The sequence below is a fragment of the Rhizobium sp. BK098 genome (assembly GCF_014193155.1).
Classification (GTDB): Bacteria; Pseudomonadota; Alphaproteobacteria; order Rhizobiales; family Rhizobiaceae; genus Rhizobium.
This window is the reverse complement of the sequence record NZ_JACHYY010000003.1, coordinates 285,987-343,657: the sequence shown is the minus strand read 5'-3', so window position 1 is coordinate 343,657 and position 57,671 is coordinate 285,987. Positions and strand designations below refer to the sequence as shown.

At 59.6% G+C, this 57,671-nt stretch carries 49 protein-coding genes (1 of these 49 only partly in view); 27 read left to right on the top strand and 22 right to left on the bottom strand.

What is annotated here, in order from left to right:
- Positions 1–156 precede the first annotated feature (156 nt).
- The 5 genes from cobF to FHT73_RS10865 are packed head-to-tail and all read left to right on the top strand — an operon-like array spanning position 157 to position 4,548.
- Positions 157–933 (top strand): precorrin-6A synthase (deacetylating), encoded by a 777-nt coding sequence (cobF, locus tag FHT73_RS10885; protein WP_112608792.1) that lies wholly within the window; start codon positions 157–159, stop codon positions 931–933.
- A gap of 57 nt (positions 934–990) precedes the next feature.
- Positions 991–2,418 (top strand): precorrin-3B synthase, encoded by a 1,428-nt coding sequence (gene cobG / locus FHT73_RS10880; protein WP_112608790.1) that lies wholly within the window; start codon positions 991–993, stop codon positions 2,416–2,418.
- Positions 2,419–2,420: 2 nt separating this feature from the next.
- Positions 2,421–3,053 (top strand): precorrin-8X methylmutase, encoded by a 633-nt coding sequence (locus FHT73_RS10875; protein ID WP_112608788.1) that lies wholly within the window; start codon positions 2,421–2,423, stop codon positions 3,051–3,053.
- Complete coding sequence (locus tag FHT73_RS10870; protein WP_112608786.1) at positions 3,050–3,787, top strand: precorrin-2 C(20)-methyltransferase; 738 nt, start codon at positions 3,050–3,052, stop codon at positions 3,785–3,787. The genes FHT73_RS10875 and FHT73_RS10870 overlap by 4 nt, the downstream gene beginning before the upstream one ends.
- Positions 3,784–4,548, top strand: a complete 765-nt coding sequence (locus FHT73_RS10865) for a precorrin-3B C(17)-methyltransferase (protein ID WP_183711536.1) — start codon at positions 3,784–3,786, stop codon at positions 4,546–4,548. Before FHT73_RS10870 ends, FHT73_RS10865 begins: the two co-directional genes overlap by 4 nt.
- Here the strand turns inward: FHT73_RS10865 and FHT73_RS10860 are convergent.
- On the bottom strand, positions 4,512–5,282 hold the full coding sequence (locus FHT73_RS10860) for a cobalt-precorrin-6A reductase (protein WP_183711534.1): 771 nt from the start codon (positions 5,280–5,282) through the stop codon (positions 4,512–4,514). The two genes, FHT73_RS10865 and FHT73_RS10860, sit on opposite strands and share 37 nt — an antisense overlap.
- On the opposite strand from FHT73_RS10860, the gene cbiE reads away from it, so the two are divergent.
- From cbiE to nikR, 3 genes are all read left to right on the top strand, one after another.
- Positions 5,266–6,507: a precorrin-6y C5,15-methyltransferase (decarboxylating) subunit CbiE gene (gene cbiE / locus FHT73_RS10855; protein WP_183711830.1), complete on the top strand. Its 1,242-nt coding sequence runs from the start codon at positions 5,266–5,268 to the stop codon at positions 6,505–6,507. The two genes, FHT73_RS10860 and cbiE, sit on opposite strands and share 17 nt — an antisense overlap.
- Positions 6,508–6,526: 19 nt before the next feature.
- Positions 6,527–7,285, top strand: a complete 759-nt coding sequence (cobM, locus tag FHT73_RS10850; RefSeq protein ID WP_183711532.1) for a precorrin-4 C(11)-methyltransferase — start codon at positions 6,527–6,529, stop codon at positions 7,283–7,285.
- A 79-nt stretch (positions 7,286–7,364) separates the two neighbouring features.
- On the top strand, positions 7,365–7,802 hold the full coding sequence (nikR, locus tag FHT73_RS10845; RefSeq protein ID WP_112335808.1) for a nickel-responsive transcriptional regulator NikR: 438 nt from the start codon (positions 7,365–7,367) through the stop codon (positions 7,800–7,802).
- A 33-nt stretch (positions 7,803–7,835) separates the two neighbouring features.
- Here nikR and FHT73_RS10840 read toward each other — a convergent pair whose 3' ends face one another.
- Together FHT73_RS10840 and FHT73_RS10835 are read right to left on the bottom strand one after the other, a co-directional pair.
- Entirely contained in the window at positions 7,836–8,648 is an 813-nt protein-coding gene (locus FHT73_RS10840; protein WP_183711530.1) for a TIM barrel protein, read from the bottom strand.
- A gap of 160 nt (positions 8,649–8,808) precedes the next feature.
- Entirely contained in the window at positions 8,809–9,837 is a 1,029-nt protein-coding gene (locus tag FHT73_RS10835) for a LacI family DNA-binding transcriptional regulator (protein ID WP_183711528.1), read from the bottom strand.
- Between the two features lie 150 nt (positions 9,838–9,987).
- Here FHT73_RS10835 and FHT73_RS10830 point away from each other — a divergent pair, with 150 nt between their 5' ends.
- From FHT73_RS10830 to FHT73_RS10810, 5 genes are all read left to right on the top strand, one after another.
- Entirely contained in the window at positions 9,988–11,076 is a 1,089-nt protein-coding gene (locus FHT73_RS10830; RefSeq protein WP_112399581.1) for a fatty acid desaturase family protein, read from the top strand.
- Between the two features lie 25 nt (positions 11,077–11,101).
- Positions 11,102–11,413, top strand: a complete 312-nt coding sequence (locus FHT73_RS10825; protein ID WP_183711527.1) for a MocE family 2Fe-2S type ferredoxin — start codon at positions 11,102–11,104, stop codon at positions 11,411–11,413.
- A 10-nt stretch (positions 11,414–11,423) separates the two neighbouring features.
- The gene (locus tag FHT73_RS10820) at positions 11,424–12,650 is read left to right on the top strand and encodes an FAD-dependent oxidoreductase (protein WP_183711519.1); all 1,227 of its coding nucleotides are present in this window, start codon (positions 11,424–11,426) and stop codon (positions 12,648–12,650) included.
- 72 nt (positions 12,651–12,722) lie between these two features.
- A complete protein-coding gene (locus tag FHT73_RS10815; protein ID WP_112608764.1) occupies positions 12,723–13,283 on the top strand; it encodes an NADPH-dependent FMN reductase in 561 nt (186 codons plus the stop codon).
- A 129-nt stretch (positions 13,284–13,412) separates the two neighbouring features.
- A complete protein-coding gene (locus FHT73_RS10810; RefSeq protein ID WP_183711517.1) occupies positions 13,413–14,309 on the top strand; it encodes a DMT family transporter in 897 nt (298 codons plus the stop codon).
- 98 nt (positions 14,310–14,407) lie between these two features.
- On the opposite strand, the gene FHT73_RS10805 is transcribed toward FHT73_RS10810, so the two are convergent.
- From FHT73_RS10805 to FHT73_RS10775, 7 genes are all read right to left on the bottom strand, one after another.
- The gene (locus tag FHT73_RS10805) at positions 14,408–16,750 is read right to left on the bottom strand and encodes a polysaccharide biosynthesis tyrosine autokinase (RefSeq protein WP_112609145.1); all 2,343 of its coding nucleotides are present in this window, start codon (positions 16,748–16,750) and stop codon (positions 14,408–14,410) included.
- An 83-nt stretch (positions 16,751–16,833) separates the two neighbouring features.
- The gene (gene galU, locus FHT73_RS10800; protein WP_183711515.1) at positions 16,834–17,739 is read right to left on the bottom strand and encodes a UTP--glucose-1-phosphate uridylyltransferase GalU; all 906 of its coding nucleotides are present in this window, start codon (positions 17,737–17,739) and stop codon (positions 16,834–16,836) included.
- Between the two features lie 4 nt (positions 17,740–17,743).
- The gene (locus tag FHT73_RS10795; protein WP_183711513.1) at positions 17,744–18,766 is read right to left on the bottom strand and encodes a glycosyltransferase family 2 protein; all 1,023 of its coding nucleotides are present in this window, start codon (positions 18,764–18,766) and stop codon (positions 17,744–17,746) included.
- Entirely contained in the window at positions 18,763–19,701 is a 939-nt protein-coding gene (locus FHT73_RS10790; protein ID WP_183711511.1) for a glycosyltransferase, read from the bottom strand. Before FHT73_RS10790 ends, FHT73_RS10795 begins: the two co-directional genes overlap by 4 nt.
- Positions 19,698–20,672: a glycosyltransferase family 2 protein gene (locus FHT73_RS10785; RefSeq protein ID WP_281409864.1), complete on the bottom strand. Its 975-nt coding sequence runs from the start codon at positions 20,670–20,672 to the stop codon at positions 19,698–19,700. The genes FHT73_RS10790 and FHT73_RS10785 overlap by 4 nt, the downstream gene beginning before the upstream one ends.
- A 20-nt stretch (positions 20,673–20,692) precedes the next feature.
- A complete protein-coding gene (locus tag FHT73_RS10780) occupies positions 20,693–21,901 on the bottom strand; it encodes a glycosyl transferase family 1 (protein WP_112608754.1) in 1,209 nt (402 codons plus the stop codon).
- Positions 21,902–22,005: 104 nt separating this feature from the next.
- On the bottom strand, positions 22,006–22,809 hold the full coding sequence (locus tag FHT73_RS10775; protein WP_112608752.1) for a glycoside hydrolase family 16 protein: 804 nt from the start codon (positions 22,807–22,809) through the stop codon (positions 22,006–22,008).
- Between the two features lie 874 nt (positions 22,810–23,683).
- On the opposite strand from FHT73_RS10775, the gene FHT73_RS10770 reads away from it, so the two are divergent.
- A complete protein-coding gene (locus tag FHT73_RS10770) occupies positions 23,684–24,643 on the top strand; it encodes a glycosyltransferase family 2 protein (protein ID WP_183711509.1) in 960 nt (319 codons plus the stop codon).
- 86 nt (positions 24,644–24,729) lie between these two features.
- A complete protein-coding gene (locus FHT73_RS10765; protein ID WP_183711507.1) occupies positions 24,730–25,674 on the top strand; it encodes a polysaccharide pyruvyl transferase family protein in 945 nt (314 codons plus the stop codon).
- Between the two features lie 11 nt (positions 25,675–25,685).
- Here FHT73_RS10765 and FHT73_RS10760 read toward each other — a convergent pair whose 3' ends face one another.
- A complete protein-coding gene (locus tag FHT73_RS10760; RefSeq protein WP_183711505.1) occupies positions 25,686–26,696 on the bottom strand; it encodes a glycosyltransferase family 2 protein in 1,011 nt (336 codons plus the stop codon).
- Between the two features lie 91 nt (positions 26,697–26,787).
- The gene (locus FHT73_RS10755) at positions 26,788–27,078 is read right to left on the bottom strand and encodes an exopolysaccharide production repressor protein (RefSeq protein WP_183711503.1); all 291 of its coding nucleotides are present in this window, start codon (positions 27,076–27,078) and stop codon (positions 26,788–26,790) included.
- 730 nt (positions 27,079–27,808) lie between these two features.
- Here FHT73_RS10755 and FHT73_RS10750 point away from each other — a divergent pair.
- The 4 genes from FHT73_RS10750 (at position 27,809) to FHT73_RS10735 (ending at position 32,148) form a co-directional block, all read left to right on the top strand.
- Positions 27,809–28,489 (top strand): sugar transferase, encoded by a 681-nt coding sequence (locus FHT73_RS10750; RefSeq protein ID WP_112608744.1) that lies wholly within the window; start codon positions 27,809–27,811, stop codon positions 28,487–28,489.
- 85 nt (positions 28,490–28,574) lie between these two features.
- A complete protein-coding gene (locus tag FHT73_RS10745) occupies positions 28,575–29,849 on the top strand; it encodes a polysaccharide biosynthesis/export family protein (protein ID WP_112335825.1) in 1,275 nt (424 codons plus the stop codon).
- An 8-nt stretch (positions 29,850–29,857) separates the two neighbouring features.
- The gene (locus FHT73_RS10740; protein ID WP_183711501.1) at positions 29,858–31,150 is read left to right on the top strand and encodes an O-antigen ligase; all 1,293 of its coding nucleotides are present in this window, start codon (positions 29,858–29,860) and stop codon (positions 31,148–31,150) included.
- Positions 31,147–32,148: an acyltransferase gene (locus FHT73_RS10735; RefSeq protein WP_112399594.1), complete on the top strand. Its 1,002-nt coding sequence runs from the start codon at positions 31,147–31,149 to the stop codon at positions 32,146–32,148. Before FHT73_RS10740 ends, FHT73_RS10735 begins: the two co-directional genes overlap by 4 nt.
- A gap of 208 nt (positions 32,149–32,356) precedes the next feature.
- Here FHT73_RS10735 and FHT73_RS10730 read toward each other — a convergent pair whose 3' ends face one another.
- The 4 genes from FHT73_RS10730 to FHT73_RS10715 all read right to left on the bottom strand — a co-directional run bounded on the left by FHT73_RS10730 (position 32,357) and on the right by FHT73_RS10715 (position 37,192).
- Positions 32,357–33,328, bottom strand: coding sequence for an ABC transporter permease (locus FHT73_RS10730; protein ID WP_112335828.1), 972 nt, complete (start codon positions 33,326–33,328; stop codon positions 32,357–32,359).
- Between the two features lie 31 nt (positions 33,329–33,359).
- Entirely contained in the window at positions 33,360–34,910 is a 1,551-nt protein-coding gene (locus FHT73_RS10725; RefSeq protein ID WP_112608736.1) for a sugar ABC transporter ATP-binding protein, read from the bottom strand.
- Between the two features lie 94 nt (positions 34,911–35,004).
- Positions 35,005–35,994, bottom strand: coding sequence for an ABC transporter substrate-binding protein (locus tag FHT73_RS10720; protein WP_112335830.1), 990 nt, complete (start codon positions 35,992–35,994; stop codon positions 35,005–35,007).
- A 178-nt stretch (positions 35,995–36,172) separates the two neighbouring features.
- Positions 36,173–37,192 carry an aldo/keto reductase gene (locus FHT73_RS10715; RefSeq protein WP_183711499.1) on the bottom strand — a complete coding sequence of 340 codons (1,020 nt, stop codon included), beginning with the start codon at positions 37,190–37,192 and terminating at the stop codon, positions 36,173–36,175.
- 246 nt (positions 37,193–37,438) lie between these two features.
- Between FHT73_RS10715 and FHT73_RS10710 the strand changes: the two genes are divergently transcribed.
- Positions 37,439–38,350 (top strand): GntR family transcriptional regulator, encoded by a 912-nt coding sequence (locus FHT73_RS10710; RefSeq protein ID WP_112399597.1) that lies wholly within the window; start codon positions 37,439–37,441, stop codon positions 38,348–38,350.
- 21 nt (positions 38,351–38,371) lie between these two features.
- On the opposite strand, the gene FHT73_RS10705 is transcribed toward FHT73_RS10710, so the two are convergent.
- Positions 38,372–40,615 (bottom strand): glycoside hydrolase family 2 protein, encoded by a 2,244-nt coding sequence (locus FHT73_RS10705; protein WP_183711497.1) that lies wholly within the window; start codon positions 40,613–40,615, stop codon positions 38,372–38,374.
- A 197-nt stretch (positions 40,616–40,812) separates the two neighbouring features.
- Positions 40,813–41,682 carry an AraC family transcriptional regulator gene (locus FHT73_RS10700; RefSeq protein ID WP_210290314.1) on the bottom strand — a complete coding sequence of 290 codons (870 nt, stop codon included), beginning with the start codon at positions 41,680–41,682 and terminating at the stop codon, positions 40,813–40,815.
- Between the two features lie 243 nt (positions 41,683–41,925).
- Here FHT73_RS10700 and FHT73_RS10695 point away from each other — a divergent pair, with 243 nt between their 5' ends.
- The 7 genes from FHT73_RS10695 to FHT73_RS10665 all read left to right on the top strand — a co-directional run bounded on the left by FHT73_RS10695 (position 41,926) and on the right by FHT73_RS10665 (position 52,299).
- A complete protein-coding gene (locus FHT73_RS10695) occupies positions 41,926–43,392 on the top strand; it encodes an alpha-glucosidase/alpha-galactosidase (protein ID WP_183711495.1) in 1,467 nt (488 codons plus the stop codon).
- Positions 43,393–43,525: 133 nt separating this feature from the next.
- Complete coding sequence (locus FHT73_RS10690; protein WP_183711493.1) at positions 43,526–45,613, top strand: ABC transporter substrate-binding protein; 2,088 nt, start codon at positions 43,526–43,528, stop codon at positions 45,611–45,613.
- A 158-nt stretch (positions 45,614–45,771) separates the two neighbouring features.
- The gene (locus tag FHT73_RS10685; RefSeq protein WP_015343442.1) at positions 45,772–46,782 is read left to right on the top strand and encodes an ABC transporter permease; all 1,011 of its coding nucleotides are present in this window, start codon (positions 45,772–45,774) and stop codon (positions 46,780–46,782) included.
- Entirely contained in the window at positions 46,782–47,909 is a 1,128-nt protein-coding gene (locus tag FHT73_RS10680) for an ABC transporter permease (protein ID WP_183711491.1), read from the top strand. The genes FHT73_RS10685 and FHT73_RS10680 overlap by 1 nt, the downstream gene beginning before the upstream one ends.
- Positions 47,910–47,920: 11 nt before the next feature.
- Positions 47,921–49,591 (top strand): ABC transporter ATP-binding protein, encoded by a 1,671-nt coding sequence (locus FHT73_RS10675; protein WP_183711489.1) that lies wholly within the window; start codon positions 47,921–47,923, stop codon positions 49,589–49,591.
- 18 nt (positions 49,592–49,609) lie between these two features.
- Complete coding sequence (locus tag FHT73_RS10670) at positions 49,610–50,980, top strand: alpha-glucosidase/alpha-galactosidase (RefSeq protein WP_132719288.1); 1,371 nt, start codon at positions 49,610–49,612, stop codon at positions 50,978–50,980.
- Positions 50,981–51,156: 176 nt separating this feature from the next.
- Positions 51,157–52,299, top strand: a complete 1,143-nt coding sequence (locus tag FHT73_RS10665) for a fumarylacetoacetate hydrolase family protein (RefSeq protein WP_183711487.1) — start codon at positions 51,157–51,159, stop codon at positions 52,297–52,299.
- Positions 52,300–52,423: 124 nt separating this feature from the next.
- On the opposite strand, the gene FHT73_RS10660 is transcribed toward FHT73_RS10665, so the two are convergent.
- The 4 genes from FHT73_RS10660 to FHT73_RS10645 form a co-directional block, all read right to left on the bottom strand.
- Entirely contained in the window at positions 52,424–52,900 is a 477-nt protein-coding gene (locus tag FHT73_RS10660; RefSeq protein WP_112335842.1) for a Crp/Fnr family transcriptional regulator, read from the bottom strand.
- Between the two features lie 53 nt (positions 52,901–52,953).
- Positions 52,954–55,668 carry an ABC transporter ATP-binding protein gene (locus tag FHT73_RS10655; protein WP_112335843.1) on the bottom strand — a complete coding sequence of 905 codons (2,715 nt, stop codon included), beginning with the start codon at positions 55,666–55,668 and terminating at the stop codon, positions 52,954–52,956.
- Positions 55,669–55,904: 236 nt separating this feature from the next.
- A complete protein-coding gene (locus FHT73_RS10650; protein ID WP_183711828.1) occupies positions 55,905–57,065 on the bottom strand; it encodes a glycosyltransferase in 1,161 nt (386 codons plus the stop codon).
- Positions 57,047–57,671 carry the end of a glycosyltransferase family 4 protein gene (locus FHT73_RS10645; protein WP_183711826.1) on the bottom strand. Its footprint extends 641 nt past the window's final position, so the window shows 625 of its 1,266 coding nt (coding positions 642–1,266); the start codon falls outside the window, past its right edge; it ends in the stop codon at positions 57,047–57,049. Before FHT73_RS10645 ends, FHT73_RS10650 begins: the two co-directional genes overlap by 19 nt.

The following is a 57,671-nucleotide window of genomic DNA, read 5'->3' as shown; positions in this document are numbered from 1 at the left end:
TCTTGAAATGACCGGACGCTTCCGGCAAACAGCGCCAGAGCGGCTCAGCCTTTCACGGAATCTCTGAGCCGCTCTATCTCTTTGTTTCCTTGCAATTCCGGACGGAAAACCGCTGCGCACTTTTCCTGGAATTGCACCAAGAGCGAGGGCAGGCATATGCGGCATATTTACATCGTCGGTATCGGCACGGGAAATCCGGAGCATCTGACCGTGCAGGCGATCAATGCGCTGAACGCAGCCGATGTCATCCTCATTCCCAGCAAGGGCGCGGCCAAGACGGAACTCGCCGATGTCAGGCGTGACATCTGCCAGCGCTATGTCACCAATCCGGCCACGCGTTTCGTTGGTTATGACGTGCCCTCGCGCCAGATGGCGGACCGCAGCTATGTGCAGAGCGTCGACGAATGGCATGACGCAATTTCCGCGACTTATGAGCGGTTGTTTCTGGAACATCTGACGAAAAGAGAGAGTGCTGCCTTTCTCGTCTGGGGCGATCCGGGCCTTTACGACAGCACATTGCGCATTCTCGAGCGTGTCGTCGCTCGCGGTAAGATCGCTCTCGACTACAGCGTTGTTCCCGGCATCACCAGCATCCAGGCGCTGACGGCAAGCCATCGCATCCCACTTAACCTCGTCGGCAAGCCGGTGCAGATCACCACCGGTCGGCGGCTGGCCGAGAGCTTTCCGGGCACTGCCGAAACGGCCGTCGTCATGCTCGACGGCGAGCAGGCCTTCAGCAAGATCGATGATCCCGATGCCTATATCTATTGGGGCGCCTATCTCGGCACTCGGGAAGAGATCACGATTGCCGGCAGGCTGGCTGACGTTTCCGAGCGCATTCTCGCGACCCGCGCCGAAGCCCGCGCCAGGCACGGATGGATCATGGATATCTACCTCATGCGCAAGGGGCAGGATTTCGACGATCTCGAATAAGAGCCGAATACCAAATCGTTTGCCCGCCGATCCGGTTTGTGCAAGGAAATGTCCCTTATGAAGGGCAGTTTTATGGTTGCGGCCGACACGCAGACAATGGAGGACCAGGCGTGCATCCCTCAGGGGGGAGCCGCCGAGGATGACATTGCGTCGCCCCTGCCCTCCATGGTTCGCGGTGCCTGCCCCTCACTGAGCGCGCCGATGCAGACCGGCGACGGTCTTCTTGTTCGCTTGCGGCCATCAACGCCAGGTTTGACGGTTGCGCAACTTCGCGCCTTGGCTGAGGCTACAGAAAAGCATGGCAATGGCCTGATCGAGATCACCGCGCGGGGCAATTTTCAGCTGCGTGGCATGACGCCGCAAAGCATGCCGGGACTGGCCGCCGATATCGACCGCGCCGGCATCGTGCCGGAGAGCGGCGTCGCGATCGAAGTCCCGCCGCTCGGCGATGTCGATCCGTCGGAGATCGCCGATGCGCGTGGGGTCGCTCAACGGCTACGAAACGCCATCGATTCCCTACATCCCAAGCCAGTGCTCGCTGCCAAGCTCGCCATCATCGTCGACGGCGGCGGCCGGGTGATCCTCGATGAAATTTCGGCGGATATCCGTTTGAAGGCGATCAACGCTGTAGATGGCAGGCAACTGTGGGAGCTTGCGATTGCCGGAACACAGGCGACGGCCACGCCGCTTGCCAACTTGACCGACGAACAAGCGATTCCTGGCGTCATCACCCTGGTCAAAGCATTGACCGAAATAGGTCCTCGCGCTCGCGGCCGCGATCTGGACATTTCCTCTTTGCAAGCGCAACTTCCGGCCGCTCCCCATTCCTCACCCGTCGAAAGCGCTACCCCGGCCTCGCCTGTCGGCCTCATCCCGCTCGGCAAGCAGCATGCGGCCCTCGGCCTGCGACCGGCCTTCGGTCGGATCCACGCCCGAGATCTCATCCGCTTTCTCGACGCGGCTGAGGTGGCGGGAGTGCATGATATTCGGACGGGGCCGACGCACAGCCTGCTATTGCTCGGGCTTCCTCGCGATCGCATTGAAGACATCCTAGCCACGGCAACTGAATGCGGCTTTCAAACACGCACTGACGATCCGGCCAATTATGCAATCCCATGCTCCGGCGCCGGCGCATGTGCCTCTGCGCATTATTCAACGAGGCAGGCAGCCGCAGATCTCGTCAACTTAGCCTCCGACCTGCTTGACGGCTCGCTCCAAGTGCACCTATCCGGCTGCGCCAAAGGCTGCGCCCATCCGTCTCCGGCAATGCTGACCATTGTCGGTGCTGCAACGGGCTATGCTATTGTCGTAAATGGGTCATCATCATCAGAGCCGGTGGCTTACATCCACAAGGAAGACCTGAAATCAGCTCTGACTGCGCTCGGGAAACTGGTACGGAACAACAAAGCTGCTGGCGAATCGGCACAGCAGTGTCTTAAACGGCTCGGCCGGGACGCAATCGCGACGGCTTTACGACAGGGATAGAAATGCCTGACTATGACTATATCCGTGAGGGGGATGCGATCTATGAACGCTCCTTCGCGATCATCCGCAGCGAAGCCGATCTCCAGCGTTTTCCCGAAGCCGAGGCCGATGTCGCAGTCCGCATGATCCATGCCTGCGGATTGGTGGAAGCAGCAGAGCATTTTCTCTTCTCCCCCGATTTCGTCGCATCCGCCCGCAAGGCGCTCTCTGCCGGCGCACCGATCTTCTGCGACGCGGAGATGGTCGCCCGCGGTGTCACCCGCGCACGCCTGCCGGCCGCCAACGATGTCATCTGCACCTTGCAGGATCCGCGCACGGCGGAGATCGCCAAGTCAATCGGCAACACGCGTTCGGCTGCGGCCATGCATCTTTGGACCGATCGCCTTGCCGGCTCCGTCGTTGCCATCGGCAATGCACCGACCGCCCTCTTCCACCTTCTGGAAATGCTGCGTGACGGCGCTCCGAAGCCTGCCGCTATCATCGGCATGCCCGTCGGCTTCGTCGGCGCGGCAGAATCGAAGGATGCGCTTGCTGAGAACTCCTACGGCGTTCCTTTTGCCATTGTGCGCGGCCGGCTGGGCGGCAGTGCCATGACGGCAGCCGCCCTCAATGCGCTTGCGAGGCCGGGCCTATGAGCGCGCCGTCCAATGGAAGCCTGATCGGCGTCGGCACAGGCCCCGGCGATCCCGAACTGCTGACGGTCAAGGCCGTCAAGGCCTTGGAGCGCGCCGACGTGGTTGCCTACTTCGCCAAGCAGGGCAGAGGCGGCAACGGCAAGGCCATCGTCAGCGAGTTTCTGAGAACAGACGTAAAGCTGCTGCCGCTTTACTATCCGGTCACGACCGAGATCGACAAGGACGCGCCGGAATATCTCCATCAGATCACCGCTTTCTACGACGCTTCGGCCGAGATGGTGGCGGCGCATCTTCGCGAGGGGAAGACGGTTGCCGTGCTTAGCGAAGGCGATCCGCTGTTTTACGGTTCCTACATGCACCTGCATGTGCGCCTTGCCGATCGCTTTCCTACAGAGGTCATCCCTGGCGTGACGGCCATGTCCGGCTGCTGGTCGCTCGCCGGCTTGCCGATGGTGCAGGGAGACGACGTTCTCTCCGTGCTGCCGGGAACGATGGCAGAGGCTGAGCTTACCCGCCGCCTGGGCGATACACAGGCCGCCGTCATCATGAAAGTCGGCCGCAACCTGCCAAAAATCCGCCGCGCGCTCGATGCCGCGGGCCGGCTGGGGGAAGCGATTTACGTCGAGCGCGGCACGATGGCAAACGGTGCCATGACGCCGCTTGCCAGCCGCGACGATGCCGAAGCGCCCTATTTCTCTCTTGTGCTGGTTCCTGGCTGGGAAAGCAGGCCATGAGCGGGCGTCTTTATGTGATTGGGACCGGCCCCGGCAATCCTGAGCAGACGACGCCGGAGGCGCTGGCTGCGGTCGCGGACGCTCACGAATTTTATGGTTACGGTCCTTATCTCGACCGCCTGACGCTGCGCGACGACCAGATCCGTCAGGCATCGGACAATCGCGAGGAATTGGACCGCGCCAAGGTGGCGCTGCAGCGGGCCTCAGCCGGCATTAATGTCTGCGTCGTCTCTGGCGGCGATCCCGGTGTTTTTGCCATGGCGGCCGCCGTTTGCGAGGCGATCGATGACGGTCCAGCAGAATGGCGGACGGTAGACCTTATCGTCGTGCCGGGCATTACGGCCATGCTTGCCGTTGCGGCCCGGATCGGCGCGCCGCTCGGACATGATTTTTGCGCCATCTCGCTATCGGACAATCTGAAACCCTGGCCGCTGATCGAGAGTCGTCTCCGCGCCGTCGCCGAAGCGGGCTTCGTGATCGCGCTCTACAATCCGATCAGCAAGGCTCGCCCCTGGCAACTCGGCAAGGCCTTCGAAATCCTGCGCGCCGTACTGCCCGGTGAAACACCTGTCGTCTTCGGCCGGGCCGCCGGTCGTCCAGACGAGCGGATGACGATCGCTGGGCTCGCGAATGCCGAGGCCTCGCAGGCAGATATGGCGACCTGCGTTATAATCGGCTCGGCCGAAACGCGCATCATCGCCCGCGAAGGCCGTCCGGATCTGGTCTATACGCCGCGTTTCATCAGGGAAGAGGCGAAATGATCGATCCTACCGAGCGCAGCGTCTACCGTTTCGACCACCGGCAGACCGGCGGCCTCAGCGCGCTCGACCATGATCACCTTGATGCCAAGCTGCCTTGCGGCCTCGATCTTCCCATAGGTCGCGTCACCGCCGCTGTTTTTGGCGACGACGACCTCGATCTGATGCTGTCGCAGCATGTTGAGTTCGTCGGCCAACCGGAACGGACCGCGACCATGGATGTAATTGACATACGGAACCGCCAGCGGCGGTTCGACGGGATCGACGCTGCGGACCCAATAATGGTGCTGCGGCGCGGCGTTCGCCTGATGCGCCTCCTGCCGGCCGGTCGCGAGGAAAACGCGCAGGGGCGCATCGCCGAGGGCGGCGATAGCCTGCGAGACGCTGTGCACGGAAAGCCAATCATCGCCTTCGACCGGCACCCACGCCGGACGGCGCAGCGCGAAAGCGGACACATGGCATTCAGCAGCCGCGGCTGCGGCATTGGCCGAGATGCGGGCTGCAAAGGGATGCGTGGCATCGATCAACAGGTCGATCTCTTCGTCACTGACATAGCGGGCAAGCCCCTCTGCGCCGCCGAAACCACCGCTGCGAACCGGAACGGGCTGCGGGGCGGGATCGGTGGTTCTGCCGGCAAGCGACAGGACGACCTCGAGATCGGCTCGCAAGGCAAGAGCTGCCGCCAGCGCACGGGCCTCCGTCGTACCGCCGAGGATCAGAATACGGGCCTTGCCCATGGCTGAGACACCTTCAATTCAACGCTGGCTCACTCTTATCGGCATCGGCGAAGACGGTCCAGCCGGTCTCGGCGACGAAGCCAGGCGGCTGATCGCCTCATCGCCGGTCGTCTTCGGCGGGACGCGCCATATCGAGTTGATGAGCTCGCTGATATCAGGCGAAACGCAAGCATGGCTTTCGCCATTCGAAAAATCCGTCGAGGCGGTGCTTGCCAGGCGCGGCAAGCCGACGGTGGTTCTCGCGTCAGGTGATCCCTTTTTCTACGGCGTCGGCGCGACACTTTCGCGGAGCATTCCGGCCGCTGAAATGATTGTTATCCCGGCGCCCTCCTCCTTCAGCCTCGCCGCATCGCGCCTCGGCTGGCCCCTGCAGGAGACGACGGTTCTGTCGCTGCACGGACGGCCGATCGATCTCATCCGGCCGCATCTGCATGCTGGCCGCAAAATCCTGGTGCTGACGTCCGACGGCAAAGGTCCTGCCGAATTGGCGGCCCTGCTGCAAAGCTCCGGCTTCGGCCCATCTGAGCTTACGGTTCTGGAAGCGCTGGGCGGCCCGCATGAAAAGACCTCTCGCCAGAGTGCGGCCGATTTTTCCCTATCCGGCATCAACGATCTGAATATCTGCGGCGTCGAGGTCAAGGCGGACGCTGGCGCACGAATCCTGCCGCTGAGCGCGGGTCTTCCCGACGAGCTTTTCGAACATGACGGCCAGATCACCAAGCGGGAGATTCGCGCGATGACGCTATCGGCGCTCGCCCCGCGCCATGGCGAACTGCTCTGGGATATCGGCGCCGGCTCCGGTTCGATCGGCATCGAATGGATGCTGGCCGATCCCTCGCTGCGCGCCATTGCCATCGAAGCATCGCCCGAGCGTACGGCGCGTATCCGCCGTAATGCCGGCAATTTCGGCGTACCTGGCCTGGTGATTGTCGAAGGCGAGGCGCCGGCTGCTCTTTCTGACCTCGCTGCGCCCGATGCGATCTTCATTGGCGGCGGCGGCAGCGATCCCGGCGTACTCGAGGCGGCTATCAACGGATTGAAAAGCGGCGGCAGGCTGGTTGCCAATGCCGTTACGACGGAAATGGAAGCGCTTCTGCTGGCCGAGCAGGCGCGCCGCGGCGGCTCCTTGATCCGTATCGATATTGCGCGCGCCGCCGCCGTCGGCCGGATGACCGGCTGGCGGCCGGCCATGCCGGTAACGCAATGGTCTTGGATCAAGCTATAATGATGAATGAGGTAGAGCGATGACAGTGCATTTCATTGGCGCAGGCCCAGGAGCCGCCGACCTGATCACGGTGCGCGGCCGGGACCTGATCGGCAAATGCCCGGTCTGCCTCTATGCCGGCTCGATCGTTTCGCCGGAACTGCTGCAATATTGCCCACCCGGCGCCCGCATCATCGACACGGCGCCGATGTCGCTCGACGAGATCGAGGCGGAATATCTGGAAGCGGCCAAAGCGGGTGAGGATGTCGCGCGCCTGCATTCCGGCGACCTCTCGGTCTGGAGCGCGGTCGCCGAACAGATCCGCAGGCTGGAAAAGCATGGCATCGACTATACGCTGACCCCCGGCGTCCCGGCCTTTGCGGCTGCGGCTTCCGCGCTCGGCCGCGAGCTGACCATCCCGGCTATCGCTCAAAGTCTCGTCCTGACTCGTGTTTCAGGCCGTGCCTCGCCCATGCCGAACAACGAGACGCTGGAAAAATTTGGCGCGACCGGCGCCACGCTCGCGATCCATCTGGCAATCCACGCGCTCAAAGAGGTCGTCGAGGATCTGGCGCCGCTATACGGCGCGGACTGCCCGGTTGCGATCGTCGTCAAGGCATCCTGGCCCGACGAGCGGATCATTCGGGGCACGCTTGCGACGATCGAAGCGAAAGTGGCCGCCGATCCGATAGAACGCACGGCCCTGATCTTTGTCGGTGCATCGCTTGGCGCCAGCGATTTCCGCGAAAGCTCGCTCTACGACCCGACCTATCAGCGTCGCTTCCGCGGCCGTCAATAACGCCGGGCACCGTTGCAAATCCGCTCGAAATTTCCTCTAGTCGATCGCGGCAAGCCACGGGGCAAAAGAGGATCGGGATATGCAGCGGATTACCATTACCATCGACGACGATCTTCTGGAGACGATTGACCAGATCAGCGCACAGCGCGGTTATGCCAGCCGTTCGGAAACCTTGCGCGATCTCGTTCGCGACGCCGTTACGCGCGCGCAGCCGACCGTGGATGGCGAAGCCAGATGCTACGCCGCCCTCGCCTATGTCTATGAACATGAAACCCGCGATCTGTCGCGCCGCCTGACGACAGCGCAGCACGATCACCATGATCTTTCGATCTCGACACTTCATGTTCACATCGATGGGCATGATTGCCTCGAAGTCTCCGTGCTGAAGGGCAAGACGGATGACATCAGGGCATTTGCCGACAGCGTGGTGACGCAGCGCGGCGTGCGCTTCGGAAACCTGCACATCATCCCATCGGACGACGGCGCGAAGCACTCCGACACGCATTCGCACGATTGAGCGGGCAGGCAGGCTCCCCCGCGGACTACTCGGTCAGAGCCGATCGGCGATATAAGCCATGCTCTCCTTGATAGCCACAACCGGCTCCTTCAACGCATGCACCGTCGGGGCAAAGGGCTCGAAGGATGCCGGACCGGCATAGCCAGCAGAGAGCAGCGCTCGGAGCTGACCGACATTATCGAGACGATCCCTCGCATCGACAAGAACACGATGCGGATCGCGCATGTCCCCAACGGAAACATCGGGATCGCTGACGCCGGAAATATGCACGAGACCCGTCAGTTCGGGGAAGGTTGCCGCCTCACCAGCGAGATGGTGATGGAATGTATCGTGCACGAGAAGGAAGGTGGATCTCGCACCGAGTTCCTCGATCGCAGCCGCCGCCTCGCTCTTTAGGCGCAGCGAGCAGATCTCGAAGCCGAGCGGCTCTACCAGGCCGATGATGCCGGCCGCTTCCAGCATCGGCTTCAGGGCTGACAGCGCCTTGCGGAGATTGGCATGCCGCGCCTCCGGCTCGCGGCCGCTGCCGTCGTTGACCGGAACGAGGACGAGCGCCCTGGCGCCGCAATCGCGCGCATAGTCGATCAGCTCCGCTGCCTCCCGGGCACGCTCGTCATTCCACTCATTGAAACGCTGCAGAGCGTTGATCGAGATGATCGTCAGCCCATGTCGCGCCGCGAGCTCCTTGACGGCCGCTGCCGGCGTACCATCCAGGATCGCGTTCCCGGCAAGGTCATTGCGGATCTCGACGCTATCGATGCCGAGCTCTTTTGCGGCGGCAAAGAACGATTCGAGCCTCAATGACGGCGCACACATATGATTGAGCGCGAAACGAATGGAACTCATGATGGGCACTCCTCCTCAAGGCGTCCGGCAACAAGAGACATTCCAGATCCGCTGCGCCTGCTTTGCGAAGAACTAGCGACATTCCTGTCCTTCTTCCATCGGCATCGGCCATCATTCCTGATAGAATTCTTGAGATAATGATAGAATTACATCACCCTTATCAGATGTTCTCCGAGACGAAAATTTCAAAGGGCAGGAAGCTTTGGCCGGGAACGGCAGCCTCATCGCTCTCGACGGACTTGATCATCAGATTCATCAGTTCCTTGCAAAGCGCCGGCAGCGGCGTGCCGATCGCCATGGCTACGACATCGTCGGCAAGCGCCGCCCTCGATTCCGGCGTCAACTCGTTGACGACGGCGATCAGCTTGCCGGATAAACGCTCCTCGCGAATGGCGGAAATCGCGCCCTCCATGCCGCCGCCGCAGACGTAGAAACCGATGAGATCGGGATGCTTCTGCAGGAGATCGAGCGTCGCCTCATGGGTGATCTCGGGCGTGTCGAGATTGATGAGCGTATCCAGCACCTCGAATTCCGCGGCATTTTCGCGGAAATAGGAGCGAAAGCCGATTTCGCGCAGCTCATGGCCGAGGAAGCGGTGGCTGCCGACAAAACAGGCGACCTTTCCCGGACGCCGTGCGGAGCGTGCGATGATCCAGGCGGCCGTGCGTCCGACCTTGCGGTTATCGACACCGATATAGCCCTGGCGCACGGTGGTGGAGAAATCTGACAGGAGCGAAAAGACCGGAATGCCTTTTTCCTTCAACTCCTCGATTGCAGCGGTGACCGCCGGATAATCCGGTGCGACGAGCGCGACGGCCTGACTGCGTGATGCCACCGTCTTCAGCTTCTCGACGATCGCCGTCGGGGTCGAGGCTGCGACGAAATCGATCTGCGCGTTGATGCGCGCTGTCGTGACTGCCTGCGCTGCCGCCGCAATCTCCCTGGCAAATGCCTGGTAGAAAGCCTGAACCGGCTTCTGCAGGACGAAGCCCAATCGATATTGCGGCAAGTCCTCGAAGACACGCTGACGCAGAAGGCCCACGGCATGATAGCCGATTTCCTGCGCCGCCTCATAGACGCGGCGTGCCGTTTCTTCACGCACGCGATGGCGCCCATTCAGCACGCGATCGATCGTCGCGACGCTGACGCCGGACGCTTTGGCAAGATCCGCTATGGTGGGGCGACGCATGGCTACTCCTGAGATATGTCATCATTCATGACGTCAGCGTTTGATATGTTTTGATAGATTCCATCATTCATGCATTGAGGCAAGCGAAAAGTCGATCTATCGTTTTGGGCATCGAGGGCGGTGCGCTGCTGCACATCGCGGGAGGCAGGAATGACGACGATAATCAAGCGTGACTACGATCTGCTCGGCGAAAGCGGCAGGCTGGCGGTGGAAACGGGGCTGGCGGCCGCCGAATGGTATCATACAGATGTGCCGCGCAAGGACATGAAGGCGCTGATGCAGCGTTCGGATGCGCCGGCGATCCGCGACACCATTATCTGGCTTGGCAGCATGGTGGTCTTCGCAGCACTTGGTGTCTACTTCTGGGGCTCCTGGATCTGTGTCCCCTTCTTCCTGGCCTATGGTGTGCTCTACGGTTCGGCCTCCGACAGCCGCTGGCATGAATGCGGCCATGGCACGGCGTTCAAGACACGCTGGATGAACGACGCGGTCTATCAGATCGCGTGCTTCATGATCATGCGCAATCCGGTCACCTGGCGCTGGAGCCATGCACGCCACCACACCGATACCGTCATTGTCGGCCGCGATCCGGAGATCGCCGTCATGCGGCCGCCGGATCTTCTTCGCCTCGTCCTGAATTTCTTCGGCATCCTCGATGCCTGGCATGCGATCGCCGACATGCTGCGCAATGCTTGCGGCGTCGTCAGTGCGGCAGAAAAAACCTTCATTCCCAAGATGGAGCAGCCGAAGGCCATTCGCATCGCCCGCATCTGGCTGGCCATTTATATCGCCACCATTGCGAGCGCGATCGCCATGGGCTCGATCCTGCCGCTGATGTTGGTCGGCCTTCCCCGGCTCTATGGCGCCTGGCATCATGTTCTGACCGGCCTGCTGCAGCATGGCGGCCTTGCCGACAATGTCATCGACCACCGGCTGAACAGCCGCACCGTCATGATGAACCCGATCAGCCGCTTCATCTATTGGAACATGAACTACCATGTCGAACATCACATGTTCCCGATGGTGCCCTACCACGCCCTGCCGAAGCTGCATGCGATGATCAAGCATGATCTGCCGGCGCCGAATCCGTCCATCTGGTCCGGCTATCGCGAGATGATCCCGGCGTTTCTGCGGCAATTGCGCAACGAGGATTATTTCCTAAAGCGCGAGCTGCCGCCGACGGCGCGGCCTTACCGCGAGGAATTTCACGGCGAGTTGCCGGCCGCCGCCGCTCAATAAATCGGACATAAAAAGGGAGGAAACGATGAGCAATTGGATCGAAGTTTGCGCCGCTGATGCGATCGATGAAGAAGATGTCATTCGCTTCGACTATGATGGGCGGACCTTCGCGGTCTATCGCAGCCCTGAGGATGATTATTTCGCGACCGACGGCCTGTGCACCCATGAGAAGATCCATCTCGCCGACGGGCTGGTCATGGACAACATCATCGAATGTCCGAAGCATAATGGCCGCTTCGACTACCGCACTGGCGAAGCCAAGGGCGCGCCGGTCTGCGTCAACTTGCAGACCTATCCGGTTAAGGTCGAAAACGGCACCGTCTTCATCGGGCTTTGAGGAGGCAAGCGTGGCTCATTTCGTCATTATCGGAGCCGGAGAATGTGGCGCCCGCGCCGCCTTCGCACTTCGCGAAAAGGGATTTGAGGGTGAGATCACCCTCATCGGCGCCGAGCCGCTGGCGCCTTACGAACGGCCGCCACTGTCAAAAGCAGGGACGGATCAACCACCGGAGCCGAAATTCATCGCCACATTGGAGCGCTATGGGGAGCAATCGATCGATCTGAAGCTCAAGACGACCGTGATCGCACTCGATCCCGCGACGAAGACCCTTAGGCTCTCGGATGGGCAGGCTCTCACGTATGACAAGCTTCTGCTTGCAACCGGAGCCGCGGCGCGAGGGTTTCCAGGCGTTGACAGCACATCGCAGCGCATCCGCGTGCTGCGCACCCACGCCGATGCGGTGGCTTTGCATGCAGCCCTTCATCCCGGACGGCACATTGCCATCATCGGTGGCGGTTTCATCGGCCTTGAGCTGGCGGCAACGGCGCGTATCCGCGGTGCCGACGTCACCGTCATCGAAGGCCTGCCGCGCGTCCTGAAGCGCGGCGTGCCCGAAGAGATCGCTGAAACGATTACCGAACGCCATTGCCAGGAAGGCGTGGATATTCGTTGCGACCAGACCATCGAAGCCTTGCAGGAAGAAACCGATGAGGTGGTCGTTCGTCTGGTGAGCGGCGAAGTCATCTCCGCGGACCTGTTGCTCGTCGGCATCGGGGCGCTGCCGAATGTCGCGCTGGCCGCAGAAGCGGGACTCGCGATCGACAATGGTATTGCCGTCAACGAGCGGCTGGAGAGCTCCCATGCGGATATCTTTGCGGCAGGCGATTGCTGCTCGTTTCCGCTGTCACTTTATGGCGGAAGACGCGTTCGCCTCGAATCCTGGCGCAATGCGCAGGAGCAGGCCGATCTGGCCGCCGCCAACATGCTGGGCGAACGTGCGGAAATATCCGCCGTCCCATGGTTCTGGTCCGATCAATATGATTTTACGCTGCAGATCGCAGGGCTGGCGGATGAAGCGGTCACTCATGTGCGGCGCGACCTCGATGACGGGGCATTCATTCTCTTCCATCTCGGCGCGGACGGAAGAGTGCTTGCCGCCAGCGGCATCGGGCGTGGCAATGCCTTCGCGCGCGACATCCGCCTTGCCGAAATGCTGATCGCCGCCCGCGCACATCCGGATCACGCCGCTCTGGCGGCAAGCTCCGTCAAGCTGAAGTCGTTGCTTGCCGCATAATATCCGCCGTCGGGCCTTGACCCAGGAGGCCAAAGCATAAATGTCTTCCCCTGACGGCAAATGGAGGAAGCAATGAAAATACTCGGCATATCGGGCAGCCTGCGCAAAGGCTCCTTCAACACGGCTCTGCTCCATGCCGCCGTCGAACTCGCACCAAACGGTATCGAACTGATCGCGCGCACCATCCATGGCGTGCCGCTCTATGACGCCGATCTCGAGGTAGCGGACGGCATTCCGGAAAAGGTGCGAGAGCTCAAGGATCTGGCCATCTCGGCCGACGCGCTGATTCTGTTCACACCGGAATACAACAATTCGCTTCCTGGCGTCTTCAAGAACGCCATCGACTGGATGAGCCGCCCCTCCACTGACATCGCGCAGGTCTTCGGCGGCAAACCGATCGCAGTTCTCGGCGCGTCGCCGGGCAATTTCGGCACCATTCTCAGCCAGAATGCCTGGCTGGCGGTCTTGCGTACGCTCGGTGCCGAAGCATGGTTTGGCGGCCGGTTGATGGTGTCGCGCGCCGGCAGCGTCTTCGATGCAGACGGGGCGATCGTCGATGAGAAGGTGAAGCACAATCTCTCGGCTTTCCTCGAAGGCTTCACCGCTTTCGTCGCAGATCGCAGGAAAGGCTGATTAACGGCTTTCCGGTTGAACCGAAGGTAAGCCGTAAGTCTATGATTGGGTCAAGGAATAGCCTAATGTGAATCGAGGCGCCGGACCCGGCGTCGCCGGGGCCCTGCACATTCTCTTCCTTCGAAAATCATGAAATCCAATAGTACCGGTTACGTCTTCACGCTGTTGGCAATCAGCATATTCGCCATACAGGACGGCATATCCAAACATCTTGTCAGCGCCTATCCGCCGCTTCTGGTGGCGATGATCCGCTATTGGGCCTTCATGCTCTTCGCCGTCGCGATGGCCTCGCGCGCGCCAGGCGGATTGCAGCGCAACGCCCGGACCAAGCAGCCTATCCTGCAGATTGCCCGCGGCCTGCTGCTTGCCGCACAGATCGTCGTCGCGATCTCGTCCTTCGTCATCGTCGGCATCGCCCATACGCAGGCGATCTTTTCATCCGGACCGCTGATGGTGGCCCTACTGTCCATACCGATCCTCGGCGAGAAGGTCGGCTGGCGGCGATGGCTGGCAATTTGCTTTGGCTTCGTCGGCGTGCTGCTGATCCTGAAGCCGGAGAGCGGTGTCTTCGATGCGCGCTTCCTGGTGCCGCTTTTCGGTGCGCTGCTATTTTCGCTCTATGTTGTGCTGACGCGTTATGTCAGCCGCGAGGATGGCGCCATGACCAGCTTTTTCTATACGGGTGTGGTGGGTGCCGTCGCCATGACCTGCATCGGGCCGTTCTTCTGGACACCGCTTGCGCCGCATGACTGGGTCTTCATGGGCATTCTCTGCCTGACAGGCGTTTCGAGCCATTATTTCCTCATCCGCGCCTACGATATGCTCGACGCGGTGGTGATTCAGCCCCTGACCTATCTACAGCTCGTCTTCTCCGCCGTTATCGGCGTCACCATCTTCGGGGAAAAATTGAGCGCGCCCATGATTGTGGGCGCGCTCATCGTCGTTGCGGCTGGCATATTCACGATCTGGCGCGAACATGCTCTGGCGAGAACCCGGCTCAGGGCCGGCAAGACGCAGACGAGTTAGAGCGGTTCGGTTTTTCACGGAATCTCCGAACCGCTCTATCTCTTTGCTGTCTCGCAATTCCGGACGGAAAACCGCTGCGCACTTTTCCTGAAGCTGCTCTAAGCGTCCACCTCGGCACGCGGCTGCGCCTCGGTGTAGTAGCTTACATATTTCTGCCGGTAACGCTCCGTTCCGCCGAAATCGCTGTAGCGCGGCAGTTCTGACATATCGGTCTTGTTGAGGATGACGCCCAGAATGCGCGAGTTGATCTGCGGCTCCTGTTCCAGGACATGACGCACCAGATTGGTCGGGGTCGCACCCCATTCGGTCACCAGCAGGAAGGCATCCACCTGCGGCGCAAAAGCCTTCGCGTCGATGACGGGACCGAGCGGAGCAAGGTCGACGATGATATAGTCGAACATCTTGCGCGCATTCTCCATCAGATGCTGCATGCCCTGAGAGGATAGAAGCTCGCTGGTGTGCAGCAATTGATCGCGCACCACGACCGGCAGGATGGCAAGTTTAGTGCGCGGGTCAACCTTCACGGCATTCGTCCAAGGTACTTCGCCAAGCACGGCTTCGATCAGGCCGGCATGCGGCTGCGACTTCAGCGTCCGGCTGAGGCCCGGATTGCGCAAGTCGGCGTCGATCAACAGCGTACGTTTGCCGCTGCTGGCAAGCAACGCCGCGAAATTGGCTGCCGTCGTCGACTTGCCCTCACCGGGGAGTGCTGAGATGACGCCGATGACGCGGTCGGCGCGGCCCTGCAGCATCACGTCGCTTGCGAGTTTCGCGTTTCTCAGGGTCTCGGCAAAGATCGAGCGCGGCGCTTCGACGGATATGCGCATCATGCGCTCGAAAGCAACGCCGTTTTCCCCCTCTTCCGCCGTCGCCGGCTCCGGTCCTGCACCGGCCCTGCGTGACTTCTTCTTGTTCTTGCCCTGCTGGCCGAGCAGCGGCAGATAGCCGAGGAACTTCAATCCGAGAGCAGCCCGCACATCGGCTTCGACGCGGAAGAAGCGATCGCGGAACTCCTGGAACGCGGCGACACCGCAGCCGACCATCAGGCCGAGGATGATCGAAAGTGCCATGACGAGCGTCTTCTTCGGACTGGACGGCGCAGTCGGCACGCCGGCGAGTGATATGACGCGGGCCTTGGCGATGGGGAACGAGCGCTGTTGCGTCGCCTGCTCAAACCGGCCGAGATAGGATTCATAAAGTGTCTTCAGCGCTGATGCCTTCTGGTTCAGCTCATTCAGGTGAACCAGCGACTTGTTGGCCTCGGAATTCTTGCCGACGACCTTGTCGATGCTTTCGCGCAGCGATTCCGCCCGCGACTGTGCGACATCAAGCTCGTTCTTGTAGCTGGCAGTCAGCTGCTGAAGAACCTGATAGATCTGCCGGGTAATGTCCTTGCGCTCGGCCTTGAGCGCGACGGCTTGCGGGTGATCGGCGCCAAAATTCTGCGTGACATCCTGTTCGCGCTTTTCGACAGCGAGATAGCGTGTTTTCAAATCCTGCAGCACCGAGTTGTCGGTGGAGCTCGACGAGATGGTCGCGTTCTTGACGGCGTTGTCAGGGCCTTGGTCGACGATCGACTTATACTGATTGTAGCGGGCGGATGCGCTGGCCGTATCGGCTTGCGCGATGATCAACTGCTTGTTCAGGTCGGAAATCTGCTGTTCCGACATCAGCTCGCCGCCGGTCGAGGTCAGACCATTGTCGGCCTTGTATTTCTCCACTTCAAGCGAAGCCTCCTGCGCGCGCTGGCGCAGATCGTTCAAGCGCTCCTGCAACCAGACGGAGGCACGTTCCGTCGCATCGAAATTGGCGTTCAACTGGTCGGTCAGATAAGCGTCGGCATAGGCGCGCGTGATCTTGGCGGCGAGAAGCTTGTCCGTCGAGCTGAAGGAGACGGCAACGACCGAGCTTCGTGTGACGCGCTCGACCTTCAGATTGTCCTGAAGAACGGCAGCAACCTTCTGACGCTGGGCCTCGCGCTGCTGCTCAGGTGTCATCGGCGGCCGACCGGGCGTGAAGACGCTGACGATCAGGCCGACGCCGGATTTGAGCAACGCCGCCGGAGACGCGGGCGGGTTGAGCAATGTGTTATTGTCCGCAAGGCCGGCAGTATCGACCACGCGCAGCGCCATCTCATTTGATTTGAGGATTTCGACCGCACTGGCAATCTCCATGTCCGCCTGCTGGCTGCTTGCCGCCGGCGGCTGATCCTCGGCATATTTCGTCATGCTTTCGTCGAGCAATATCTGCGTCATCGAGGTATAGCTCGCAGTGGCCGTCAACAAATAGACGACGGCCAGGATGACAAAGGCGGCCATGGCGAAAATGATGGTGCGGATGCGCCGGACCACGACGGCCATCAGCCGATCGAGATCGATAAAGCTATCCTGCGACTCCGCTTGCGGGAGAGCGCTGTGGAAAGTGAAGTTCTTCTGATGCATGGCGACCACCTTGTCGGAGAAGCCCGAATGAACAATTGCCATGGCCTGCGGCGTTCCCGGCCGCAGGCCACAATGTGACAGGCTTAAGCGGCGGTCATCTGCGCTTCGTGCGAGACGACCAGGTTGCGGATCGAGTCATAGACCAAACCGCCGATATCGGCGCGAGCGAGCGCGAAGGCAACGTTCGCTTCGATGAAGCCGTGCTTCGACCCGCAATCGAACGTACGCCCATTGTAGATCTGGGCATGGAAGTATTGCGTCTCGGACAGGCGCAGCATGCCGTCGGTCAGCTGGATCTCGTTACCGGCACCGCGCTCCTGGCGGGCCAGAATATCGAAGATTTCAGGCTGCAGAATATAACGGCCATTGAGGTAAAAGTTTGAAGGCGCCTCGGACGGATGAGGCTTCTCGACCATTTTGGTCACGGCAAAGCCATGGCGCACGGACTCGCCCTTGCCGATAATGCCGTATTTCGACGTCTCTTCCGGGGCGCATTCCTCGACGGCGACGATGTTACCTCCGGTCTCGTTATAGAGATCCATCAGGCCGGCCATGCAGCCACGCATACCGTAGCAGAGCATATCGGGCAAAAGCAGCGCAAAGGGCTCGTCGCCGATCAGGTCGCGAGCACACCAGACGGCGTGGCCAAGGCCAAGCGGCGCCTGCTGCCGGGTGAAGCTTACCGAGCCCGGACGCGGCAGAAGACGCTCCAACTCGCTGACCTGCTGGCTCTTGCCGGCCCGCTGCAGCGAGGAGATCAGCTCCGGCGTATCATCGAAATGATCTTCGATCGCCGACTTGTTGCGGCTGGTGACGAAGACGATGTGCTCGATACCGGCCTCGATGGCTTCGTCAACGGCATATTGCACGACGGGACGATCGACGATCGTCAGCATTTCCTTCGGCATCGCCTTGGTGGCGGGCAGGAAGCGCGTTCCGTTGCCGGCAACTGGGATCACTGCTTTTCTCACACGACGTTTGGGGTCCATGGCTCTATCCTTTGTTAGAGTGAGGGCCTGCGCCCATATTGGGCAGAGGGGAGGAAAGTTGAGAGGGCGTCGGCTGGCGTCGGCTCCGCAGCGACGCGGCCAACCGGCGAAAACGGGCAAAGACCGGCATGCTGAGATGACGTACGGCCCGCGGGTTGAGGCACGCGATCTTGAGCATCTCCTGCAATTCGCGCTGCTTGATGCTGTCGACCAATTTAAGAAAAGCGATGACTTCCTTCAGATTGCGCGTGCGCCGCCGTTGTGCGGCAAGGGCAGCGGCGCCGAAGTGATGTTCGGCGAAGAACTTGGCGTCGGCAGCAAGCATGGCCTCGACATGGTCCTGCCGGAGAACACGCGAGATCGACCCATCGCGGATGTAGTAGAGATAACCGACGCTCGGCTCGACGACGCAGACGCCGCCGCGAGCGAGAGCCGAAGCGAGGAAAATATAATCCTCGCCGATCCGCAGGGTCTCCTCGAAGCGCAGGCGATGTTTCTCGATGAAGGCACGCTCGAAGACCGGCTTCATATAGCCGAAATTGTGCTCCGACTGGAAAATCATGTTCGAGGCGATGAACTTAGCCAACGTCAGTATCGGCATGCGCGCGAGCATCGGCTCGGGAAACATCGGCAGTATCGTGCCGACGTCCTCACGGATCACGTCGAGATTGTCGACCACGATCTGTGCCTCGGCTTTTTCCGCTCTGGCGATCAGGCGGGCCATCCGATCCGGACGTAGGGCATCATCGGAATCGAGCACGGCCACCCAGCGGCCCCGGGCCGCATCGAGCCCGGCATTGCGGGCAGCGCCCGGACCACCATTGCGGGCCATGGCGACGAGCCGTACACGCGGATCGGGATGGTTGCCGGCAATCTCACGCGTATTGTCCGTCGAGCAATCGTCGACCACGATCACTTCCATACTGACGGCGCCTTGCGCCAGCGCGCTGTCGATGGCGCGCTCGAGCGTTTCCTCGGCGTTATAGGCAGCAATGACGAAGCTGACATCGGGGATGAAATCCGTCATTGCGGTGCCTTCTCCAGATTTCCGTATTGTTCGATTTCGCGGACTCCGAAGAGGCCACTGACCACGCCGGCATGCATGATGCCGCGCAGGCCATAGCGATGCCGCTTGATGGGCGATGCAAAGAGCAGCGCTGCGGTAACGAAGCAATAAGCGGATTTCGAGGCCGCCAGTGCAATCGCGCGCCAGCGCCCGAGGCCGCCTGCGGTCTCCAACAGCATGCGGCCATGGGTCTGGCCCATGCGATACCGGCGCTTCGAGAGCCAGGAGACGGTCGCCCTCCCTTCCGGGACGGGTTCGTAGACCAGCGCATCTGCCGCATAGGCGATCCTGCCGCCGGCCTTATGCATATGAGCGAAGAATTCGGTGTCCTCGCCGCCGCTGCGTCCGAGCGCGATATTGAAGCGCCGGCCAGCAAGCGAGGGTGCGCCGCGGCGCAGCAATACATTGCAGGTGTAGCCGGTCAGGATTTCCCCGGCGACCCAGACAGGCAAAGTCGAATGAAAATCACCGCGCCGCATCCACCCCGGAGCTATATTCCCGTAGACGGCCTGAACGGGGCCAAGAACGGCGTCGGCGCCCGTCGTGTCGGCCATGATGAGCAATTCGCTCAGCCAGTCTTCCGAAGCAGTCTCGTCGTCATCGATGAACGCGAGAAAATCGCCGCTTGCATGATCCAGGCAGGCGTTGCGTGCAATCGAGATGTTCGATGCGGGGCAATGGACATAGACAATCTCGAACGGAACGGCCGAGCGTAGGGCGTCGACGCGGTCCCGGGCACTCGGGGTCAGATCGTTGTCGGCAACGATGATCCGGACGACGGCACCTGTGGGGATACTCAGGACGGCAAGCGACAGCAGCGTCTGATCGAGTTCGGCCCGCCTATAGGTGCAGACCGCAATGTCAATCTTTATCGGGCGCCGATGAGCCTGTGTCATGACGCCACCCTGCGATTGCGGAAGCTCAGGACTTCCATCCAAAACCCCATCGACCAGGCGAAATGCATGACCATCGCGGAAATGGCTGCCAGCGGCCCATAGGGGTTCTTATGTCCGAGAGCGATCCAGAAGCCATAGGCGATGCAGGCGACGGCCCAGAGGCCGACCGGGATAACCGCGATCCAGTTGAGGACGGCAAGGAAAGCGCCGATGAAGATCGGCACGACCGCAAGCGGCAGCATCTGCCGCAGGCTCGGCATGCTGCGATGCTTGAGTATATTGCGCGCGCGGCCACGGCCATACCCCAGATATTGCCTGAAGAGCGTCGGAATGCTGGCGCGCGGAAAATAAGTCATCGCCGTCTTGTCGGTCAGCCAGATACGATACCCAGCCTTGTTCAGCCGATAATCCAGCTCCGCATCCTCGTTATGGCTGAAGCTTTCGTCATAGCCGCCAACGGCACGGAAGGCGGCAACGCGCATGAGCGCATGATGCCCATGCTCGGCCCAATGGCCCTTGGCGCCTTCGCGATGTTTGGAGCCGCCATTGCCGAGCTTGGAATTCTGGGCGACGGCCGTCGCCTTCTGAAAGGCACTGAAGCCCATGGTGCGCATGGCGACGACAACGGAATCGGCACCGGTCGCGCCAGCCTCCTGAACCAGTGTCTGGCAGTAATCATCCGGATAGTCGCCATGGGCGTCGATGCGGATGAAATACTCGTGATCGTCACCGAAAGTCTCGATGGCGAGATTGATCGCCGCGCTTTGCAGCCGCTTCGGATTGTCGAGCAGAAGAACGCGCGGATCTCTCTCGGCTATATGGCTCACGATCTCACGCGTGCGATCGGTGCTGCCGCCATCAGCCACCACGATCTTCGCATCGAGTTCGTCAAGAGCCCGCCCGAGCTTGTCGATCAGCGGCTCGATATGCTTTTCCTCGTTGAGGCAAGGAATAACGATTACGCAACGCATATCCCCTGAACTTCCGGTCATCATTGCAATCCACCTCTATTGCGATGCAGTTGTGGGAGGGCCTGTATCTCGGCCATCTGCTCATTGGCGCGCGTCAGCGATGCCAGCCGCTGCACCAGCAGCTGACAGTCGGCGCGATCCATCGTCCATTGCTTATGATCCTGGGATGCCACGGCCTCGAAAGCGGCGAGATAGCGCTTTACGTCCATCTCACCCAAAAGCGCCGTCAGATGTTCGGCGTCGGCCCGGTCAAGCGTGAGCCCGATCTTTCGGCTGGCAAGAAATCTTGCCGTTTCCGTATCCTTGATCGAGATCGGCACGGCACCGTAAAGACCGCCTTCATAGAGGCGGTTCGGCAACAGCCAGCTGGAGTTCAGTCCCTCTTCGAAAAAGTCGATCGCCCAGGAAAACTGGACCTCGCCATAAATCGCCGCGAGATCCTCAGGGTTCTTGTAGGCGCCGGCAAAATGCATGAAGGGTGCATCGCGGACGGTGCGGTCGAAGTCGTCGAATTCGGAATAGGCCGGACGACCGCGCAGAACGATCTGGAAACGGCCTTCCATCCGGCGCGAGAATTGGTCGAGCAGCGCCAAGGATTTGCGGCAGCGAAGGGCGCCGAACCAGCCAATCTTCCAAGGCTTGCCCGCAGCCGGCGGCCTTGCGGCCGATGCGATGATGCGCGCCGCGGGCTCAAGCGCCAGTACCTTGTTTTCAAGCAGCATGACCGGCAGTTGCAGCCCGGAACGCGGACGGAAATAGCGCTCGATGAAGGCGGGCGAACTGGTCACCAGCAATGATGCCTGCGAGCCGAAATGACGCTCGGCACTGCGAAGCGCACTGCCCACCACATCATCGCGCAACAGCAGCCTATGAATATCGAGACATTCGTAGACAATAGGCACATCGCCGCCGAAGATGGATTTGGCGCGGTTGGCGAGCGCCAGCATTTCGAGATTGCGGCCGATGATGATGTCCGGTCTTGCGATGGAGCGCAGCGCGCTGCGCAGTTTCGCCGCCGATCTGGCCACTGCCGCGATCCGCTGTGCAAACTGGGCATCGCGCGTCTTGCCGAGCTCGATCGGCTCGACGCCGCTAATGGCAGCCAGCGCATTGTCATCGCGCCGGAAACCCGCAAGCGTTACGAGCGCCCCGCCAGCCTGCAGCATCAGCACCCGCCTGCGCACAGCCGGATCGGCAAGATCATGTACGAAGTATAGTATATGCAGCATCAAAATTTCCGCTTTTGCGCCCGGCCGAAGCCAAGCACTTGGTGTGGTTGGTGTTGCATGATGGCGTTGCCACTGGCCGCGCGCGATGGCGCGGCCAGCCGTGTTCAATCGAGCTTGCAGGTGATCGATTCCGGAAAGAGGCACTTCTCTCCCGGAGCGGTGAAGGCGACGCGCTTGATCTCCATGGTCGCCGGCTCGCCGCTATAGGCGAACTTGCCCATCCAGCCACTGAGCGTATCGGTGCCCCAGAGGCTGAAGAAGATCTTTTGCGGGTTCGTCGGTATTTTCGAAGGATCGGTAACCTCCTGGACGAGCTTGCCGTTCACATAGTAGCGCAGGCGATCCTTTTCCCAGACAAAGGCATAATCGTTGAAACCCTTGTCGGCACCGCCTGGAACCGGCGCCAGCTTTTCGTTGCCGCCCTTGGCGGAAATATACTGATTGACCTGAACCTGACCGGAATTCTTGCCGAGCACCTCGAAATCGATCTCGTCATGCGGCTTCTTGTCGGTCGGGCCGATATAGGTGAAGAAGGCAGAGTTCAGACCAGGCCCGGTAGCGGTGCGGTAGCGCGCTTCATAGGTGCCGTAGCCATAGCGTTTCGTCGTCTGGATTTCGCCGCAGGCATAGTTACGTTCACCGATCTTGGACTGGACGAACTGCAGTTGCAGCGTTCCATCCTTGATACCCACCTGCTTGCGCGACCAAGTGCAATTCTGATGTGGCCCGTTGTTCCAGCCGTCGGAAATATACCAACGACTGGTGTCCAGATGCTCGAAATTGTCGACGAAGGAACCGCCCGTCGGCTGATCATCCTGCGCGGATGCGCCCTGCGGCATCAGGAAGGCGCTCATGAGAGCGATTGAAACAAGACCAAGTCTGTACATGCAGTTTTTCGATGTCGTCATGGTATCACTCTTGCTTACGCAGGACACACCTACAGGGAACAAAGTGTCGCGCAGCAATCCCCGCAAACAATCGAAAAAACCATGGGCGCGGTTGAACGGCCAGGTATGGGGCTCGAATGATGTGGGGACAGAAACTGTGCCCGGGAGCATTATGCTACGCATGAGGTTTATCCGCGAAGACACGTTGGCAGTCACATTCACGATGTCTGTCACCCCTTCTTCGGGCTGCATCCCCCCTCGCAGCCATTTCCAACACAGCAGAACTCGCAAGGATAACCTAGGGCACTCTTCGGAAAGGGAATATGGCAGCGCAGCAAAAATGAGCAAAAAACGATATGTCGCCTCGCACAGAAAACATGGTTTTGTCCTGCGTAAAGGGGTGAAAAATCGATTTAGATGCAAGAAAACGCAGTTACGAAAGGCACTTAGCCCCTCACCCGAGGCCTCGCTTTGCGCTCCGATCGAACGTTCCCGACCCTTCCATATTTTCCGCTGAAGGTGAAGATTTTTTGCAGCGCAGCATGAGTTGGCATGCAAAGCGTGACCAAAATGCGACAAAGCTTCAATCAGAATGAGAAAACCGATTCATATCGCTCTGCCAATGGCTGCATTAGCGTACGATCCTGGCGCGCCATGTGTTATAATAGCTCATCGGCGGATAGCCTTGACCGCTGGCGCGCTGGGATGAAAGTTTCAGAAAATCTCGCCTCTCATCATTGCTCGACATCGATTGGACGCTACCTGTTGGCGTCACAACGACCTCCGCTATGGCTCATCTGCCGGAAAATTGCGGCGAATGTCGTTGGAAAAGCCAATAATCATGCCCTAAGACATGAACCGCAAGCCCTTGAACTAAAACCGTAAAGGCGGGAAAATGGCGTCTATCACGATTGTTATTCCGTTCTATCAGAAGCAAGCTGGCGTTCTGCAGCGCGCTTTGAAATCGATCTCCCGACAGACATTTCAGGATTTCGATATCATCGTCGTCGACGATCAATCGCCGCTTTCGGCGGAAAGCGAGCTACAATCGCTGAGCAGCGAGGAAAGAAAACGTATCCGTGTCATCCGTCAGGCCAATGCCGGTCCTGGCGGGGCGCGCAATACCGGCCTTAACAGCGTACCGGCCGAGAGCCGGTTTGTAGCCTTTTTGGATTCCGATGACGAATGGGCGCCCGAACATCTTAGCAATGCCTTCGGAACGCTGACCCATTACAACGCCGACTGCTACTGGGACTCCATCGATGGGGGCAAGGAGTTCTATTACCATTTCAGCATCGCCGAGCTTGGGAAATCGACCGATACAGTGCGTTTGTCGGATAGGCCGGCCGTCGTCGAAATCCCCAATATCGCCAGTGTCATGCTGCAGGATTGGAGTTTCCTGCACATGTCCTGCATGGTGATCGGGCGGCCGCTTTTCGAAAAGATCCGCTTCGAGCCGTCCCTGCGACTGGCGGCAGAGGACGTTCTGTTTTTCTGCGACTGCGTTCTCGCCGCCAAGCGGGTCCTGCTTTGCGAGAATGCCGGAGCGCTGCGCGGCGAAGGCGTGAACATATTTCACAGCATCGACAATGATTCCCCGCAATTCCTGCGCCAGCAATTCAACACATGGACGGCGCTCAACACACTGGAGCAGAGATTTTCGCGCCGGCCGCAGGATGTCGAATCCATCCGTCTCTATAAGAACCGCGCCCGCCAGCAGGCGCTTTGGAGCCAGGCGCGGCAGGTGCGGCAGCGGCGCCTGCCGCAATTTGGATTGCTGGCAAAATGGGCCTTGCGCGATCCTGGAATTTTACAAAGCGCCATGCAGCTTGCCGTGGGCAAACTAGCGCCCTAGATTTTGCGGTGCAGCATGGGCTGCACATGCCGCATCGAAGAGCCACGGCATGACCCGCTATAGTCTGGATCAGCAAGGAGTCCTGCATGAAGCCGTTCCACTGGGAATCCACCCATGGCAATTTCGGTGACGATCTCAATCTCTGGCTCTGGGATTTCCTACTTCCCGGCCTTCGCGATGTTCGAGAGGAAACATTGCTGGTCGGCGTCGGAACCGTCCTCAACACGGAGATCCTGCCTGACAAGGGGCACACGCTCGTTATCGGCAGTGGTTTCGGCTACGGTTCTCTTCCGGACATGCGCGATACCTCGCAATGGGATGTCCGTAGCGTGCGTGGGCCGCTGACAGCGCAAAAGGCTGGTCTGCCCAACGAAATGGGCATCGTCGATCCTGCCGTGCTGGTGACGGAAATGCCGGAATTCCAGGCCATTTCGAAAAACGGCAAGCGCACCTTCATTCCGCATTGGGAATCGGCTGCCGCAGGCCTCTGGCCTGAAATCTGCAAGACCGTCGGTCTTTCCTATCTCGATCCGCGCGGCGAGGCGAAGGCCGTCATCCGCGAGATTGCCGCCTCCGAGTTGATCGTGGCGGAATCGATGCATGGCGCCATCCTTGCCGATGCCTTCCGTGTTCCGTGGATTGCGGTCAGCTCCTCGCGTTCCATCAACAGTTTCAAATGGAACGACTGGGCTCTCTCACTCGGCGTCAGCTACCAGCCGAAGCACATCCCCGTTTCCACCCGGGCCGAGGCGATCGCCAAAGGGGCCAAATTCTGGGGTGTCGGCTTCGAGCGCAACAAGCAGGCGGCAGCCGAGCTCGAAAAGCAACGCTATGGCGAAAACGTCATGCTTGCCGATCCCGAGCAGACCACGCTGCGCGTCATGGCAAAGCAGGCGCTGGCCGTACCTTCGGCTCTGGCTCTGTGGCAGGCGAGCAAGGCAAAGCCGCAGCTAAGCAAGGATAGCGCGCTTGCAGCCTGCAAGGAGCGCCTCCTGAACGTAATCGAAGGCGTGCGCCGCGATTATCTCTAAGCCGCAATACCCTATTCCGGAGCGGCCTGCAGCAGATAGCGCAGGCCGTTTGCGCCGGGATCGGCAATGGTGGTGGTGCTCCGCTTGCGGAAACGCTCCGTCTTATCCGCCAGAATGCCGCCGGCAATAGCCGGGGCGGCGAAGGGGTGCGATAGCGCATAGGCGGTCGCCGACAACAGCCCGGACTGTGCTTTGATATCGAGGAAATGCCGCAACTCGTAACGATCGCGAATATGCTGTTCGTGACGACGGATCACGGCTGCGTCCGCTGAAGAAAGCCCGCCCTTGGCAAGAATGGTCCGATCAGCCTCGTAAAGGCGGCGCAAATCCTCGGTCCTGTGCCGGCCGCTCAGGGAATCGCTGCGCACGACCGCGCCATAACCGCAGCTATGAATGATCTTGTAGCGGGCCTGGTGAGCGAGCGCACGGACATACAGATCGTAGTCTTCGCCGAGACGCAGCGCCTCGTTGTAGCGCAGGTCATGCGCATTCAGAAAGGAGCGCCGCATCAAGGGCTTCAGGAAGCCGATCTCGCCGCGACGCACGCCGCGCTTGGAAATATTGCCCTCGACGAAAGCAGCAAGATCGAGAAAACGCGGTTTCGCGTCGAAATGATCGAGCCTTGCATGCGCGTCAGGCACGGTATCGGCACTGACGAAAGCGATGTTGTCGGCAACGAAATCCCAGTCGTCAGCGGCAAGTAGCGCTGCGAAGCGACCTGGAAAGAAAAAATCATCGGCATCGAGGATACCGATCAACGGCGCCTTGGATATCTCGATTGCGTGATTGCGTGCTGCGGCAGGGCCGCGGTTCTTTTCGAATTCCCGGATAATCAGTCGGCCGCTGCCGTCATCGACTTTGGCGGCCGCGATGGCCGTTCCATCCGTCGAGCCGTCATCGATGACGACGACTTCGGCGACCTCGGCCTCCCGAAGAGCCGAGGCAATGGCAAGCCCAATGGTTTCGCTGGCATTCTTCGCGGCAATGATTACGCAGACGCTTTTTTCTGCAGGATCGGTCACATCGGCCTCCAAGGGTTCAGACGGAGACTTAGGACATGGCTACGATCCGGCAACCGCCGAGCTCCAAAAGATCTGATCGTTTCCCCGAAGTTCAGGGGTTGAAGGGCTCGGACCGCTTTAAACTGGATGCGGACAGACCGGCGACCTTGCTGTCTTCCTGTATCGATGCCGAGCCCTTATTTTCGTTCAACAGGGCCTCATGCGCTTTGCGCTCTTTCCAAACGAGGTAAAGCACGCCCAGGAAATAACCTATCTGCAGAAGGACGGCACAGATAGCCGTTTCGATCAGGGTGGTCGAAAGCGAGTTCGTCAGGAAATATGTTGCGATGGCAAATACGATCAGCGTGCCTAGCATGCTGAAGAAAACGCGGGGCGCGTACATAATCTCACCCCGCCCGTTCGGACGTTAAATAAAAAGCGTTCAAGGTCTTTCCTCCCTTATCAGACCTAAGTCTTAAATATATTTTATGATTCATTGAGATTCAACCAAGTTACCAAGATCCGTTGCGATTTGAGACGATCCTAGCGCCAAGCCTGTTAAAACTACGCATCGATTATAATTACAATTGAATTTGTTCATCTTTCTCATTGCAATTAGATGGTGGCATATCGAAATAATACAATCTGAAAGAAGCATCCGGGCCATCCAGCCGATAGGGTGTTCTCGTCCATTCAATCAACTTTTATTACAAAGTCCTGAGGAATCTGCTTTCAGTATGTGCGCTGCAAAATATTGCTGCACTGCAATATATCTTCAGAAGAAAGCAGGATGGCATGAAGCTGAAAGGAAACCGAGCAGAGGCTAGCGAAGCTAATGATAATGAACAGCTTAGCGTTCCATGCCTATAATATCCTTAGAAAGGGTCGACTGCGACACGACAGAGCTGTCGAGATCGACATTATACACAACATGATACAGTACAATTCATCAACTACTGATCACTGCACTAAACCAAGTCACCGTTGATGCGGTAAATTTATACCACCATGCCATATCGCTACAAAAATTTGGCTTAAAAAGTCTCAATCCCAACCTACACTCCGGCCATCGCGGCTCTAGTTACGCGTCCGAGAATTTCCGACCAATCGTCAACATGAATGGAGTTTTCTCTATGAAATCTGCGACGAGATCGGCCACATCGGCTTTTTTCAGCGCTGCGGAAAGCGACGTCTTTCCGCCCACTGGTGGAGTATTGAAACGCATTTTTGACGTTTCTACCGCTCTGACCGCCTTGGTTCTCATCAGCCCGCTCTTTCTGCTGCTGATGCTGCTGGTAAAACTTTCAGACCCCGGTCCCGTCTTCTACGGCCACCGCCGTATCGGCCATAATGGCAAGACCTTCCGTTGCCTGAAGTTTCGCACCATGGTCGTCAATGGTGACAAGGTGCTGCATTCTTACCTGCAGGCCAATCCGAAAGCGATGGAAGAGTGGCGCGCCACGCGCAAGCTGCAGAACGATCCTCGCGTCACCACCGTTGGCTCTGTCCTGCGCAAGCTCAGCCTTGACGAGCTGCCGCAGTTGATCAACATCATCCGCGGCGAGATGAGCGTCGTCGGGCCACGCCCGGTGGTGGAAGACGAGCTCGAGCGCTACGAGACCGCAGCGATCTATTATCTGCAGTCCCGTCCGGGCTTGACCGGTCTTTGGCAGGTGAGCGGCCGAAACGACGTTTCCTACGAAAGCCGCGTCGCCTTCGACACGCATTATGTGAAGAACTGGTCGCTCAGCAGCGACATGGTGATCATCGCCAAAACCATTCCTGCAGTCTGCCTTTCACGCGGCAGCTATTGATGATGACTGGCAGATACCGCGGGATGCGTCCTGCGGTTTTCCCGCGTCCCGCGGGATTGCCTACTGGTAACAGGGAAGATCCTGCATGATTGAATTCCGGCCTTCGACGAGGCTTCTACGTGTCAATTCATCGCTGCGCTGCGCAGCTATTATTGCTCTCAGCCTTGGCGCAGCTGCTGCCCCGGCGCTAGCCGAAAACCTTGCCGGATATCATCTAGGCGTCATGGACAAGCTGCATGTGCGCGTTGCCGAGTGGCAGACGGCGGAAGGCACCATTCGCGACTGGTCGATGGTATCGGGCGACTACACCGTCGGCCCTTCGGGCTCGATCTCGGTTCCCTTCATCGGGGATATGCCGGCCGTCGGCAAGACGACGGATCAGATCGCCGAGGCTATCGGTCTCGGCCTGCAGAAGCAATTCGGCCTGCGTGATCGTCCTTCGGCTTCGGTCGAAATGTCACAGTTCCGGCCGATCTACCTTTCCGGAGAGGTCCAGAATCCCGGTGAATATCCGTTCGCGCCCAACCTGACCGTCCTCAAGGCTATAAGCCTCGGCGGCGGCATGCGCCGAGCCGATGCCGGACAGCGTTTTGCGCGCGATTTCATCAATGCCAAGGGTGACGCTGTCGTCTATATGGCGGAGCGTAGCCGCCTGTTGATGCGCAAAGCGCGCCTGATGGCCGAATTGGCCGGCAAGGACGATATCGACGTCCCCACCGAGCTCAAGCAGCTGCCGCACATGGCGGATCTGCTCGCGAGCGAGAAGGCGCTGATGGATACGCGTGCCAAGCGCATGACGACGCAGCTGCAGTCCCTGGAAGATCTGAAGACGCTTCTGCAAAACGAAGTCGAGGCGCTTTCGAAGAAGAACGACACGCAGAGCCGTCAGCTTGATCTGGCCAAGGCCGACCGCGACAAGGTCGAAAGTCTGGCCGAGCGCGGGCTGGAGCTTGCCTCCCGCCGAATCTCCGCCGAACAGCGCGCCTCCGATCTTGAAGCTACACTCCTCGATACGGAAACCGCCGCGCTGAAAGCCAAGCAGGATATCAACAAGGCCAATCAGGACGAGATTACTTTGCGCAACGACTGGCAGAGTTCGCTGGCCCGGGACATGCAGGATACCGACACGCAGCTGGAGACGCTGCAGCTCAAACTGTCGACCAGCCAGTCCCTCATGCAGGAAGCCGTCGCTCAATCGGCCGATGCCGGCAATCTCGACCCAAGCGGCCCCGGGGTGAGCATCTCCTACACCATCATTCGTGACGACAACGGGCAATCGAAGGAAATACAGGCCCAGGAAAACACGCAGGTATTGCCCGGCGATCTGATCAAGATCAGCACCGGGCTTGCCATTCGATAGGAAAATCGATGCGGATAGCCAAATCGATCTTTATCCGTCCTGGCAGCAACGCCACCTACGGCACGGTGGCGATTACCCTGTCCTTCTTCGTTTTTGCCTACTCCTCCCGCTTCGGTCAGCCCTCGATCCTGCTCTACTACGCGCTGTGGTTTCCGCTTGTCATGATGGACTACCGGAACGTACTTGGCAGCTATCACAGGCAGCTCTGGCTTTTTGCCTTCGGTTTCTTCACCTTTCTGTCGATCTTCTGGTCGGTCGTCCCCCCGACGACGGCACGGGCATCCATCCAGTATATGACGCATATCTTCTGCGCCCTGGTCGCCATGCGCACGCTCGATATCCGCACGCTGACACGCGGCGCGATCGTCGGCACCGGCATCGTGCTGCTCTATTCCATGTTGTTCGGCTACTATGCCTATGATCCCATAGACGGAACCTACAGTTTCGTCGGCGCCTTCGATTCCAAGAACCAGCTCGGCTTCTATGCTTCGCTCGGCATCTATTTCGCCTTTGCCGCCGTCTTCGTTCTGGGCGAGCGGCGGATTTGGATGATCGGTGCTGGAATTGCCGGTCTGTTATCGGCCTATTGCCTGCATGCCTCGGCATCGGCAACATCGGTTCTGACGACGATGTTGGTCGTGCTCTTGTGCGTGAGCCTGCGTATTATCCTATATCTGTCGCCCAAACAGCGGAAAAGGCTGTTTGTGACGGTAGCCGTGGTCGGGGTCATCCTTGCGGTCGCGGGCGTCTACCTCGGTGCGGTCGATCTCGTCCTCGGCGCCTTCGGCAAGGATTCCACGCTCACCGGGCGCACTTATCTCTGGCAACAGGGCATCGCGACTGCGCAGCAGAATCTCCTCTTCGGCGTCGGCTACCAGGCGTACTGGGTACAGGGCTTTTCTGAGCCCGAACGGCTGTGGGAGGAATTTTATATTGCCTCGCGCGCGGGCTTCCATTTCCACAACACCTATATCGAGACGATGGTCGAGACCGGGCTCATTGGTGTGTGCCTGCTCGCCTCCATCCTGCTGACGGCTGTGATCGGCCATATCAGCCGCTTTCTGAGCGATGTCAGAAACGACGAATCCTATCTGCTTCTGGGAATTGCGACGCTTTTGCTGATCCGGTCTTTCGTGGAGATCGATATTCTGAATCCGTACCATGTCGGTTCCTTCCTGTTTTATTTCACGGCAGGAAAGCTTTCCATGCGAACACGTATTCCTGCGAAGGCGCCCCCGCACATGGGCGAGCAGATGCCATTCGCGCCGCCGGTCAATTGGGAGCCGCGAACGGGCCAATGAAGACGCTTTACGGCATCCAATATCTGCGTGCTCTTGCTGCTCTTGCGGTCGTGCTGTTTCATGCAGCCGAGCGCAGCGGCGGCCATTTCCGCATCGGCGCCGCCGGCGTCGACGTCTTCTTCGTCATCAGCGGCTTCATCATGTGGACCATGAGCGAGCGCCGTCCCGTGACGCCGCTGCGTTTCGTGCTCGACCGGCTGCAGCGCATCGCGCCATCCTACTGGATCGTGACCATCATCATGATTGCCGGCGCCGTGGTGGGACTGTTTCCGAACATGAAGCTGACGGCGAGCCATATATTCGGTTCGCTGTTGTTCATTCCCGTCAGGTCGCCCAGCAGCGGCGAGATATGGCCTGTGCTGGTGCAGGGATGGACGCTGAATTTCGAGATGTTCTTCTATGTGATCTTCGCGGCCTGCCTGCTCCTGCCGCAGCGCCTGCGGCTCGGCAGCTTGATCGGCATCTTTGCCGCTTTCGTCGCGATCGGCGCTCTCATCCATCCGCAATCGCCGATGCTTGCCACCTATGTCAGACCGATTATTCTGGAATTCGTGGCAGGCGCAGTGCTTGCCCGGTTCTGGTTGAAAGGACATGTTCCTAGCATTGGCGTTGGCCTCGCGTTGGTGATCGTATCGATCGCCGGTTTTGCCGCCATCGAGCTGCTTGCCCTCGACTTCAACGAGATGACGTGCGGTCCGCTTGCCGTCGCCCTGGTCCTCGGCACGGTCTCCATTGAGCGCAGCGGCAAGCTGCCATCCGTCCCTCCCCTCACCTATCTCGGCAACGCGTCCTATTCGATCTATCTCTGGCATACGCTCGCGATCTCGGTGATCGTCAAGCTGCTGTCGTCGCTGCAGATACCGTCAGACGCCGTTACCTTCGTCAGCGTCATCTCCGGCACGCTCCTCGGCGTTGTCGCCTATGAAGCCGTCGAAAAGCCGTTGCGCAATCTGCTGAAGGGCCTGAGCTGGCGGAGATCCCGGCCCTCACCGGCCTGAGACCTGACGGGCTGCGCTTCTCGCTCTCATACCTGCTGGAGATCATCATCCATCGCCCCTACGTGCCACTTGCATTCGGGACTATATGGGCTCCGGTCGGCACCACGTTTTGGGCGATCGTCCAACCCGATCGCGAGGCCCTTGTTTCGAACAGCAATCGGGCGGGGTAGCCCGCCCGATTTGGCTGCATCGCGTATCAATTACACTGCTAAGCGCGGCGGCGGCGCAGCTGATCGAAATAGACGATGACGATGATCAGGACGCCCGTGATGATGCGCTGCCAGAAGGAGTTGAGGTTCAGCAGGTTGGCGCCATTGTTGATGGTCGCCAGGATGAAGGCGCCGATCAAAGGGCCGTAGACCGTACCTACGGCGCCGAACAGGCTGGTGCCACCGATCACCGAGGAGGCGATCGCCTGCAGCTCCCAGCCGTCGGCCTGGGTGGCATTGCCGATGGCGATGCGCGAGGCAAGCAGAATGCCGACGAATGCGGCACAGGTTCCCGACAGGATGTAAGCGAGATAGATCATCCAGTTGACGTTGACGCCGGACAGGCGTGCCGCCTCGCGGTTTGAGCCGACGGCGAAGAGATAACGGCCCCAGCGGCTCAGATGCAGGAAGATGACAGCCGGAATCGCTACCAGGATCACCATCCAGAACAGGCTCGGGATGCCCAGGAAATCGGACACTGCGAAATTGCTGAAATCGTCATTGACGATGTTGATCGTCGAGCCGTTGGTAATCAGCAGCCCTATGCCGCGAAGCGAGGTCAATGTCGCCAGCGTGATGATGAAGGGCGGCAGACCCATGCGCACGATGCCGAACCCATGAAATGCGCCGATCAGAACCCCGAACAACAAGGTAATGAGGATGGCGGACCACACCGGGAAACCCGCCTGCAACAGCCAGGCGATGATGACGGTACAGAAGCCGACGATCGCGCCGACGGAAAGATCGATGCCCGCCGTGATGATGACAAAGGTCTGGCCAAGCGCAAGAATGGCCGTCATCGAGCCCTGACGCATCAGATTGGTTATGTTGAGCGGCGTCCAGAACTTGTCGGTCCAGAATCCGAGAACAATCCAGAGCGCCAGAAGCAGCAGAATCAGCGTCAGGCTGAAGAGGATGTTCATCTTGCGCCGCGGCGCTACGGTCGGGCCTTCTGTCGTATTCGCGGCCATTTTTTTCTCCCTCTTTAGACTTGTTTATCGTTTAGACGCCAATCGCTTCGCCAAGAACTTCCTCATGCGTTGCCGCGTGGAAATCATGGCTGGCAACCAGCTGGCCGCTACGGAAGACGTGCAGGCGATCGGCCAGCTCATAGACTTCCGGCAGATAAGACGAGATCACGATGATGCCGGCGCCATCACGAAGCAGCTTGGCAAACAGACGATAGATCTCGGCCTTGGTTCCGACATCGACGCCGACCGTCGGCTCATCGAAGATGAAGAGCTTGGCGCCGTGGCTCAGCCATTTGCCGATGACGACCTTCTGCTGGTTACCACCGGACATGGCGGAGACCAGAACCCTTCGGCTCGGCGTCTTGATGCTGAGATCGCGGATCTGCTTGTCTGCATTGGCCGCTTCGCTCTTGTTATTGATGATCGGGCCATGGCTCAGCCGCTCGAACACGGGCAGATTGATGTTGAGGCCGATCGGCAGGTTGAGACAAAGCCCCTGATCGCGCCGGCTTTCGGGCGCCAGTGCGATGCCGAGCTCCATCGCGTCGCGCTCGTTGCGGATATTGACCTTGCGCCCCTGCCAGTAGATTTCGCCTGCAGAAAGCGGTTGGCGTCCATAAAGACCGAGCGCGAATTCGCTGCGGCCGGCTCCGATCAGCCCGTAGAGGCCGACGATCTCGCCGGCACGGACGCTCAGCGAAACATTCTCGAAACCGGGGCCGGAAAGGCCGCGCGTTTCAAGGATGGTGTCGCCAATCGGGATTTCTTCTTTGTGATAGATCTGATCGATGGAACGATTGATCATCAGCTTGATCAGCTCGTCATCGTTGGTTTCTGCGATCGTGCGGGTGCCGACATGCGTGCCGTCGCGCAAGACGGAGACCCGGTCAGCGAGCTCGAACACCTCTTCCATGCGGTGGCTGATATAGACGATCGTTACGCCCTCGCCCTGAAGCCGACGGATCAGCTTGAACAGCTGCGCCGATTCCTGACGGGTGAGATAGGCGGTAGGTTCGTCGAAAATCAGAAACTGCGTACCGCGCATCGCGGCTCTTGCCGTTGCCACCAGCTGCTGCTGGCCGATCGTGAGCGAGCTCAAGAGTTCGCCGGCTGGCAATCCGAAACCGAGATCGTCGAGCACGGTCTGCGCCATCGCCACCATCTGCTTCTTGCGCATAAGGCCGAAACGATTGACCTCATCCCCAAGGAAGAGATTGGCCGCGACCGTCAGGTGCGGGCAGAGCACCACCTCCTGATGAACCGCGTTGATGCCGCGGGCGATCGCCTCGTTCGGCGTTGCGAGCGCAACCGGATGACCACACCAGAAAATCTCACCCGCCGTTCTCGTAATGACGCCGGTCAGGAGCTTGATGAGCGTCGATTTGCCGGCACCGTTTTCACCAACAATCGCGTGAATTTCTCCTGCGAGAAACGTTATCGTTGCCGGCTTCAGCGCCTCGACGAAACCATAGCGTTTCTGCAGGCCCTTAAGCTCAAGGATGGGCGAACCGGCCCGAATTCGGTTTGCTTCTGTTTTGACGGTGTCGTCGTGCCGATGGCTGATTTCTTCCAGGCTCGTCATGGGGTCTCCTCGCTCTCGCATCGCCGCGCGGCCACCTTGGGAAAGCGACCAGACGAAAAAGCCGCGCCCGATTTCGCGGGCGCGGCCCTTAGACTTACTTGACCTTCGGGTTCAACAGAGCGTCGATCTTCGGATCGCTCATATTCGCCTTGGTGACGAGATTGGCGCCAGTGTCGACGTTGGCGGCAACCTTTTCCTTCTTGGAAGCGGCAAGCGCCGTCTTGATGCCATCGTAACCCATGCGATAGGGATCCTGCACCACCAGGCCGGCAAGAACGCCCGATTTCAGGAAGCCGACGGTCTTGTCGTCACTGTCGAAGCCGATGACCTTGATCTTGTCACCGAGCTTGTTTTCGGCGATCGCCTGGCCGACACCCTGTGCCATGATCAGGTTGGAGGCGAAGACGCCGACCAGTTTCGGATTGGCAGTGATCAGGTCGGTCATGATGTTCAGGCCGGTGGTTGCCTGGCCGTCCGCATACTTATCGGCAACGACCTTGAGGCCCGGATACTTGCTCTTGACCTCTTCCAGGAAGCCCTGGCGACGCTGGTCGAGAGAGCCGACACCCGGAAGGCTGGTGATGATGGCGATTTCACCCTCTTCCTTGCCGGTAACTCCCTTGACAGCGGCGGCAAGACCGTCAGCGGCAATACGTCCGCCCTGAACGTTGTCGGTGGTCAGGAACGAGATGAAGGATTTGGAATCGGCGGCAGAGTCGATACCGACGACCGGCACGGACTTGGCGGCTTCATCCACAGGCTTGCCGAGCGCCTTGAACTCGGTCGGCGAAATGACGACCGCAGCCGGCTTGCCGGCGACGGCGTTTTCGAGAATGCTGATCTGGCCGTTGATGTCGGATTCCGATTGAGCGCCGAGTTCCGGCACCTTCACGCCGAGATCCTTGCCTGCCTGGCGGGCGCCGGCAAGAACGATCTGCCAGTAGAAGGATGTCGTATCCTTGACGATGATCGGGATGGTCACGTCGGCCGCGAAGGACTGCATGGGCATCGCCATGGCGATGACGGCAGCGCCGGCAAGGCCGGCAAAGCTGCGGCGGGACAGAAGTGACTTGGCAATTTTCATCTGCTTCTCCTCTCAAAGCGCTCTATTCTCCTGCACACCCGCCGTTGAACGCTTACGGCTCGGTATCGTAACGCCCTGAGGCATCACGCTTGGCTCGGTGGAACTGCCACTGACGCCAAAACAGGCTTTCCTCCTCTACGAAGCCGCCTCTCCGGCCGGCTCGATAGCTCTCAATTTACTAGACTCTCACAGCCTCGTCTCCCAAAGGAGGCGCGACCACAGTCAAGCCTTCGAATTCCTCATACAGGCGGTCGGGAAGCCTTGGCTCCATCAGTTGCATATTGCGAACAAGACTTTCGGGCTTCGCCGTACCGATCAGAACCGAGGCCACGCTGGGACTGCGCAGCGGGAACTGAAGCGCCGGCTGGGCAAGCGGCAGACCGTGCTTGCGGGCAATCTCCTCCATCGCTCCGACCTTGGCCAAAATATCCGGCGTCGCCGGCAGGTAGTCGAAATGCGCGCCGGGCACGGGTCCTGTCGCCAGAATGCCGGAATTGAAGACGCCGCCCACGACCAGCGATGTTCCCTTCTTCTCACAAAGCGGCAGCAGCTCGGCAACGGCTGAACGATCCAGCAGCGTGTAACGGCCGGCAATCAGGATGCAATCGATATCGGCCGCATGCATTACATCCAGGCAGACCGGTATCTCGTTGACCCCGAGACCATAAGCCTTGATCGCGCCGGACGACTTCAACTCCTCAAGAGCTTTCAGCCCGGAGCCTAGAAGCTGGCCGAGATAGTGCTCGTTGAGCGCTTTGCCGTGGGTATAGCCGCCGATATCGTGGACATAGAGAATATCGATGCGGTTAAGGCCGAGACGGGCATAACTGAACTCTACCGAGCGCATGATGCCGTCATAGGAATAATCATAATCGGCATCGAAAGGCAGGGGATCGACATAACCGTAGTTCGGCACCTTGTCGGTCGGCACCGGGCGCATGAGGCGGCCGACTTTCGTTGACAAAACATAGCTGTCTTCAGGCTGATCACGCAGGAAATCGCCGACGCGGCGCTCGCCGAGGCCGAAGCCATACCAGGGCGCAACGTCGAAATAGCGGATGCCGCTGTCCCAGGCTGCCTGCAGGGTCGCCATTGCCTGGTCGCGGGGGCAGGCACGGTAGAGGCCGCCCAGCGCCGCAGCGCCAAAGCTGATCTCCGTGACCTCAAGGCCCGTCCTGCCGATTGTTCTCGTCTGCATCACCTCTCCCTTGTGATGGCTGCCATTTCAATTTCGGTGGCGTTAACGGAGGCTCTCGACATCCATCGCCATTGATTTTGTTTTTTATCTACAATAAACATTTTGGTGTCAACGAGGAAATCATGGGGACCGTCGCGGGAGACGACGGAAACTGCGGTTTCGACAGAACTCCTGCAATTGACTGCCATCGGGACATGGTTCAGACAGCGCCACCAGCAAAGAGCGGCGACGAGACGTGAGGGGGAAATGGCAAGGCAAAACACGCTCTTCAAGGAAGCCTATAATCGCTATGCGGCCCGCTTGAAGCTCGATACCGAGCTGCCGAGCGAGCCTGAAATCGCAGCCGAACTTGGCGTCAGCCGCAGCACGGCACGAGCGATCCTCATGCGTCTAAGCGACGCTGGCATCATTCTGTGGAACAAGCGGCAGAAGACAGTGCTCCGCCTGCCGACCCAGGCCGATTTCTTCCCCAAGGAAGAAACCGATTCCCTGCACAATATCATCGAGCGCAGCTTCATGACGCGCATCATGTCCGACGAAGCCCAGCCGGGCATGCAGATCAACGAGCTGGAACTGGCGCGCGAAATCGGCACGGGCACCTCCGTCGTTCGTGAATTCCTTATCCGTTTCAGCCGCTTCGGCCTGATCGAGAAGCGGCCGAACAGCCACTGGATTCTCAAGGGCTTCACCAGCGAATTCGCACTCGAGCTTGCCGACGTGCGCGAAATGTTCGAGCTGCACTCGGCCGCCGAGTTCGGCCGCCTGCCGGCCAATCATCACGCCTGGGAGGATCTCAAGGCGATCGAGCAGGAACACCATGAACTGCTTAAAGATTTCGACGCGCACTACCGCGATTTCTCGCGCCTTGACGAAAAATTCCATCTCCTCATCCATCGCGCCTCGAAGAACCGCTTCATCACCGAGTTCTACGACGTCATTGCCATCATTTTTCACTATCACTATCAGTGGAACAAGGCGTTTGCCCGCGAGCGCAATGCCCGCGCCGTGGCGGAGCATCTCGACTACATCGAAGCGCTGCAATCGCGCGACCAGCAAAGGATCGATGCCGCCTGCCGTCTGCACCTTGCCTCGGCGCGACAGACGCTGTTGCAGTCGATCCCGCAAGCCGCAGGCGAAATTGCCGGCTCCGCCGCCTGACGGAAGAGAGCCGGCAGCGCGTTATTTTGCGGTAAAGCTCACGCTTTGGCGGGCAAAGCGCGGAGATGAGACTTCGAGCTTGATCGCACCGGCTTCTCCGGTTGCCTGCAGCCAGAAACCCGTGGTCCCGCCCTGGAATGCCACCGTTTCCGGCCCGATGACCTTCGCCGGACCCTCAACCTTGATCTTGATGGCTTCATTGAGGAAAGGAAGACGCGAGCCAGCCTGATCGAGCGCGCGAACGATAACGCGCACCGTATCGCGCTCACCTGCGCGCAGGGTATCAGAATCGGCTTCTACCTGGAGCGAGGTTGGCAGCGGATTGGCGACCATGTGTTGCTCCACCGCCGGCTTGCCGCCGATATAGCCGGTGAAATGCACGTCCTCCCACTCCATGCCCCATACGCCGAGTTCGTCCGGCGTGAAGGAGCGGTGATCGAAAACGATGGGCGGGTGCGGTAGATGCGGGAACGTTTCCCGGTCCGGACCGAGACGCTTGGTCAGAGAACCGTAGCGCAGCTCGACCTCGTCGCAATTGGTGAGCACGATCAGCGGCAGGGCGCCGCCGATATTGCGCTCGCCGCGTGCCCAGATCGTGACCGGCTTCATGACAACCTCTTCGGAGGGCTCGCACTGGCTGCTATAGACATAGGCGGCGAATTTCGGCTCGCGGAACATGTCCATGACGCCATGGTAGCAGATGCGGTCGCCCGAGCCGAAATCGCTATGGGTATTATAGTCGAACATGCACCAGCCGATCGCGCCTGAGATCGATGGGTCACCATAGGCGGCATTCAGAACTTCCAGATGCCGGCGCACATGCTCGGCCTGGCGTTGCTCCTGATCGTAGATTTTCGTCGGATACATATGGCCGCCGAATTCGGTGATCAGATAGGGCACATCCTTGGAAAGGCCGGTATTTTCCTGCTGCGGCCTAAGCGGCGTGCGCGGCCGGTTGGCGCCGGGCAGTTCCTCATTGCCGAGGATGAAATCATTCATCGTATAGACGTCCTCGAGCATTTCGCTCTCGGTGATGTAACGCACGCCGCCGGTCTGGCGCGTCGGATCGAGCTCGCGCGCCAGCCGGTTCGTCTCCGTGTAGAAATCATGCGAATCCTGGGATTCGTTGATACGCACGCCCCAGATGACGATGGACGGATGGTTCCAGTCGCGCTCAATCATCCGGCGTACATTGCGGATCGATTCCTGCTGCCATTCCTTATCGCCGATATGCTGCCAGCCGGGAATTTCCTCGAAAACCAGCAAGCCGATGCGGTCGCAGTGATCGAGGAACCATTTGGACTGCGGATAATGCGAGGTGCGCGCAATGTTGCATTTCAGCGTGCGCTTCATGATTTCGGCATCGCGCTCCTGGGCGGAACGGCCCATGGCATAGCCGACATAGGGGAAGGCCTGATGGCGGTTGAGGCCGCGCAGCTTCAGCTTCTTGCCATTCAGCAGGAAACCTTCCGCGGTGAAGTTTGCCGTGCGGAAGCCGAAAGTCGCGGCAAGACGGTCCATCCCGTGCTCGCTCGCAAGCTCCACGTCGGCGGAATAGAGGACGGGATTGTCGAGTTCCCACAGCGAAAGGCCGGAAAGGTCGGCGAAGCGGAGCGTCACGCTTTCGCCCGACGTGTCAGCCTGGGCGGCAGCAATAGCTGCACCATCGGCGGAGCGCAAAGTAACGGTCACCGTACCTTTGAAAGCAAGATTTTGCGGATTGGAGATATCGCAGCGCACCGTCGCGGATTTGCGGTTGGAAAGGACATCCGTCGTCTCGACCTTGATATTGGCGACGGAGACGGGCGCGGCAACCTTCAGCCAGACATCGCGATAGATTCCGGCATAGGTGAGATAATCGATCCGGCCGCCGAAAGGCGGGATCTGCGGATTCTCGCTGCCGTCGATCTTGACCGTGATCAAATTCTCACCCTTGCGCAGGCGGCCGGTCAGGCGGGCCTCGAACGGCGTGTAGCCATCCTTGTGGGCAACGATTTCCTCACCGTTCAGATAGACGACGGCATCGGCCATGGCCGCATCGAAGATCAGCGATACCTCGCGGCCTGCGAAGGCCTCGTCCCAGTTGATGATCTTCTGATAGGTGAAGGCGCATTGATAGGATTTCTCGTCGAAATAATTGAAGGGCAGTTCGACGGCCGTATGCGGCAGCGTAACACTCCATCCTTCCTGCTGGCGGCCGGCATCCTCGGGCGAAAACCCTTCATGAAACGTCCAGGATTCATTGAAGGCGACAACAGAACGCATATTCAATCCTATCGATTAAGCCCGTCGCATCGGATGACGAACAGATGTTGCTGGGAAGTCAGGCGCGCGGCGAGGCAGGCGGGACGCCGCGGGGCGATATCTATACAGGCCCGCCGCCGTTGCGCAATGCGACCAGTTGGCGGATTTCGATTTTCAAGGCATACAAGCGATAGCAAGGATGCCGACCTATCATGGATCTATCGGCTCCGCGCGTTCTTCGTCTCCTCGACCGGACTGCGCACGGCGGCATACATGCCTGTCGTGCGAAACTCCGTCGGATTGATGCCGTAGATGCGGCGAAATACCTTGGAGAAATAATTGGCATCGTCGAAGCCCGACATGATCGCGACTTCCTTGACGGGAATGAAGGCAGCCTTCGTCAGCAGCTTCGCCGCGCGCTGCATCCGTTGTTGCAGCACGAATTCAGCCGGCGGCACGCCTTCGCTCTCGGCGAAGACGCGCGAAAAATGCGCGCGGCTGAGACCGCCCACCTTTGCAAGCTCTTCGACCGGCAGTGGCTTGTCGAGATTGGCATTGATGTGGTCGATGACAATCTGCATGACGGAGCGGTCGGCAGCAAAGGCATGCGAGCCGAAGACGTCGTCGTAGAGCGCCATGGCGGCTTCATAGGCGATCGCCGAAGCCGAAGCCGGCGTCGTGGCGCCCTTGACGAGCCGAAGGCTGCAATCGGCAAGATGATCGATGGTCGCCTGCTGCAGCTTCAACACCGGACCGGCTGCGGCGAGGATCAGCCGATGGATGCGCAGCGCTTCCTCGCCGTTCATGGAAATCCAGAAATATTCCCAGCGCTCCCCCTTCTCCAGCCAATAGCGATGATTATGCGGCACGAGAACGAGCAGCGTATCACCGGCATTGACGCGATAGTTACGACTTTCATAGCGCAGGCGACCCGTGCCGCTGATCGTGTGCTGTAGCACGGTGAACGGTGTGAGGCCGCGCCGTCGTCCATCCCAATCATAGGGTTCGTCGTCGCGGATTTCATATCCCGCACTGGTCGGCATGGCGTGCAAGCGGTGGCGTCCACGCGGCAGGGAAACCGTCCGCATGACCTGTCCGTTATCGATCAATTCTTGCAGCACAAAATTACCCTCAAAAGCATAATAGTTCTCTGTTCGCCTCCGTGATTATAGGCATAATCCCGCCAGAAAACAGCGCATGCTCGCCGGCGAGGAACGGCGATCGGAGGAAAAATCACGATTTCGGCCAGTTTCGCAATCGCTGCGATCATGGACCAAAATGCTGTCGATTTCCCTGCCGCTGCTTATTCGATCGACTTGAAGGTGAGGATCATGAGTTTCAAAATCGCTATTATCGGCGCCGGCAGCGTCGGCTTCACGAAAAAGCTGTTCACCGACATTCTCTGCGTGCCGGAATTCCGCGACGTCGAATTCGCGCTGACCGACGTAAGTGAGCACAATCTGACGATGATCAAGGCGATCCTCGATCGCATCGTCGAAGCCAACAAGCTGCCGACACGTGTCACGGCCACGACGGATCGCCGCGCGGCACTGTCAGGCGCACGCTATGTCATCAGCTGCGTGCGCGTCGGCGGCCTCGAAGCCTATGCCGAAGATATCCGCATCCCGCTGAAATACGGCATCGATCAATGTGTCGGCGATACGATCTGCGCCGGCGGCATTCTCTATGGCCAGCGCAACATCCCGGTCATTCTCGACTTCTGCAAGGATATCCGTGAAGTCGCAGAGACGGGCGCCAAGTTCCTGAACTATGCCAATCCGATGGCGATGAACACCTGGGCGGCGATCGAATACGGCAAGGTCGACACGATCGGCCTTTGCCACGGCGTCCAGCATGGAGCCGAACAGATCGCCGAAGTGCTCGGCGCGAAGGACAAGAACGAACTCGATTATATCTGCTCGGGCATCAACCACCAGACCTGGTTCGTCGATCTGCGCTTCAACGGTCGCAAGATCGGCAAGGATGAGCTGATCGCAGCCTTCGAGGCGCATCCGGTCTATTCAAAGCAGGAAAAGCTGCGTATCGACGTTCTCAAGCGTTTCGGCGTCTATTCGACGGAGAGCAACGGACACCTGTCGGAATACCTGCCCTGGTATCGCAAGCGCCCCGACGAGATCAACAAGTGGATCGACATGTCGGACTGGATCCATGGCGAGACCGGCGGCTATCTGCGTCATTCCACCGAGACACGCAACTGGTTCGAGACGGAATTCCAGCAGATCCTCGATAGCGCCTCGCAACCGATCGACCCGGCACGCCGCTCCAATGAGCATGCCAGCCATATTCTCGAGGCGTTGGAAACCAATCGCGTCTATCGTGGCCATTTCAACGTCAAGAACAATGGCGTCATCACCAATCTGCCCGCCGATGCCATCATCGAGTCACCCGGCTTCGTCGATCGCTTCGGCATCAACATGGTGGCGGGAATTACTCTGCCGGAGGCATGTGCAGCGACCTGCATATCCTCGATCAACGTTCAGCGCATGTCGGTCCATGCCGCTATCAGCGGCGATATCGACCTCTTGAAGCTTGCCGTCCTGCATGATCCGCTGGTCGGTGCCGTCGCCACACCGGAGGAGGTTTGGCAGATGGTCGACGAAATGGTGGTCGCGGAAGCGCGCTGGCTGCCGCAATATGCCCATGCGGTTGATGGTGCGAAGGAGCGCCTGTCGCAGGGCAAGGTCAAGACGCGTGACTGGAAGGGTGCGGCAAGCCGCAACGTACGCTCGATCGAGGAATTGCGGGCAGAAAAGGCCGCGTTGAAGCAGGCCGGCTAACGAACAGCAGATCGGAAGACAATGGCTGCGGCGGCAGAGGGGTGATATCCCGCCGCAGCCGGCCGTCTTCCGTTTTACGGGAGGAACGCGACGCCTCGAACGGAAAGCTCGCGATATTGGGAGAGAGAACAAGATGAGACATTTTCGACCGATCGGCCTTCTCGCCGCGTTGACGATTGCCACATCCGCGATCGCCATCAGCGCCTATGCAGCCGAGCCGACAGTGCCGCCCGTTCCGCCGGTTTTCCCGGCTGAGGGCAAGATCAAATATGTCGAGCGCAACTCCATCCTGGAGTTCAAGGCGCTGCCGGAATATCACGAGCCCGCCTGGGTCACGGACAAGTTCGTCAAGACCGGCAAGCTGCCGCCCGTCAAGGATCGCGTGCCGAAAGAGCCGCTGGTCTTCAAGACCGGCAACATGCCTGACGGCATCGGCGTCTACGGCGATACCATGCGCCATGTTATCGGCGGCAGGCCGGAAGGCTGGAACTACGGCGCCGGGCAAACCCAAGGCTGGGGCGGCATCGACATCGCCCTTTCGGAATGCCTGACGCGCACGGCTCCCCTGTTCCAGGTAGAAGCAAAGGATACCGAACCGCTACCGAACCTTGCCAAGGGCTGGGAATGGTCGTCCGACGGCCATAAGCTCACCATGCATCTGATCGAAGGCGCGAAATGGTCCGACGGCGTGCCCTTCAATGCCGATGACATCATGTTCTACTGGGAAGACGAGGTCATCGACCCGAACGTCTCGCCGCTTGGCGGCGGCGCATCGCCGGAAGCTTTCGGCGAAGGAACGACGCTGAAGAAGATCGATGATTACACCGTCGAATGGACGTTCAAGGATGCCTTCCCGAAGCAATATCTCTATACGATGGCCTATCCGAATTTCTGCCCAGGCCCGTCGCACATCCTGAAGCCGCAGCACCCAAAATATTCCAAGAACACCTACGATCAGTTCAAGAATGCTTTCCCGCCGGAATATATGAACATTCCGGTCATGGGTGCCTGGGTTCCAGTCGAATACCGGCCGGATGATATCATCGTCCTGCGTCGCAATCCCTACTACTGGAAGGTCGACGAGAAGGGTAATCAGTTGCCCTACCTCAATGAGCTGCACTACAAGCTCTCGACCTGGGCGGACCGTGACGTCCAGGCTGTTGCCGGTTCTGGTGACATTTCAAACCTGGAGCAACCGGAAAATTTCGTCGCTTCGCTGAAGCGCGCCGCACAGCCCGATGCGCCGGCTCGTCTTGCCTTCGGCCCTCGCCTCATCGGCTATAACCTGCAGATGAATTTCTCCGCCAATGGCTGGGGCAGTCCCGATCCCCGTGCTCAGGCCGTTCGCGACCTGAACCGCAATGAGGATTTCCGCAAGGCTGTTACGATGGCACTGGACCGCAAGGCCCTCGGCGAGTCACTGGTCAAGGGCCCGTTCACGGCGATCTATCCGGGCGGTCTTTCCTCCGGCAGCAGCTTCTACGATCGTAATTCCACCGTCTATTATCCGTTCGATCTTACTGCGGCTAAGGCCGAGCTTGCAAAGGCTGGTCTGAAGGATACCGACGGCGACGGCATCGTAAACTTCCCGGCGGGCGTCAACGGCGGCAAAGATGTCGAGATCACCCTGCTGGTCAGCAACGACTACACCACCGACAAGAGCCTGGCCGAAGGCGTCGTTGGCCAGATGGAGAAGCTCGGGCTGCGCGTCATCATCAATGCGCTCGACGGACCCAAGCGTGACGATGCCAATTACGGCGGCCGTTTCGATTGGATGGTTCGGCGTAATACTACGGAGCTCGCCTCGGTCGTCCAGAATACGGAGCAGCTCGCACCTGTCGGTCCCCGCACGAGCTGGAACCATCGCGCGGGTGCGGATGGTACGGTTGATCTCATGCCCTTCGAAAAGGACATGGTGGATGTCGTCAGCAAATTCACGACATCGAAGGACAACGACGAACGCGTGGCTTTGATGAAGCAGTTCCAGAAGATCTCGACGGGACACCTCTACAATATCGGTCTGACCGAATATCCAGGCGCACTGATCATCAACAAGCGCTTCTCCAACGTTCCTCCGGGCACGCCGATCTTCCTGTTCAACTGGGCAGAGGACTCGATCATCCGCGAGCGCCTTTGGGTCGCAGCCGACAAGCAGGGCAAGTACGAACTCTTCCCAGAAGAGCTTCCGGGCGCTCCTGGCAGCCCCGGTCCGATCAAGTAAGGTCGCATGAAATACCCATGGCAGCCGGTATGATGCCGGTTGCCATGGGGCTTGAAACATCCAGCGATCAGCTGTCGCCGGGATAGAATTGAACCGCTGGCGTATATCATCCCGATGGGACGAGACCGCCGACAGCATCAAGAGAAGCGAACCGTTCTATGTTACGATTCCTGCTCGTGCGAATAGCCTCCGCCATTCCCGTGCTCTTCATCCTGAGCGTGGTGACCTTTGCGATCATTCAGGCACCACCCGGCGACTACGCTGATTACATACGCTCGCAATTGATGAACCAGGGCGGTGCATCCTTCGCGCAAGCCGATGAGCAAGCACAAATTTACCGCCGCGAACATGGGCTCGACAAGCCGCTGGTCGTTCAATACGTCAACTGGATCGGCGGTATCGTCACCCGAGGCGATTTCGGCTACAGCATGTTCTACAACAAGCCCGTCGCCGATGTCGTTGGAGAGCGCCTGCCGCGGACACTGGCTCTCGCGCTGGTCTGCCACATCTTCGCATCCGTTCTCGGCATCGGTTTCGGCATATGGGCAGCGACACGGCAATATAGCTGGATCGACAGCCTCCTGTCGGGCATTTCCTTTTTGGGCATGACAGTACCGCGCTTCCTGATGGCGCTGATCATCGTCTATCTTCTCGTCTTCCAGCTCAACGTCTCGGAGATCGGCAGCTTCTTCTCGCCGCAATATGGCGGCGCGCCCTGGTCCTGGGCCAAGTTCGTCGATCTAGTCAGGCATGTCTGGCCTGTCGTTGCGATCGCGACCTTCGGCGGCCTTGCCTACAATATGCGCGTCATGCGCGGCAATCTTCTCGACACGCTGAATGCTCAATATGTGGAGACCGCGCGGGCGAAAGGCCTTTCCGGAGGCGCCGTCGTCATGCGTCATGCCGTACCGAACGCGCTGCATCCACTCGTAATGTATCAAGGGGTTGTCCTGCCTTACATGCTGACCGGCGAGATCGAGACTGCCATCATCTTCACGTTGCCGACCGTCGGCCCGGCCATCGTCGGCTCGATGGCGATCGGCGACGTCTATGTGACGGCAACCTTCATGATGGTGCTTTCGGCCACCCTCATCATCGGCAATATCATCGCCGATATGCTGCTTGCGCTGCTCGATCCGCGTGTCCGTCAACAGGGAGGAATACACTGATGCTCGCCTTCAGCAAATCCCCGCCATCGCCGGAAGAAAAGATCCAGCACAAAAGCGGCAATGAAAGCTATATCGCACTGGTCTGGCGGCGTCTGAAGCGCTCCTGGACGGGCATGAGCGGTCTCGTTCTCGTCATCCTGCTGCTACTGATGGCGATCTTTGCCGAATTCGTTGCGCCTCTCGATCCGAAGGCGACCGATACCGGCTTTGCGCCGCCACAGGTCATCAGTTTCCATGACAAGGACGGCAACTTCGTCTTTCTGCCCCGCGTCTATGCGCTTGCCGAGACGACGGATCTCGACCCGGTCACCTTCCAGCCGATCGTCGGGCCGGACTATGACCACCCGCGCCTGCTTGGCTTCTTCGTCAAGGGTGATCCCTACTATCTGTTTGGTCTGATCCCCGGCAACCGCCATCTCTTCGGCGCGATCGACGGCGGTCCGGTGCATTTCCTCGGCACAGACAAGTTCGGACGCGATGTGTTGTCGCGCGCCATCTATGGCTCGCGCATCTCGCTGATGATCGCCTTGACCGTGGTTTCCATCGTCACCATCGTCGGCACAACGATCGGCATGATCTCCGGTTATTTCGGTGGTACGGTGGACGCCTGGATCCAGCGCTTCGTCGAGGTCGTGCTGGCTTTCCCGCAAGTGCCGCTCTATCTGGCGCTGACCTCACTGATCCCGGTGACTGCGCCTACGAACGTCTTTCTCGCCTTCGTCATTATCGTGATGTCGGCGCTCGGCTGGGCGCAGATGTCCCGCGAGGTTCGCGGCAAGACGCTAGCGCTGGCGCGGATCGAGTATGTCCGCGCCGCGATGGCGGTCGGAGCAACCGACTGGCGCATTATCCTGCAGCACATCCTGCCGAACGTCATGAGCCACGTCATCGTCGCGGTGACGCTTGCTATCCCGAGCGTCGTACTGCTGGAATCCTTCCTCGGCTTCCTGGGTTTTGCCGTCAAGCCGCCGCTGATCTCATGGGGTCTGATGTTGCAGGATACCTCGACCTATTCGGTCATCGGCTCCTATCCCTGGATCCTCTCGCCCGTCGCCTTCGTTCTCGTCACCGTCTTCGCCTTCAATGCGCTCGGCGACGGCCTGCGCGACGCAATCGACCCCTATTGAGGAGAACGGATATGGCTCTCGCACTCGTCAATCCCTATGCTCCCGACACCAGGCACGATGCCGGCGAAAAGACCACCTCGCCCGTCATCGACGCCCGCAATATTGCCGTCAAGTTCAAGGTCGAGGACGGCATGGTCGATGCCGTCAAGGACATCACCTTCCAGCTTTATCGCGGAGAAACCATCGCGATCGTCGGCGAATCCGGCTCCGGAAAATCGGTAACGGCCCGCACTGTCATGGGCCTCCTGACCAAGCGTGCCGTGGTTTCAGACAAAGCCGCCGTTCATTACGACGGCAAGAACGTGCTGAAATTTTCGGAGAGGGCGCGGCGGCAGCTGCGCGGCGACCGCATCTCGATGATTTTCCAGGAGCCGATGAGCTCGCTCAACCCGATCTACACGATCGGCAGCCAGATCGTCGAAGCGATACGGGTGCACCGCAAGGTCAGCCGGCGCGATGCTGAAAAGCGGGCGCTCGATCTTCTGAAACAGGTGCAGATCCCCGATCCGGAAGCGCGGCTGAAACAATATCCGCATCAGCTCTCGGGTGGACAGCGGCAACGCGTGATGATCGCCATGGCGCTCGCGAACGATCCGGACGTGCTGATCGCCGACGAGCCGACAACGGCGCTCGACGTCACCGTGCAGGCGCAGATCCTCAATCTCATCCGCGACCTGCAGAAGCAGCTCGGCATGGCAGTCATCCTGATTACCCACGACCTGACGGTGGTGCGCCAGTTCTCCGACTATGTCTATGTGATGCAGCATGGCGAGATGCGCGAGCACAATACGACCGAAGCACTCTTTGCCAATCCGCAGCATCCCTACACGCGGCATCTCCTGACGTCGGAGCCGCGCGGGCATGCAAAGCCGCTGCCGCCGAATTGCGACACGGTGCTCGAAGGCAAGTCCGTCAAGGTAGCCTTCATGCTGCGTCACGGCAGCTTCTTCAAACCCGACATGCGCGAGCTCGTCGCCGTCGGCGGACTGAATCTTGAGCTACGCCGCCATGAGACGCTCGGCCTTGTCGGTGAATCCGGCTCGGGCAAGACCACCTTCGGCCAGGCGCTGCTGCGCTTGATCGATACCGATGGCGGCGAGATTTTCTTCGACGGGCAGCCGATCCACGGCCGGTCGCGCGCCCAAATGCGCCCCTTGCGCTCGCGCATGCAGATCGTCTTTCAGGATCCTTTCTCGTCGCTCAATCCGCGCATGACCATCGGCCAGATCATTTGCGAGGGGCTGATTGTCAACAATCTCGGCGCCAACAAGGCCGAGCGCCTGGACCGCGTCAAGGAAGCGCTCGTCAGTGCCGGCATGCCGGCCAATATTCTCTCGCGCTTCCCGCACGAGTTTTCCGGTGGCCAGCGCCAGCGCATCGCGATTGCCCGCGCCATCGCGCTCGAGCCGGAATTCATTCTGCTCGACGAGCCGACTTCGGCCCTCGACCTTTCCGTCCAGGCCCAGATCATCGACCTCCTGCGCAAGCTGCAGGACGAGCGGGGTCTGAGCTATCTCTTCATTTCCCACGACCTCAAGGTCGTCCGCGCCCTTTGCCATCGCGTGATCGTCATGCAGCACGGCAAGATCATGGAGGAAGGGCCGGTCGAAGAAGTCCTATCGCATCCCAAGACGGCTTACACCGAACGCCTTGTCAGAGCGGCGTTCGAGGTGGCTTCATAGCATTCAGGAGATTTTGACATGACAGGCACTCCCAAGATCACATTTATCGGAGCCGGTTCGACCGTCTTCATGAAGAATATTATTGGCGACGTCTTGCAGCGCCCGGCCTTGGCAGGAGCCAGGATCGCGCTGATGGACATCAATCCGCAGCGGCTGGATGAAAGCGCCATCGTTGCCCGCAAGCTTGCCTCGACGCTTGGCGCTCCGGCCACGGTCGAGACCTTTACCGATCAGCGCAAGGCGCTTGACGGCGCACATTTCGTTGTCGTCGCCTTCCAGATTGGCGGCTACGAGCCCTGCACGGTCACCGATTTCGAGGTTCCGAAGAAATATGGTCTGCGCCAGACGATCGCCGACACGCTCGGCGTCGGCGGCATCATGCGCGGCCTGCGCACGGTTCCGCATCTGTGGAAGATCTGCGAGGATATGCTTGCGGTCTGCCCGAATGCGATCATGCTGCAATATGTGAACCCGATGGCGATCAACACCTGGGCGATCGGCGAGAAGTACCCAACGATCAAGCAGGTCGGCCTTTGCCACTCCGTGCAGGGCACGGCGATGGAGCTGGCTCACGATCTCGACATTCCCTATGACGAGATCCGCTATCGTTCCGCCGGCATCAACCACATGGCCTTCTATCTCGAATTCGAGCACCGCCAGCCCGATGGTTCCTACCGCAATCTCTATCCGGATCTCGTGCGTGCCTATCGCGAAGGACGCGCACCGAAGCCCGGCTGGAACCCGCGCTGCCCGAACAAGGTGCGCTACGAGATGTTGACCCGGCTCGGCTACTTCGTCACCGAAAGCTCCGAGCATTTCGCTGAGTATACGCCATACTTCATCAAGGAAGGCCGCGAGGACCTGATCGAGAAATTCGGTATTCCGCTCGACGAATATCCGAAGCGCTGCATCGAGCAGGTGGCGCGCTGGAAGAACCAGGCCGAGGAATATCGCACGGCGGAAAAGATCGAGGTCAAGCAGTCGAAGGAATATGCCTCTTCGATCATCAATTCGGTCTGGACCGGCGAACCCTCTGTCATCTACGGCAACGTCCGCAACAACGGCTGCATCACCTCACTGCCGTTCAATTGCGCAGCCGAAGTCGCCTGCCTGGTCGATGCCTCCGGCATCCAGCCCACCTATGTCGGCGACCTGCCACCGCAGCTGACGGCCTTGATCCGCACCAACATCAACGTGCAGGAACTGACGGTAAAGGCTCTGATGACCGAGAACCGCGAGCACATCTATCACGCCGCTATGATGGACCCGCATACCGCAGCGGAACTCGATCTCGATCAGATCTGGTCGCTCGTCGACGAATTGCTGGCGGCCCATGGCGATTGGCTGCCGGAATGGGCACGCGGCAATCGCAAGGTTCAGGCCGCCTGAAGCCACTCTCCCGGCTTGCGGCTCAAAGGCCTCGCGGTGCTGCCGCGGGGCCTTCCATTTTTACCGCACCGGAGAAAATGAAAATCCAAAACGCAGGCGATATTACCCCGATAACGGATGGCAAAGCACATTCGCCTGGGTTAGAAAACACACGCAGTTTGGAGGAGACGAACGACATGGCGAGCTCAGATACATTCACCACCGGAACCTTTGTCGGCCGCATCTGGCGCCCGGATGTGGAAGGTCCTGCCCTCGTCACCCTTCGCGATGGCACGCTCTATGACATCACCTCGAAGGACGCGCCGACCATGCGCGACCTGCTGGAGAAGGACGATCCGGTCGCTTTCGTGCGCGCGCAAAAAGGCGAGGCCGTCACAAAGCTTGATGATTTGCTGACTGCCAAGGCTGATACCGCATCCGTCCATCTTCTCGCCCCTATCGATCTGCAGGCGATCAAGGCCTGCGGCGTGACCTTTGCCCGCTCGATGCTGGAGCGCGTCATCGAAGAGCGCGCAGCCGGCAATCCGGACCTTGCCGAAGCGATCCGCGGCAAGGTGACGGCGCTGATCGGCGACAGCCTGCGCAACTTGAAGGCGGGTTCGCCGGAAGCCGCCAAGGTCAAGGCGGCGCTGATCGAGGAAGGTGTCTGGTCGCAATATCTCGAAGTCGGCATTGGACCAGATGCGGAAGTCTTTTCCAAATCGCAGGTCATGTCCTCCGTCGGGCAAGGTGCGGATGTCGGCCTGCATCCGATCTCCAAATGGAACAATCCCGAGCCGGAAATCGTGCTTGCCGTCGATAGCCAGAGCCGGATCAAGGGCGCCACCCTCGGCAACGACGTCAACCTGCGCGACGTGGAAGGCCGCTCTGCCCTGCTCCTCGGCAAGGCCAAGGACAACAACGCCTCCTGTTCGATCGGGCCTTTCATCCGCCTGTTCGATGAGACTTACTCTCTCGATGACGTTCGCAACGCCGATCTCGACCTCAAGGTCGAAGGTGAGGAAGGCTATGTGCTGCATGGTCGCTCGTCGATGAAGGAGATCAGCCGTGATCCGCTAGATCTCGTCTCCCAGACCATCGGCCGTCATCATCAGTATCCCGATGGCTTCGTGCTCTTTATGGGAACGCTTTTCGCCCCTGTCGAGGATCGCGACACGCCCGGTCAGGGCTTCACTCATAAGGTCGGCGACATCGTCACCATCTCGAACGACAAGCTCGGAGCGCTGCGCAACCGCGTGCTGCTGTCGACTGAATGCGCGCCATGGACATTCGGCGCCTCGCATTTGATGCGCAATCTTGCTCGACGTGGGCTGATTTGAGACGCCGGCTACCGAACGCGAGACTGAAGGAGCCAGTTTCGCGTTCAACTCTACAGTACTAATGGATAAGCGATATCAAAGGGGCGCCTGCCTCTCAAAAGCCCGCTCACCTAGCCCCTCAATCTCAATGGGTGGACATCGACTGCGGCTGGTCGAGGCGGCTGCGAACGGCGGTCAGTTCCGAGGTCGTGTGGTTGAGGCGGTCTGCCAGCACGCGCATGATCTCGACGGCCATTTCCGGGAAATCGCTGAGCAGCTTCAGGAAATGTTCCTTGCTGATTTTCAGCGCCTCCAGCCTGGAAGTCGCTTTCACCGTGGCTGTACGAGAGACATCGCAGAGGATGGCAATCTCGCCAACGATGGAATTGACGTCGACTTCGGCAACCTTGATCTCGCCGGCCGGGCTATCGACTAGAATATCAGCAGTCCCTGAAAGAACAACATAGGCCGCGTCACCTTGATCGCCCTGATGAAACAGGGTTTGGCCAGCATTGTAGCTGACACGATCGGACGTGAACGCCAAAAGTTTCAATTTCGCGGGTGCGATGCGCGAAAAAATCGGCACCCGCTTCAGCATTTCAACTTCATCCTTCAGAAGCATGAGCTTCAATACCCCCAGTGTTCGGCCCCAGACGCCACTGTCGAGATAGGATATTACGATAACAGTTCTTTGAACATACCGTTTTTCTCTAAAAGATCAGTGGTAGAGCCGTTTTCAACGAGACTGCCGTGATCGAAAACCAGCACACGGTCGAACAATTCGGCAAAACTGGGATTGGAAAGAACCCAGATGATCGCCGGCGCATAGTCGCCGCTATGGAGTTCGCCCAGAATGGCCCTGGCAATCTGATCCTGAACACGATGGTCGAGCGCCGGCAGCGGGCGATTGCAGATGATGTAATCGGCACGTTTCAAAAGGGCGCGACCGAGATTGAGTTTCTGGCGCTGCACGTTTGTCAGGCGCTTGCCGCCCGAGCCGACGTCGAAATCCAGCCCGATCGACAGAACGCCGTCATGCATGCCGAGACGCCCGAACACATCATACATGATCTGGTGGATGCGCTCCGGCGCATTCGCCTGCTGATGCGCGATGCGACCGAACAGCACGTTGTCCATCAGGGTCGCCGACGCAGTGAAGCGCTCCGGATCGTAGCGCTCGATGACCTTGGCAAGATCGGCTGGAATATTCTCGTAGAACTTCGCGCGCGCCTGCACGATCTTTTCCATGAGCACCTGCGTCAGGAGACCGAAGCGGTGACGCGGTTCGATATAGGAGAAGCTCAGGCGGATGATGGCCGCACGCTCGTCGTCGGTAGCTGCCTCATAGCCCTTGCCGTTCAGCTTCTGCAGCAGCGCCTCATAGGTCGGGATGTCCTCCGCCGTCATGAAGGTCAGCTGCTGGAAGAACGGATGGTCCGGCGGCAGGTCCGTGAAGAGTTCGACTGCGTTTTCGGCAATCTCCAGGCCCATATCGTACAAATCGGATACCAGACCGGTTTCGGCGAATATCTGCCGGAAATAGGGATGAGCCGCCAGCTTGCGATTGGTCATCTGCGGCCGTTTCAACGTACCGAAAAGCAGATTTTCACCGACCGTCGCCTGCGGATTGTAAGCATCGAACTCGAAGGGAACCACGAGATCCTCGAGCTTTTCCTCCTCAAGCCGGGACCGCAATGCCTGCCGCAGTTCGACGATGCGCGACGTCAGATCCTGGTGTGTGGCCGCATCGACATTCGAGCGCAAGGCCATGTCGAAAATATCCTGCGACATGGCGACGGCATCGAGAACCGGACGGATTGCGGAATAGATATCATCCGGCCCCGTTGCACCGGCGGCGGCATAATCCACCCAGTCGCTATTGAGATCGAATTCCGGATTGGCCGCACGACGTGCCTCGGCCATGCTCCATTTGACCTTTGCCGCCTCATCCTCGCTGTAGACGGGGGCAGCGAGCGGCGCATGCTTGAGACCATAGAGCAGATTGCTGCGCAAGGTACCGTGAAAGAAGAACGTTTCGGAGGAAGCGTAGGCGATGCGTCGCCCGATGAGGGATTCCGGCAGTTCCAGAATATCGTGGCCGTCGATCGAGATGCGGCCACTATCCGGCCAGGTCAGGCGACCGAATGCCTCTGCAAGATATTCGCCGCCCGCACCGCTGTCGCCAACGATCGCCACCCTTTCGCCGGGATGAATTTCAACCGAAACGTGATCCAGCACGCGCGCACCGCTGTCATCGACGATGGTGACGTTGGTTGCGACGAGAGAATGGGTTATGCGGGCCGCGGGTGCGGGCGAAACCGCCTGGATTTTCGGATCGATCAGATGGTCGACGCTGAACTGTTCGACCACCTGATTGTATTTTACCTGAACGTCCTGACGCGACTGATCCCAGTCGATCAGCTCCTTCAGCGGCCCTGGCAGATCCTTATAGGCATTGATGACGGCGACGAGCTGACCGATGTCCAGGCGACCCTGCAGTGCCAGGAAACCGCCGATCAGATAGAACAGAAACGGCGTCACCTGAGCGAGGAAGTTATTGATGAATTTGACCAGGAACTTCCACTGGTAGAGATCGTAGCGGATCGAGAAGATCAATCCGAGCCGGTGCGCAATATCGGCGCGCTCCAGGTTTGTCGTATCGTTGGCATGGATGGTGCCGATGCCATCGACGATTTCGCCGACACGGCCGGAAAGCTCGCGTGCCGTCAGCTGCCGCTGGCGCCCGAGTTCCAGAAGCCGCTTGCGCATGCGCGGAATGACGATCGCCTGTACGGCGACAATTGCCGCGGCGATCATGCCGAGCCAGAAATTCTGCATGATGATGAAGACGAGCGCCGTCACCGCCTGGCCGCCGAGAAGCGCCGGCTGCACGAAGGCATCGCCGGTGAAGCCGCCCATCGGCTCCACCTCATCCTTGATCATGGTTGCGATTTCGGCGGGCTTGACCCGCTTGAAATGGGACGGCGGAAACCGCAACACGCGGTCGATCAGCTCGAATCGGATACGGCGGAGCATGCGCTCGCCGAGCCGCCCCTTGTAGGTATTGATATAGAGCTTGAAGAGGCCGTTGAGCACGACGAGTGCCAGAAATACCATGCTCAGTGCGACGAGCATCGACATGCGCGTCAGCTGTACGCCCTGAAAAATTTCGACATGGCCGATGAGCGGCACATTGAAGGCGATGTGCATGAAGGTCTGCGTGTCGCCGGGATGTTCGAAACCCTTGCCCTGGATAGGCCCGTTGACGATCTGCTTCGGCAAGTCGAAGGACAGGAAGTATGGGATCATCGAGGCCGCGACGACGAGCAGTATCCAGATCTGCTCCAGCCGGGTATTCGACCAAATGTAGCGTGCTAGGCTTTTTTCCATTGCTTACTGCAGGCTTTCAAATTCAACGCCCAGCACCGGCGTGATGCCGGCGCCAATGTTGCAGAGATGCGGGAAGGTTTCGTTACGGATACGTGGCCCCATATGTGAAAAGGGACGCCGCCCGGTCCTTCGTCCACGCTCCTCCCGATTCATCTATTTTTCGATTTATATCACAAGATTGCGGGAATCCAGGAAGATAAAACGACAGGAGTCTCCAATATCAGCCGCACAGGTATCTACCTGCCCTCACGCAGAATGGCAGATGTTCTGGCGGCACCGCCGAGATCTATATCCGGGTTGCCTGGCTTGGGGCACGATAGCGCCGTCTTCACGGCGTCGACCAGCATATCCGTCGTCAATCCTGCCTCCGGCAGAGCCAAGGCCAGCCCCAATCTCTCCAGCCGTTCGGCCCTGACGGACTGCTCCGTCTCGCCGCCGGCGGTGAAAGGAACCAGAATGGCGCGGCAGCCGGCCACCAGAAGATCACCGACTGTATTATAGCCGGCCTGCGAAATCGAAAGCTCGGCGCCACGCAAAAGGGAGGGAAAATCCTTGCGGAAGCGAACGAGCTCGACATTGCCAGGCGCATCCATGGCGAGATCGGCGTAATCCCGCTCCGGCAGGTTCGGCCCGGCGATCAAGAGCCAGCGGCGATCTCTCGCCACGCGGCTTGCCGCTTCCAACGAGGCGCGGATGAGATCACGCCCGACAGCACCGCCGCCGGCCGAAACGATGATGTCGAAGGTTTCGACCGGTTTCGGCGGCAAAGCGGGTGCGACAAGACCTGTATAGATGATCTTGTCGGCGATTGCCTCGGTCAGGGGAAAGGTCTCCTCTAGCCGGATAAAATGCGGATCGCCGTGAACGAGCACGCCATCGAAGTGATCCCGCAGGAGGCCGACCGTCTCTTCGTCGCGCCCCGGTTTCTTCTGCTGCTGCAAGATATCGCGCACCGAGGTGTAGAGCCTCGGCTTCGGATCGGCTTCAGAAATGGCATCGAGCAGCGGCAGGAGCTCGAAACGCATCTGCCTGCGGCCGAAGGGAAAGGCCTCGATAACAACGACATCGGGTGCAGCCTTCCGGAAGGCCTCGAGAAGAAGATCCCGCCGGCGGGACAGAAACTCTTCGCCGACCGGGTTGCCTGACTGATCGGCGAGGCCGGAAAAACCGGCGCTACTGGCAACCACGGCAGGCAATGTCACCGAGGTAACATCCGCGCCGGGAAATCCGTTGACCGGCACGCCGCCTGTGACCACCGTCACCTGGCAGCCGTCTTTCGCCATCGCGCTGGCAATGCGGCTGGCCCGCGCCAGATGGCCAATACCGAGCAGATGCTGAACGTAGAAAAAGACCCGCAAGGGCAGGCTATGCGAGGCTGTCACGCGGATTTCCGCCATTGATCTTCTTTCTGCCATTGCGCCTCGAACAGCCCGGTCAGCTGCCGGATGCTGGCGTGATAGTCGAAATGCTCGCGCACCCGCCTTTCGGCCGCCTCACCCAGCCTGTGGCGCTGCGCGGGGTTGCGAATGGCGGATTCCAGCGCCACGGCAAGTGCCTGCGGGTCCTCCGGGGGAACAACGAGACCGTTCATACCATCTTCGAGTAGTTCGGGGACGCCGGAAATATTGGTGGAGACGCAGACAAGACGCTGGCTCGAGGCCTCGACGAGCACGTTCGGCAGCCCGTCGCGATCGCCGTCGGCGGCCACTCGACAGGCGAGCGCGAAGATATCGGCCTGACGATAATGGGCGAGCACCTCTTCCTGTGCCAACGCGCCCTTCCAGGTGATGCGATCGGCAATCCCGAGCGTATCGGCCAAGGCTTTCAATTTCGTCAGACCGTCACCGCCGCCAATATGAGAGAAACGCCAGTTGAGGTCGCCGGGAAGCAGCGCCAGCGCCTTCAGCAGCACGTCGTATCCCTTCTTCTCGACTGCACGACCGACACTGAGAAGGAAAGCGGGATCGGAAGCGTCGCTGCCATCGCGGCCAGAATGTTCGCCG

Excerpts from the sequence above, each read along its gene's own strand:
- cobF (WP_112608792.1), top strand. The coding sequence starts at position 157 with ATGCGGCATATTTACATCGTCGGTATCGGCACGGGAAATCCGGAGCAT.
- cobG (WP_112608790.1), top strand. The coding sequence starts at position 991 with ATGAAGGGCAGTTTTATGGTTGCGGCCGACACGCAGACAATGGAGGAC.
- FHT73_RS10875 (WP_112608788.1), top strand. The coding sequence starts at position 2,421 with ATGCCTGACTATGACTATATCCGTGAGGGGGATGCGATCTATGAACGC.
- FHT73_RS10870 (WP_112608786.1), top strand. The coding sequence starts at position 3,050 with ATGAGCGCGCCGTCCAATGGAAGCCTGATCGGCGTCGGCACAGGCCCC.
- FHT73_RS10865 (WP_183711536.1), top strand. The coding sequence starts at position 3,784 with ATGAGCGGGCGTCTTTATGTGATTGGGACCGGCCCCGGCAATCCTGAG.
- FHT73_RS10860 (WP_183711534.1), bottom strand. The coding sequence starts at position 5,282 with ATGGGCAAGGCCCGTATTCTGATCCTCGGCGGTACGACGGAGGCCCGT.
- cobM (WP_183711532.1), top strand. The coding sequence starts at position 6,527 with ATGACAGTGCATTTCATTGGCGCAGGCCCAGGAGCCGCCGACCTGATC.
- nikR (WP_112335808.1), top strand. The coding sequence starts at position 7,365 with ATGCAGCGGATTACCATTACCATCGACGACGATCTTCTGGAGACGATT.
- FHT73_RS10840 (WP_183711530.1), bottom strand. The coding sequence starts at position 8,648 with ATGAGTTCCATTCGTTTCGCGCTCAATCATATGTGTGCGCCGTCATTG.
- FHT73_RS10835 (WP_183711528.1), bottom strand. The coding sequence starts at position 9,837 with ATGCGTCGCCCCACCATAGCGGATCTTGCCAAAGCGTCCGGCGTCAGC.
- FHT73_RS10830 (WP_112399581.1), top strand. The coding sequence starts at position 9,988 with ATGACGACGATAATCAAGCGTGACTACGATCTGCTCGGCGAAAGCGGC.
- FHT73_RS10825 (WP_183711527.1), top strand. The coding sequence starts at position 11,102 with ATGAGCAATTGGATCGAAGTTTGCGCCGCTGATGCGATCGATGAAGAA.
- FHT73_RS10815 (WP_112608764.1), top strand. The coding sequence starts at position 12,723 with ATGAAAATACTCGGCATATCGGGCAGCCTGCGCAAAGGCTCCTTCAAC.
- FHT73_RS10810 (WP_183711517.1), top strand. The coding sequence starts at position 13,413 with ATGAAATCCAATAGTACCGGTTACGTCTTCACGCTGTTGGCAATCAGC.
- FHT73_RS10805 (WP_112609145.1), bottom strand. The coding sequence starts at position 16,750 with ATGCATCAGAAGAACTTCACTTTCCACAGCGCTCTCCCGCAAGCGGAG.
- galU (WP_183711515.1), bottom strand. The coding sequence starts at position 17,739 with ATGGACCCCAAACGTCGTGTGAGAAAAGCAGTGATCCCAGTTGCCGGC.
- FHT73_RS10795 (WP_183711513.1), bottom strand. The coding sequence starts at position 18,766 with ATGACGGATTTCATCCCCGATGTCAGCTTCGTCATTGCTGCCTATAAC.
- FHT73_RS10790 (WP_183711511.1), bottom strand. The coding sequence starts at position 19,701 with ATGACACAGGCTCATCGGCGCCCGATAAAGATTGACATTGCGGTCTGC.
- FHT73_RS10785 (WP_281409864.1), bottom strand. The coding sequence starts at position 20,672 with ATGCGTTGCGTAATCGTTATTCCTTGCCTCAACGAGGAAAAGCATATC.
- FHT73_RS10780 (WP_112608754.1), bottom strand. The coding sequence starts at position 21,901 with ATGCTGCATATACTATACTTCGTACATGATCTTGCCGATCCGGCTGTG.
- FHT73_RS10775 (WP_112608752.1), bottom strand. The coding sequence starts at position 22,809 with ATGACGACATCGAAAAACTGCATGTACAGACTTGGTCTTGTTTCAATC.
- FHT73_RS10770 (WP_183711509.1), top strand. The coding sequence starts at position 23,684 with ATGGCGTCTATCACGATTGTTATTCCGTTCTATCAGAAGCAAGCTGGC.
- FHT73_RS10765 (WP_183711507.1), top strand. The coding sequence starts at position 24,730 with ATGAAGCCGTTCCACTGGGAATCCACCCATGGCAATTTCGGTGACGAT.
- FHT73_RS10755 (WP_183711503.1), bottom strand. The coding sequence starts at position 27,078 with ATGTACGCGCCCCGCGTTTTCTTCAGCATGCTAGGCACGCTGATCGTA.
- FHT73_RS10750 (WP_112608744.1), top strand. The coding sequence starts at position 27,809 with ATGAAATCTGCGACGAGATCGGCCACATCGGCTTTTTTCAGCGCTGCG.
- FHT73_RS10745 (WP_112335825.1), top strand. The coding sequence starts at position 28,575 with ATGATTGAATTCCGGCCTTCGACGAGGCTTCTACGTGTCAATTCATCG.
- FHT73_RS10740 (WP_183711501.1), top strand. The coding sequence starts at position 29,858 with ATGCGGATAGCCAAATCGATCTTTATCCGTCCTGGCAGCAACGCCACC.
- FHT73_RS10735 (WP_112399594.1), top strand. The coding sequence starts at position 31,147 with ATGAAGACGCTTTACGGCATCCAATATCTGCGTGCTCTTGCTGCTCTT.
- FHT73_RS10730 (WP_112335828.1), bottom strand. The coding sequence starts at position 33,328 with ATGGCCGCGAATACGACAGAAGGCCCGACCGTAGCGCCGCGGCGCAAG.
- FHT73_RS10725 (WP_112608736.1), bottom strand. The coding sequence starts at position 34,910 with ATGACGAGCCTGGAAGAAATCAGCCATCGGCACGACGACACCGTCAAA.
- FHT73_RS10720 (WP_112335830.1), bottom strand. The coding sequence starts at position 35,994 with ATGAAAATTGCCAAGTCACTTCTGTCCCGCCGCAGCTTTGCCGGCCTT.
- FHT73_RS10715 (WP_183711499.1), bottom strand. The coding sequence starts at position 37,192 with ATGCAGACGAGAACAATCGGCAGGACGGGCCTTGAGGTCACGGAGATC.
- FHT73_RS10710 (WP_112399597.1), top strand. The coding sequence starts at position 37,439 with ATGGCAAGGCAAAACACGCTCTTCAAGGAAGCCTATAATCGCTATGCG.
- FHT73_RS10705 (WP_183711497.1), bottom strand. The coding sequence starts at position 40,615 with ATGCGTTCTGTTGTCGCCTTCAATGAATCCTGGACGTTTCATGAAGGG.
- FHT73_RS10700 (WP_210290314.1), bottom strand. The coding sequence starts at position 41,682 with ATGCGGACGGTTTCCCTGCCGCGTGGACGCCACCGCTTGCACGCCATG.
- FHT73_RS10695 (WP_183711495.1), top strand. The coding sequence starts at position 41,926 with ATGAGTTTCAAAATCGCTATTATCGGCGCCGGCAGCGTCGGCTTCACG.
- FHT73_RS10690 (WP_183711493.1), top strand. The coding sequence starts at position 43,526 with ATGAGACATTTTCGACCGATCGGCCTTCTCGCCGCGTTGACGATTGCC.
- FHT73_RS10685 (WP_015343442.1), top strand. The coding sequence starts at position 45,772 with ATGTTACGATTCCTGCTCGTGCGAATAGCCTCCGCCATTCCCGTGCTC.
- FHT73_RS10680 (WP_183711491.1), top strand. The coding sequence starts at position 46,782 with ATGCTCGCCTTCAGCAAATCCCCGCCATCGCCGGAAGAAAAGATCCAG.
- FHT73_RS10675 (WP_183711489.1), top strand. The coding sequence starts at position 47,921 with ATGGCTCTCGCACTCGTCAATCCCTATGCTCCCGACACCAGGCACGAT.
- FHT73_RS10670 (WP_132719288.1), top strand. The coding sequence starts at position 49,610 with ATGACAGGCACTCCCAAGATCACATTTATCGGAGCCGGTTCGACCGTC.
- FHT73_RS10665 (WP_183711487.1), top strand. The coding sequence starts at position 51,157 with ATGGCGAGCTCAGATACATTCACCACCGGAACCTTTGTCGGCCGCATC.
- FHT73_RS10660 (WP_112335842.1), bottom strand. The coding sequence starts at position 52,900 with ATGCTTCTGAAGGATGAAGTTGAAATGCTGAAGCGGGTGCCGATTTTT.
- FHT73_RS10655 (WP_112335843.1), bottom strand. The coding sequence starts at position 55,668 with ATGGAAAAAAGCCTAGCACGCTACATTTGGTCGAATACCCGGCTGGAG.
- FHT73_RS10650 (WP_183711828.1), bottom strand. The coding sequence starts at position 57,065 with ATGGCGGAAATCCGCGTGACAGCCTCGCATAGCCTGCCCTTGCGGGTC.